Raw genomic sequence first — 51926 nt, forward strand, 5'->3', positions numbered from 1 at the left:
CCTGACCGAGATCTTTGCCCACGCCCAAGCCGAAAAACGCTCCCCCGCACGGGTGGCGGACGAATTGGCCGAGCGCCTGCTGTACAAATAAGCCAGGCATTAAAAAGGCCCTGAGTCAGTGACTCAGGGCCTGTTCAATTCTGGCTTTATTCTGCCGGTGCGTTCAGCAACTCGGACAACGCGTCCGGCTGGCTCTTGAATGCCTTGGCAAATACATCGCGGTTCTTCGCCATGTAGATCCCGGCTTCTTCCACCTGCTGCTCGCTCAGGGACGGCACGGCTTTTTGCAACACTTCTGCCAGCAACTCGGCGAGTTCAAGCATCTTGTCATGACGGTCAGCTTCGGCTTTATCCATGAACAAACGCTCCAGATCTCGGCTGCTGCGGTATACCACTTCGACGGCCATTCACCACCTCACATGCCTTCACGATAGTTGTCTTTTGCGACTACTGTATTCATATACAGTGAAAAGGGTAAGCCAAACCGTGGGGTTTGGGTAGCAGTTTTTTAATGTAGCCCGTAAATACAGGTTTGCCGTGCCTCATGTCACCCCGCCATCATCTTATATCGGCCTCTGGCCTTTTTTCTGCATGCAGAACAACCGTCACGTCCAACCCGCATTATCCGGTCGAGTCGACCTAAGGAAGCATCATCGTGAAAATCAACTGGGCCGAAAAGCTGCGCCAGAACGTGCATGAACTGGCCGAGTCCCTGGGCAACCTGTTTGTCGAGTCGTTCCACTACCTGGCGCTGTTCGCCATTGGTGCGGTGACGGCCTGGGCGGCGGTGATGGAGTTTTTGGGGATGCTGGAGAACGGGCACATCAAGATCGATGACATCTTGTTGCTGTTCATCTACCTGGAACTGGGCGCAATGGTCGGGATTTACTTCAAGACCAACCACATGCCGGTGCGCTTCCTGATCTACGTGGCGATCACCGCGCTGACGCGCCTGCTGATCTCCAACGTGTCCCACCACAACCCGCCAGACATTGGCATCATCTACCTGTGCGGCGGGATTCTGCTGTTGGCGTTTTCGATCCTGGTGGTGCGCTACGCTTCGTCGGCGTTCCCGTCGGTGAAGGTCGAAGGCCCGCGCCGCAAGGGCGAGGCGAGCCTGGAAACCGAGAAGGGCGAGCTTTAAAGCCCGACGCTGAAGGGCAGGGTGTTCGTAGGCGGTCGCTGCAAGCGCTGGTGATCGCCGTCAGTCATCACCGCCAGGATCTCCATGGCGCTGTGACCCTGCTCGATGGCGATGCCGAACTGGATGCTTTGCACCAGGCGTTTGAGCCGTTGCGGGTCGTTGCGTTGTTCGGCGCTGATCATGCGCTTGGCCACCACGCCCGACTCGTTCGAGAGGGTGAGCATGATGCTGCCATCCAGCCGTTGGATACTTAGGTTGACACGGTAGTTGGGGGTGAAGGTGTCTGTGATGATCTGAAAAGGATTGTCCATGGTGCGTTACCGCCTGATAAGAACATGCAGTCATTGACGACCGGTGTCGGGATTAGTTCGCGTTTCCTGACCACTGGCCACTCCGTCGCTGAGGTTTCCACAAGGTCCGTTGTCCTCAAGAGCTGTACAGCAAAGGCCGTGCCGTACAGCACCCTGTCAGGCAATGAATACCCCTTGTGGGAGCGGGCTTGCCCACGATGGCGGCGAATCAGTCAACAATTGTTTCGATGAACGATCGCTATCGCTGGCAAGCCAGCTCCTACATGGGAGCTGCGTTGTGGGCTATTTCAGGGCAGTACCGAGAAAACGATCGCAGACAGCGCAATCAAGCCGATCACCACCACAAACACATTCGACACCTGGCCCGAGTACTGGCGCAGAGATGGCACGCGACGGATCGCGTACATCGGCATCAGGAACAGCAGGCACGCGATGATCGGCCCACCCATGGTTTCGATCATGCCCAGGATGCTCGGGTTGAAAGTCGCCACAGCCCAGCAGGTCAGCACCATGAACAGGGCGGTGCTGCGTTCCAGCCATTTGGCCGACAGCGAACGGTTACGGCTGCGCAGGGATTTGACGATCAAGCCCTGGAAGCCTTCGCTGGCGCCGATGTAGTGGCCGAGGAAGGATTTGGTAATGGCCACCAGCGCGATCAGCGGTGCGGCGTAGGCGATCACTGGGGTCTGGAAGTGGTTGGCCAAGTACGACAGGATCGAAATGTTCTGGGCCTTGGCCGCTGCCAGGTCGGCGGGCGACAGCGCCAGCACGCAGCTGAAGCAGAAGAACATCACCGTCAGCACCATCATGCCGTGGGCCGTGGCCAGGATGCCGCTGCTCTTGCGTTCGGCCTGCGCGCCGTACACGCGTTTTTGATCGACGGCGAACGCCGAAATGATCGGCGAGTGGTTGAAGGAAAACACCATCACCGGGATCGCCAGCCACAGGGTCTTGAGGAACAGCGGCATCGGCATGCCGTCACCGGCGGAGGCGAAGAACGCGCCGTTCCAGTTGGGGATCAGGCTGAATGCCAACAACAGCAGGGCGGCGACGAACGGGTACACCAGCACGCTCATGGCCTTGACGATCACGCCCTGGCCGCAACGCACGATGGCCATCAGGCCGAGGATCAGCACCAGCGACAGGATCGCCCGTGGCGGCGGAGCCATGTGCAGTTGGTGTTCCATGAAGCTGCCGAGGGTGTTGGTCAGCGCGACGCTGTACACCAGCAGGATCGGGAAAATCGCGAAGAAATACAGCAGGGTGATCAACTTGCCTGCGCCCACGCCGAAATGTTCCTCGACCACTTCGGTGATGTCGCCGGATTTGCCCGACAACACAAAGCGCGTCAGCCCACGGTGGGCGAAGAAGGTCATCGGGAAGGCCAGCAGTGCCAGCACGATCAGCGGCCAGAAGCCACCGACGCCGGCATTGATCGGCAGGAACAAGGTGCCCGCGCCGATGGCGGTGCCATACAGGCCGAGCATCCAGGTGGTGTCGTGTTTGGTCCAGCCGGTGGTCACGGTGTTTTCTAGAGCGGGACTTGCTTCTGAAGGTGTAGCGCCAGCAGGTGTACGTACATCGGTCATCGTTATTGCCTCGTTATTATTTTTGCGCGGGCTCACGTTGGGGCGGTCAGGAAATGCTCCTCAGCATTCCACCCAGTTCACAGCCAGGCCGCCCCGTGAAGTTTCTTTGTATTTGTCGTGCATATCGGCGCCGGTATCGCGCATGGTGCGGATCACCCGGTCGAGGGAAATGAAGTGTTTGCCATCACCGCGCAGGGCCATTTGCGTGGCGTTGATCGCCTTGACGGCGGCGATGGCATTGCGCTCGATGCACGGCACTTGCACCAGGCCTCCGACCGGGTCGCAGGTCAGGCCGAGGTTGTGTTCCAGGCCGATTTCGGCGGCGTTTTCCAGTTGCTCGGGCGTCGCACCGAGCACATCGGCCAGGCCAGCAGCGGCCATGGCGCAGGCGGAACCGACTTCACCCTGACAGCCAACTTCGGCGCCGGAGATCGAGGCGTTTTTCTTGCAAAGAATGCCGACGGCGGCAGCGGCCAGGAAGAAATTGACCACGTCGTCGTCGCAGGCTTCGGGGTTGAACTTCATGTAGTAATGCAGCACTGCGGGGATGATGCCCGCCGCGCCGTTGGTCGGTGCCGTGACCATGCGCCCACCCGCCGCGTTTTCTTCGTTGACGGCCAGGGCAAACAGGTTGACCCACTCCATCGCCGACAAGGTGGAAGTGATGACATTCGGCTTGCCGATTTCCAACAGGTTACGGTGCAATTTCGCGGCACGACGGGGCACATCCAGGCCGCCCGGCAAGATGCCTTCATCGCGCAAACCCTGTTCCACGCATTCGCGCATTACCGACCAGATATGCAGCAGGCCGCTGCGGATTTCCTCGTCGCTGCGCCAGGCACGTTCGTTGGCCATCATCAGCTCGGAAACCCGCAGGCCGTGCGTGTTGCACAAGGCCAGCAGTTCGACGGCGCTGGAGAAGTCGTAGGGCAATTCCACTTCGCTGGTCGGCGCAATACCCGACTCTGCCTCAGCGGCTTCGATGATGAAACCACCGCCCACCGAGTAGTAGGTTTGTTCGCTCAACACGCCGTTGTCGCCATAGGCGTGCAGGGACATGGCGTTGGGGTGGTAAGGCAGGCTTTCGTCGAGCAACAGGAGGTCGTGTTGCCAGTTGAAGGCAATGTCCTGGGTGCCGGCGAGTCGCAGGCGACCGGACTCGCGCAGTTGCTGGATGCGCGCGTTGATGGAGGTTGGGTCAACCGTGTCTGGCCATTCGCCCATCAGCCCCATCACGCAGGCGCGGTCGGTAGCGTGGCCGACACCGGTGGCCGACAACGAGCCGTACAGGCGTACTTCGACACGCCGCGTGTCGCTCAGCAAGTGTTGGTCTTTCAGGGCTTGAGCAAAGGTCGCGGCCGCCCGCATGGGGCCGACGGTATGGGAGCTGGACGGGCCGATGCCCACCTTGAATAGATCGAAAACACTGATAGCCATGCTAAAGCCTTACAAGCAATGGAGTAGAAATCGCTGCCATGTTTTGTAGGACGAGCGGAATTGGCGCGATACTGAGCCTCTGGATCGGCACTGACCAACGAATTATCCTAAGACACCCTTTAGCAGGACTAAACTCTATGACTCGCCCCCTACATGGTCAGACCTACGTCTGGTTGCACGTGTTTTCCTGCGCGGCGCGACATTTGTCGTTCACCCGTTGCGCCGAAGAACTGCACATCACGCCGGGGGCGGTGAGCCAACAAATTCGCCAGTTGGAGGAGCGCCTGGGGTTTCGTCTGTTTCATCGGCGGGCGCGTGGTGTGGAGCTGAGCGCCGAGGGGCAGCGGCTCGCGACGACGGTGGGGGAGGCCTACGGCAGCATCGATGCGGAGTTGCAGCGGCTGGACGCGGGGATGATCAGCGGCACCTTGCGCTTGCGCTCGATTCCGTCGTTTCTCGGTAAATGGCTGACCCCGCGACTGCCACGGCTGCAGCAGCGTTTCCCGGACATCCAACTGCGCATGGTCGCGGAAGACAGCAGCATCGCCCTGCACGAAGGTGACTTCGATTTGGCGATTGACTTGAACGACGGCAGCTACCCCGGCCTGTTATCCACAGCCCTGTTGGACGAGCAGATTTTTCCGGTGTGCGCCCCGAGCCTGTTGCGTGGACGTCCGCCGTTGCACGGCCCGGCTGATCTGGTGCATTTCCCGTTGTTGCACGACATCACCGCGTGGCGTGGGAGTTATGAGTACGCGGAGTGGGAGTTTTACCTGAATGCCATCGGCTATCACGAAGCCGATGTTCGACGCGGGCATACCTTCAACCGCAACCACCTGACGATCGAGGCTGCCATCGCCGGCATGGGCGTCGCCATTGCGCGGCGTACCTTGCTCAATGATGAGCTGGAGCGTGGCACCTTGATCGTGCCCTTCGGATTGGCGGTGCCCAATCACAAACGTTATGTACTGCTGTATGCGCCAGGCGCACTAAGCCACCCGGGCGTACGGGCGGTGCATGATTGGCTGGTGGAAGAAGCGGGGATTTTTCGCGGATTGCACCCCTTGGGTGAGGGGCAATTGTGAGGTTGTTCAGGCGTAAGAAGATGTAACCAACTCCCCACCCTAACAGCGTTTTTGCTCGTCGTCAGACTTAATTTGTAATGTGGGATTTATCTTTGCAAAGGGGTTGAATTAGTTCTCTGACTGCTCAATTGTGTAATCAAGAGGTCATGGTTACACCACACCGGTGTTGCAGTTGTGACCTCCCGCGAGCTAGCTGAAATAAGGGAAGAACTATGCAAATCCAAGTCAATAGCGATAACCATATTGAAAGCAGCATCCGACTGGAGGAGTGGGTACGTACTACCATTGAGAGCACGCTCGAACGTTATGAAGAACACCTGACCCGCGTTGAGGTTTACCTGCGCGATGAGAACGGCGACAAGCCAGGCCCCCATGATTTGAGTTGCCGACTGGAAGCACGGCCAAAGGGCCATCAACCGGTCTCGGTCTGCGACAAGGCCGACACGCTGGAACAGGCCATCGACGGTGCCGCCATCAAACTGGAGCATGCGTTGGAACATCTGTTCGGCAAACTGCAAGGCAAGCCACGCGCTGCCGGGAAAAGCCAGCCGACCACCAAAGTGAATGAAGACGAGCTTGAACAGGAGTTTCTGGAAAAAGAACGTGCCGTGTTCAACGGCTGATCACTGACAGTTCCTTCATCGCCACTAAAGACGGGCCTGCATTTGCAGGTCCGTTTTCGTTTTGAGAGCCTAGCGAAGCTGCGAAAGCGGCGGTACAGGCGACATATCAATCGACTGTGCCGCCGCCATCGCTGGCAAGCCAGCTCCTACAGGGGATCTTCGTCGCTGCACGCATCTCCTGTAGGAGTTGTCGAGCTTTAGCGAGGCTGCGAAGGCGGCGGCATAGGCGACATCTCTATTGGCTGTGCCGCCGCCATCGCTGGCAAGCCAGCTCCTACAGGGGATCTTCGTCGCTGCACACATCTCCTGTGGGAGTTGTCGAGCTTTAGCGAGGCTGCGAAGGCGGCGGCACGGGCGACATCTCAATAGGCTGTGCGGCTACGGAAAAAATAGCGGCTCAACAGCGCCAGCACGCCCGCGCCAATGCCCGCAAAGAGCATGGCCCAACCGGCGCCGTGGCGCAGGGCTGCCTGGGCATCTGTGGTCGTCAGCCCCGGCACGTCCAGCTTGCCAGCGGCAATATGCTGGCTGATGGCAGGCCAGTCCATGGCCGTGGTTGAGGGGAGCAAGCTGGCCAGTTGATGGCTGATCCCGAGCAGCAACACCAGGCCCATCAATGCGATGTTCAGTGCCAGCGTGATCAGCCGCGCACTGAGGTCGATGCCCGACGCCATGCCCGCACGGTCAGCCGAAACCGAGCCGGTGGTGGTGTTGGTGGTCGGTGAGTTGGTCAGCGCCAAACCGATGCCGGCGAGTACGCAACTGCACAGCACCCCTGCGGTACTCGGCTGCTCTGCACGGTTGATCACGGCCATGGCGATAAACCCCGCGCCCATCAGGCCAAGGCCCAGCGGGATGATACGTTCGGCGCCATGGCGCAAGGCCAGGCGTTCGGCCAGCGGCGGCACCAACAAGGTCGGCAGGGTGTAGGCGAGCAGGGCGCCGCCAGTGGTCATGGTGTCGTAGCCCAGGCCGGCCTGGAAGTAGAGCGGCAGGTAGATCATGAACGGCCAGAAACTGAAGTTCATGCCGATCGAGCCCATCAGTGCGCCGTTGAAACGCTGGATACGAAACACCGAAAAATCGAACATCGGGTGCGCGCTGCGTCGTTCAATGATGATGAACAGCAACAGTCCGACCAACGACAGGCCGGCCCAGCCGAGCATGGTAGGGGTGGTAAAGCCGTGTTCGGTGCCTTGGGTGATGAAGTACACCAGCGCGAACACCGACAACGTCAAGGTGAGCATGCCGGCGATGTCGAGGCGATGGCCGGCCGGGTCGCGGGATTCCTGCACGCTGATGCGCAGCAGCACCAGGGTGAGCAAGGTCAGTGGCACATGCACCAGGAACACCCAGCGCCAGTCGGCCACGGCCAGGATCAACGCCCCCACCATTGGCCCGAAACCCAGGCCGATGCCTGCAATCACGCCCCATATTGCGAAGGCCCGGGCACGTGCTGCCGGTTCGCGGAACAGGTGCGAAAGAATCGCGAACTGGCAGATCATCATCGCGCCAGCCCCTACGCCCTGCACGAAACGCGCAGTAATCAACGTGGGGGCGCTGTCGGCCAGGCCACAGGCCAACGAGGCCAGACCAAACACCCACAAGCACAGCACCAGCATGCGCCGGCGGCCAAAGCGGTCGGCCAGGGTGCCGGCGGCCATCAGTACGCTGGTACAGGCCAACGTGTAGGCGTTCATGATCCATTGGGCGTCCTGAAAACCTGTGCCCAGTTGCTGTTCCAGGGTGGGCAGGATGACGGGCACGCTGGAAATTTCCAGGCCGAACATCAGGGCGACAAGGCAAACGGCGGTGAGGGCGAGCGCGTTCCTGGCCGCATGGGGTGTGCTGACGGCCGATAACGTGGCGGCGGGTGGCATGGGATTCTCCTGAAGATGGGGGGGCCGGTTATTTTCAGGGGAATTTGGTTCTTTATTCGTGATAAGTTTTCTGTTGATAAGGGATCTGAAGGCGACAATTGCACCATGACCACTCCGCGTTTCGACGGCGTCGAACTCTTTTTGCAGATCGTGGAAAGCGGCAACCTGACGCAAGCCGCCGAACGCCTGAACCTCACGCGCTCAGCAGTAGGCAAAGGATTAGCGCGGTTGGAGGCACGCTTGGGCACCTGTCTGTTGCAACGCTCGACACGGCGCCAACGTCTGACAGAAGACGGGCAGGCGTACTACGAACATTGTTTGCGCGCACTGGCTGAGCTGGAGGCGGCCGAGTCGGTGTTGGAGAGTGGTCGGCAGCAGCCACGCGGGCGCTTGCGGGCGAGTGTGCCGCTGGCCTTCGGTCATCACTATGCGGCGCCGGCGCTGTGGGGGTTGATGGATCGATACCCGGAGCTGGAGGTCGAGATTTGCTTCTCGGACCGCATGATCGATCTGGCGCAGGAAGGCTTCGACATCGCCGTGCGCATCGGCCCATTGCCGGATACGGATCGGCTGAGCGCTCGCCGCCTGGGCGAACAGGCTGTGGGCCTGGCGGCGTCACCGGCGTATCTGCAGCGCAAGGGACGTATTGAAGGGATTGATGACCTCGCAGGCCATCGGGGTATCGCTTACCGCAGCAATACGGCGTATCGCTCGCGTGTGGCGTCCCCCTTGGTGTTGGACGACCTCCAGGCCGTGGCCGATGCCGCGATTGCGGGCGTTGGTCTGGCCTGGTTGCCGAGTTGGCTGATTGCGCATTACGTCTTGCGCGGGCAGTTGGAGCCGGTCTTGCCGGGCTACCGGGAGCAGCCTTCACCGATCCATGTGATCTGGCCGACGGCACCGCACATGCCGGCCAAGACGCGCTGCGCAATCGATGCGCTGGTGACGGGCACGCCAAGCTGCCTGGCGGGCAGTTAAACCCTTTCCGACAACAGGAGCTGGCTTGTCGAATCGTCGCACCGCAGCGATGTCGGTGAGCCAGTTGATACAGCGGCTGCTGATACACCGCTATCGCAGGCAAGCCAGCTCCCACAGTGGATTTTCGTCGCTGCACAAGCCCCTGTGGGAGCTGGCTTGCCTGCGATAGCGGTATGTCAGCCAACAAATCTATCGATTGATGCGCCGCCATCGCTGGTAAGCCAGCGCCTACAGGGTAGGGGTGTCGTGGTTAAAACGCGATGGAGGTTTGCACGTACACCGTGCGCGGTTCGCCCACGTATTTGCCTTTGTTGTTATCGTCGAACGAGCGGGTGTAGTACTGCTTGTTGAAGATGTTTTTCACGCCGACCGCCACGTTCAAATCCGACAGCTGCGGGCCAAAGTCATAGGCGGCGCGGCTGCTGAACAGCATGTAGCCCGGGATGCGCCCGGTGCTGCCGTCAGCACTTTCGGCCACGGTGTTGGCGTTGTCGGCGAACTGGCTGCTCTGGTAGCTGCTGTCCAGGTTGAGCTTCCAGCGGCCTTCGGTGTAGCCGACGCCGAGGGTGCCTTTGTGCTTGGACGAGAAGGGCACGCGGTTGCCTTTGTTTGGGCCGTCTTCGCGGATGGTCGCATCGACATAGGCGTAGGTGGCATACACATCAAACCCCGCCAGCGCCGGGCTCAACCCGTCAAGGGCGTAGTTGACGCTCGACTCGATGCCCTGGTGACGGGTTTCGCCGCGGGCAATCACCGAATCGTTGGTCTGATTGCTGTCGTACTGGTTGTCGAAGTTGATCAGGAACGCGCCGATTTCTGCACGCAGGGTGCCGTTGTCATAGCGCGTGCCGAGTTCCCAGGTGCGGGCTTTTTCCGGCTTCACTTCGCCGCTGGTCACGCGGTTGGGCATCTGGCTGTACTGCACGCTGCCGAACGAGCCTTCGGTGTTGGCGTAGAGGTTCCAGTCGTCGGTGAGGTGGTAGAGCACGTTCAGCGCCGGCAGTGCGGTGTTGTAGTCGCCCTTGTATTTGACGTTTGTCAGGTTGTTGGTCTGCTGGGACTCGATCATCTCGTAGCGTACGCCCGGGGTGATGGTCCACTTGCCGATGTCGATGCGGTCATCGACGAAGAACGCGTTGGCTTCGGTGGCGCCACGGGTGTCGCGGTCGTTGCGGCTGTTGGTGTTGGGCAGTTGCTGGTTGGCGCTGATCGGCGTGCGGTAGCGCAATTCATGGCCGGCTTCGTTGATGTAGCGGTAGCCCACGCCCACTTCATGGCTGCTGGGGCCTAGGTCGAAGCCTTGGGCAAAGCGGGTTTCAAGGCCGCGTACCCAGTACTCGCGAGGCGAAAGCGACAGGAAGGTGCCCTGGTCCAGGTAGCCATTGCGCAGTGTGGTGGTGAAGAAGGTGTTGGCGGTGAATTCGCGACGGTCTTCCTGGTAGCGGTAGCCGGCGTTGAACATGGTGCGACGGCCCCAGAATTTGTCGTAGGGGCGGGTGGACTGATACGGATCGGCCTTGTAGTCCTTGACGTTCAAACCGCCGGGCATATCGGCCTGGCCTTCGTAGTACTGCGCCATGGCGTTGAAGCTGTTGGCGTCGTCGAGCTGGTATTTGCCCTTGAGGATCAGGTCATCGATGCGCGTGTTGCTGTTTTCACGCCAGTCGCCGCCACGGGTGCCCGAGTACAGGATCGCGCCACCCAGGCCGTTATCAGCAGTGCCGCCGGCGAGCAGGTTGCCAGTGGTCTTGAAGCCGTCGTGGCTGGACGACGGGCTGGTCTCAGTCTGCAAACCACCTTTGACGGTCGGCGCATCGGGAATGGCGCGGGTCACGAAGTTGACGATGCCCCCAACGTTCTGCGGGCCGTAGCGCACGGCACCGCCGCCGCGTACGACGTCGACCGCGTCCATGTTGCCCATGCTGATCGGCGCGAACGACAGCTGCGGCTGACCGTACGGCGCGAAAGGCACCGGGATACCGTCCATCAATACCGTGGAACGCGACGCCAGGCGTGGGTTGAGGCCGCGAATGCCGAAGTTCAGCGCCATGTCGTGGCTGCCAGTGCCGTTGTTTTCCGGGGCATTGACGCCGGGAATACGGTTGAGTACATCGCGGGCCTGGGTGGCGCCCTGGCGTTCGAACTCTTCGCGGCGGATCACGTCACGGGCACCGGGGTGTTCAAATACGTTGGTCTGCTGCGCGTCGCCGAGCCAGTCGCCCACCACGTTGGAGGTTTGCAGTTCCAGCGTGGCGGGGGCACTGGCCGGTTGCAGGCTGTAGGCGTTGTCGCCCTCGGCGCGGGCTTGCAGGCCGGTGCCTTCCAGCAGTTTCTGCAGGCCTTCGGCGGCGCTGTAATTGCCGGACAGCCCGCGGCTTTGCAGGCCGGCCGTCACGTCGGAGCCGAACGAAATCAGCACGCCCGCCTCACGCCCGAATTGATTGAGTGCCGCTTCCAACGACGCCGGCGCAATGTGATAGGGCTTGGCCTCTGCCGCCATCAGCTGAGGAATCACTGTGAGACTGAGGCTGGCGCCCAGTAGGAGTTGGCGCAAGGTGCGGGCGAGAAGCGTCGGCTGCTGGGGCATGAAGTGCGGTCCTGAGAAGGAAGAATCAAGGTGGCTTTCCTTCTCTGTCACGCGAGGTGTGGAAAACGGCTCACGGTGCTGCACAATAATTTCAGGCCCGTGCCTGCACCGTCACCCAGTAGCGGGTGAAGCGCCGCACTTTGACGGGCAGGCTGACTTCCAGCAGGTCGAGGATGCGTTCACTGTCGTCCAGCGGGTAGCTGCCGGACAGCAGCAAGTTGGCCACCTGCGGGTCACAGTTGAGCTGGCCACGGCGATAGCGACCCAGTTCGGTGAGGAAGTCTTCAAGGCGCATATGGGCGGCCATCAACATGCCGTCGGCCCAGGCGCCGCTGTTGGCGTCGGTGGGGCGTGGGGTGTCCCAACCCTTGCGGGTGAAGTTGACCTGGCGCGACGCCTCGACCGTCAGCGGCAGGCCGCTGTAGCTATTGGGCATCACGTCGACATGACCGTCGAGCACGGCCAGTTGGGTGTGGTCGTTGAACTGGCGTACGTTCCAGCGTGCGGCCTGGCTGCTGAGCAAACCCTGGCCGGTCAACACGCGCAGCGGCGTATTGCCGGCGTTGGCGGTCAACAGGATTTCGCCTTCCAGCAGGCGGATCAAGCGTTGCTGGCCATCGAAATGCACATCCACGGCGCTGCCGGTATTGAGTTGCAATTGGCTGCCATCCGCCAGTTGCACTTTGCGCCGCTGGCCGACGGGGCTGCGGTAGTCGGCGGTGAGCGGCGGCAGGATATGTTGCTGGCGCAGGCTCCAGGCCGCAGCCGAACCGGCGCCGAGGATCAACAGCAACTTCAGGGCCTGGCGTCGGCTGCTGGATTTCGGTGCGTTCAAGGCGGCGTGGGCTAGGGGCGAGGGCATGCCGCGCAGGCGTTGGTTGACGCGCTGGATGTGGTCCCAGGCGCGCTGGTGTTCGCTGTGGGCGTCCAGCCATTGTTGCCAGGCGGCCTGCTGGCGCGAGTTGAGCGTGCCCTGCTGCATTTCCATCAGCCAGTGCACGGCTTGCTCGGCGACTTGGGTCGAGAAATTCATAGGGCAAAGTAGCAGCGCATGGCCGCTTTATTCAGGTGGCGTTTGACCGTGGCAATGGAAATACCCAGTTCCGCGCCGATTTGTGCGTAGGTCAGGCCGTCGAGCTGGGCCAGCAGGAACGCGCGTTTGACCTGCACGGGCAGGCCATCGAGCAGTTGGTCCAGTTCCAGCAATGTTTGCAGGATGATCGCGCGGTCTTCTTCTGAAGGGGCGACCTGTTCGGGCATCTGCGCCAGAGCGTCGAGGTAGGCGCGTTCCAGGTCCTGGCGGCGATAGAAGTTGAACAGCACGCGCTTGGCGACGGTGGTGAGGAAGGCGCGCGGCTCGATCAGCGTCGGCGTTTCCCGTGCGGTGAGCACGCGGATGAAGGTGTCCTGGGCCAGGTCGGCCGCGCTTTCCGGGCAGCCGAGCTTGCGTCGCAACCAGCCGGTGAGCCAGTGGTGATGGTCGTGGTAGAGGACTTCGACGGTGTTGGACGGCTGCAACGCAATCACTCCACAAGCATCGGCATGCTTTAGAGAACAAGAATTGTTCGCATTGTAGGGCGCGCGATACGGTTCGGCAATCCGTGGCGACGGGTGATTCATCCGTTCTGTTTTGCTTATGAGAATATTTATCATTAATATTGCGCGCTGATGAATCTGGCGCTTCCCGCATGAAAAGCAAAACCTCATTGCCCGCTACCTATCGCCTCGCCGTCACCTCGCGCGTGTTGGCGGCTGTGGTGGGCGGCTACCTGATGGCATCCCTGGCCAGCATCTGCCTGGCGCTCTGGCTGCCAACGTCCCGCGCCGACGCGGTGATCACCGGGATGATGAGTTCATTTGTGTTCTACCTGCTGGCCGTGCTCTGGTGTTTCGCCTGCCGTACCGCGTGGCGTGCATGGGCGGGGGTGATGGTGCCGAGTGCGTTGTTCGCGACCCTGGCCGGCGTGGGTTTCTGGATGGCACGCACATGAAAGAGGGCTTTCGCCAGGCAATGGCCTGGTTGCACACCTGGGCCGGCTTGATCTTCGGCTGGCTGCTGTTCGCGATTTTCCTGACCGGCACCCTGTCCTATTTCAAGGACGAGATCAGCCACTGGATGCAGCCCGAAGTGCAGGCCCACCCGCTGGACGATGCGCGCAGCCTCGCCGCCGCCCAAGCCTACCTGCAACAACAGGCACCGAATGCCGCACGCTGGTTCATCACTTTGCCAGACAGCCGTGACCCCGGCCTGTCGGTGATGTGGCAAGACAAGATCGACCCCGGCAAACGCGGCAACTTCATCCAGAAAACCCTCGACCCCGTCACCGGCCAGGCAGTCCAGGCCCGCGAAAGCATGGGCGGCGAGTTCTTCTACCGTTTCCACTTCCAACTGCAGATGCCCCACCCCTGGGGCCGCTGGCTGTCGACCATCGCGGCGATGGTGATGTTTGTCGCACTGATCACCGGGATCATCACCCACAAGAAAATCTTCAAGGACTTCTTCACCTTCCGCCCCCGCAAGGGCCAGCGTTCCTGGCTCGACGGGCATAACGCGGTGGGCGTGCTGGTGCTGCCGTTTCATTTGATGATCACCTACAGCAGCCTGGTGATTTTCATGAGCCTGGTGATGCCGGCGCCCATTGCCGCCTCCTACGGCAACGACACCCGCGCTTTTTTCAATGATGTATTCCCGGCCACCAACAACGCACCGGCACTCGGCCAGCCGGGCAAATTGCTGCCCTTGGGGCCGATGTACGAACAGGCCCGGACGCAGTGGGCGGGCGGGCATGTGGGCCGTTTGACGATCAACAACCCGAGCGACGTAAACGCCTCGGTGAATGTGTTCCGCGCTGGCTCCGACCGTGTGGTGCATGACTTCGGCAGCACCGTGTCGTTCAACGGCACCACCGGCGAGCTGTTGCGGGTCAGTGGCGAGCAGTCGCTGCCGGCCGCGATCAGCGGCAGTTTCTACGGCCTGCACATGGGCCATTTCGCCGGTCCGGTGTTGCGCTGGTTGTACTTTATCTGTGGCCTGGCGGGCACGGCGATGATCGGCACCGGGCTGGTAATCTGGCTCGGAAAACGTCAGCTCAAGCACGTCAAGACCGGTGTGATGCCATTCGAGTTGCGGTTGGTGGAAATCCTGAACATCGCCAGCATGTCGGGGCTGATGATCGCCATCGCGGCGTTTTTCTGGGCCAACCGATTGCTGCCGGTCGGCCTCTCCGAACGCTCCGATTGGGAAGTGCAGGCCTTTTTCATCGCGTGGGGTTTGAGCCTGCTGCACGCCGTGTTGCGCCGAGGTCGCCAGGGTTGGGTTGAGCAATTGAGCGTCGGTGCGTTGTTGTTCGTGTCGATTCCGCTGCTCAACGCACTGACCACCTCGCAACACCTGGGCGTGTCATTGGCCAAGGGCGACTGGGCCATGGCCGGGTTCGACCTGACGTGCCTGGCCAGCGGGCTTTTCCTTACCTGGGCGGCCTGGAAGATGCAGCACCGCACGGCGCCGCAGCCCAAGGCGGTGCGTGCAGCGTCTTTGACGCTCAAGCAGGAGGCGAACTGAATGCTGCTCGCCCTCCTGCTGTGCTACGCCGGGTTTACCGCGCTATGCCTGGCCACCGACCGCCACCATGGCGAACTGCTGCACAGCAAACCGTCCCCTCGCCGACGCTTGGTTTTGCGTGGGGCGGGGTGGTTGTTGTTAATCGTGGCCATCTGGCCGGCCGTTGCCGCCACCGGCTGGAGCCAGGGCCTGGTGGAGTGGTGCGCGGTGTTGATGCTCAGCGCACTGTTGTTGGTGTTGCTGTTGCCGTATCGGCCAAGGCTGGCCTTGATCCTGGCGGGTGTTGGCTTGTTGGCCAGCCCGGTCGCGGCCTTCGCCATACTCTGAGCCTTCCATGATGATCAGCACACCACCGGAACCCAAAGACAGCTCGCACACGGATGCGGCCGGTGGACGTGCGCATTTTTTGCAGGTGTTTTTGTCCCAGCGTTCGCAGATGGAAGCGCTGGTAAGCCGGCGCGTGGGATGCCGCGCCACGGCGGCCGATTTGGTACAGGATCTGTTCCTGCGCTTCTGGCGCCGGCCGCTGGTGCAGGTCGAAGAACTCAGCACTTATTTGCTGCGCTGCGCGGGCAACATCGCCATCGACCACTTGCGTAGCGAAGGCGCCCGCGTACGCAGCAGCGAAGGTTGGCTCCCGGAACAACAGGACAACCAAGGCTCGGAGCCCCAGGCCGCCCTCGAAGCCGGCAATGACTTGCGCCATGTCGAGGCCGCCCTGCGCAGCTTGCCTGAGCGCACCCGGCAGATCTTCCTGCTCAATCGTATTCACGGGCGTAAATACGCCGAAATCGCCAAGGCCATGGGGGTGTCCCAAAGTGCCGTGGAAAAACATATGATGCGTGCCCTCGAAGCCTGCAAAGCCAGCCTTCGCGAACCATCGCCCCCACGCACGCCAGGGAAAGCACCGTGAACGTCACCCCCACGCCCGCCCAGGAACAAGCCGCACTGGCTTGGCTGAGCCTGCTGCATGACCAGCCCAGCAGCGGCGACCAGGCCACGTTCAGTCGCTGGCTGCGTGCCGACCCTGCGCATGTGCAGGCGTATTCCCAGGCGCAGGTGTTGTGGGAGTTGAGTGAAGTGCCGGCGCGTGCGCTTGCCGATGAGGATGCGCTGGCGTTGCAGGGTTACCTCAATGCGATGAACACCTCGAAGCGCTCGCGGGCGATACGTTGGTCCGGCGCTTTGGCGATGGCCGCCTGCCTCCTGTTGATGGTGTCCATGGGCGCCGGCTGGCAGCCGTCGCGCTGGGTCGATGGCTTCGGCGCGGACTACGTAACGGCGCCGGGCGAAATCAAAACCGTCACCCTGGCCGACCAATCCCAGGTGACCCTTGATGCTGACAGTGCCATTGCCGTGGATTTCAGCCATGGCGAGCGGCATATCCAGCTGCGTCGCGGCGCGGGCTTTTTCAGTGTGACCCATACCGGCCAGTCATTTGTGGTGGGGGCGGACAGTGGCGAAGCGCGGGTGTTGGGCACACAGTTCGAAGTGCGCCTGCAGCCGGCAGGGGCCGAGGTGACGGTATTGTCCGGACGGGTGGGAGTGACGCCATCCAAGACGGGTCAGCAGCAAATCCTCACGGCCGGCCAGCAAGTGACCTACGCCGATGGCATTGCCGAACCCCTGCACGGGGTCGACAGCGAATCACGCCTGGCCTGGCGCGACGGTTGGCTCAACTACTACAAGGCGCCGCTGGCGGATGTGGTCAAGGACTTGGGCCGTTATTACCCGGGCCGCATCCTGTTGCTGAACGACGACATGGGCGCCAAGCGCGTCAGCGGCAGCTTCCCCAGCAAAGACCCACAGGCGGTGTTGAATGCCTTGCAGGCAGTGCTCGGTTTTGAACAACACCATGTGCTGGGGCGGATGATCGTGCTGCGTTAGAGGCATGTAGGAGCTGGCTTGCCGGCGATGCAGACACCTCGGTCTGGTAGACACACCGCAGTGATGCTATCGCAGGCAAGCCAGCTCCCACACAAGCCAGATTCCAGGCAAACCAGCATTCACACAAGCCAGATTCCAGGCAAACCAGCATTCACACAAGCCAGCTCCCATAAGGTGTGGGTTACTTCAGGGCTGCCATGATCGCGTCAGGGTTGTAGTCGCGAATCAGCGTGCCATTCACATTCACAAACGGAATCCCGCCGCCGCCCAGCGCCTCATACGCCTGGCGCGCCTGGGCGTCCTTCTCGATATCGAACGCCTGGTACGGAATGCCTTTCTGGTCCAGAAAGCGGCGGATCTGCTTGCAGTAGCCACACCACTCGGTGGCATAGAGTGTCACGCGCGCCGAAGCGCGCACGGGCTCTGAAACCACCTGCGACGGGTTGAACACCCGCTCGATCTTGCCCCAGTTCTCGAACACCACCACCACGAGCAATACCAGCAGGACTTTCTTGAAGACCCCGCCCAGCATCAGTTACGGCGCTTGAGCTGGTCGGTCAGCTGGGTCGGCAGGCCCTTGATGATCAAGGTGCCAGCGGCTTCGTCGTACTCGATCTTGTCGCCCAGCAGGTGTGCTTCAAAACTGATGGACAGCCCCTCGGCGCGGCCGGTAAAGCGGCGGAACTGGTTGAGGGTGCGCTTATCGGCCGGGATTTCCGGCGACAGGCCGTAGTCCTTGTTACGGATATGGTCATAGAACGCCTTAGGTCGATCTTCATCGATCAAGCCCGAAAGTTCTTCAAGACCCATGGGTTCGCCGAGCTTGGCCTGGCTGCTGGCGTAGTCCACCAGGGTCTTGGTTTTTTCGCGGGCGGATTCGTCCGGCAGGTCCTCGCTTTCAACGAAGTCGCTGAAGGCCTTGAGCAAGGTACGGGTCTCGCCCGGACCGTCGACGCCTTCCTGGCAGCCGATGAAATCGCGGAAGTACTCCGAGACTTTCTTGCCGTTCTTGCCCTTGATGAACGAGATGTACTGCTTGGACTGCTTGTTGTTCTGCCACTCGGACACGTTGATGCGTGCCGCCAGGTGCAGTTGGCCCAGGTCCAGGTGGCGCGACGGGGTCACGTCCAGTTCATCGGTCACCGCCACGCCTTCGCTGTGGTGCAGCAGGGCGATGGCCAGGTAGTCGGTCATGCCTTGCTGGTAGTGGGCGAACAATACGTGGCCGCCGGTGGAGAGGTTGGACTCCTCCATCAGCTTTTGCAGGTGCTCGACGGCCGTGCGGCTGAAGGTGGTGAAATCCTGGCCGCCGTCGAAATACTCCTTCAACCAGCCGCTGAACGGGTGCGCGCCGGACTCGGCATGGAAAAAGCCCCAGGCCTTGCCTTGTTTGGCGTTGTAGCTCTCGTTGAGGTCGGCAAGCATGTTCTCGATGGCGGCAGACTCAGACAGCTCTGAGTCGCGGGCATGGAGAACTGCGGGTGTGCCGTCGGGTTTTTTGTCGATCAGGTGGACGATGCAATGACGGATCGGCATAGGCTTCTCGGCTGGTTGAAGGGGAGCAGGTGGCCTCCCCGAAAAGTCGCCCAGTGTACCGCACCCATTGGTCAAGACACGCGTTGAAGGACGTTTTGGCCGCTCTCCGACGGGGCATATTCCTTTTTTTCACGGTTTAGAGCGATAAAGCTGACCAAATGGGTAGGTAGAAGCGGATATTTCCCCGTCTCTGTGCTAGTTTTGCCCCGTCTTACGCCAAGTCTCGGCGTTAAGCGTGCATTCAGCATCTGTCAGGTCGAACCAATCCCCGTTTCAAGCATCTATAACCCCGATCTCCGTGGTTATAGCCGGGGGTGCCAGGCCACGACGGCCAGGCTCGACGGCTGACACTGCACTCTGCAATCCATATGAATTTGATAGGGAAGGAACACCACAATGGCTATTACTAAAGACCAACTGATCGCTGACCTGGCTGAAGCAGTAGACGCACCGAAAACTACCGTGCGTGCTCTGCTGGACCAACTGAGCCAAGTTGTTGCTGATCAGCTGGAAAACGGCGGCGAAATCACTCTGCCAGGCGTTGGCAAACTGAAAGTGACCGAGCGTCCTGCCCGTACTGGCCGTAACCCTTCGACTGGCGCTGCCATCGAAATCGCTGCCAAGAAAGTTATCAAGCTGGTTGTGGCCAAAGGCCTGACCGACGCTGTTAACAAGTAAGACGCAGCAAAAAAAACCGTGCTCCGGAGCGATCCGGGCACGGTTTTTTGTTGCCTGCGATTTGGTTTATCGCACCCAGCGCTGGCGCCAGATCAACTGTTCGTTCTTGGTCTGGAAGGTCCAGGCGACGAAACGGCTTTGTTTCTGGCCCTGGGACATTTCCACCACCTGGCTTTCCAGTGCACCGGCCTTTTTCAGCGCGGTTTCAATGGCGGGCAGGTTGGAGGCTTTCGAGACCAGTGTGCTGAACCACAGTACCCGATGGGCGACTTTTGCGCTTTCAGCGATCAACTGGGTCACAAACCGCGCTTCGCCGCCTTCACACCACAGCTCGGCCGATTGGCCACCAAAGTTCAACACCGGCAATTTACGCTTGGGATCGGCCTTGCCCAGGGCGCGCCATTTACGCTCGCTGCCCTTGGTGGCCTCTTCCATGGACGCATGGAAGGGCGGGTTGCACATGGTCAGGTCAAACGCCTCGCCCGTTTCCAGCAAACCCAGCAGGATCTGCTTGGGATTGGTCTGCTGACGCAACTGGATGACCTTGCTCAGGTCGTTGGACTGCACGATGGCTTTGGCGGCGGCCACTGCGATAGGGTCGACCTCCGAGCCGAGGAAGTTCCAGCGGTACTCCATGTAGCCAATCAGCGGGTAGACACAGTTGGCGCCCATGCCGATGTCCAGCACCTTGACGATAGAGCCACGCGGGATCTTGCCGTCGTTGTTGCTGGCCAACAGGTCGGCAAGGAAATGCACGTAGTCCGCACGCCCCGGCACCGGTGGGCACAGGTAGTCGGCCGGGATGTCCCAGTGCTGGATCCCGTAGAAGGACTTGAGCAGCGCCCGGTTGAACACGCGCACTGCATCGGGGCTTGCGAAGTCGATGCTCTCTTTGCCATACGGGTTGATGATCACGAATTTCGCCAGTTCCGGCGTGGTCTTGATCAGCGCCGGGAAGTCGTAACGGCCCGTGTGGCGGTTGCGCGGGTGCAGGGTGGCCTCTTTGCGTGGCGCGACGGGCTTGGCCGTGGCGGCGGTTTTAGGCTTCTTGCGTGGAGGCTTGGGCGTGCTGGGGGCGGTCATGATGATTCTGGTGTTGGCTCAAAGTGGCGGGCATTGTCACACATCCTGAGCCTAACCCGTTCAACTGTAGGAGCCGGCTTGCCGGCGATGGCATCTCCTGGGAGTGACAGACACACCGAGTTGCCTGCATCGCCGGCAAGCCGGCTCCTACGTTGATTGGGTTCTCAAGGCATAAAAAAAGAGACCCGAAGGTCTCTTTTTTTACACAGGTTTCAGCTTACAGGCTGGAAATCCGCGCATGTTGCTCCGCCAGCTTGCCCAGGGCCTGTTCAGCCTCAGCCAACTTCGCACGCTCCTTCTCAATCACTTCAGCCGGTGCCTTGTCGACAAACGCCGCGTTGGATAGCTTGCCACCCACCCGCTGCACTTCACCTTGCAGGCGGGCAATTTCCTTGTCGAGACGGGCCAGTTCCGCGCCCTTGTCGATCAGGCCGGCCATCGGCACCAGCACTTCCATCTCGCCAACCAGTGCGGTGGCAGACAACGGAGCTTCGGCATCGGCCGCCAATACAGTGATCGACTCCAGCTTTGCCAGCTTCTTGAGCAGTGCATCGTTCTCGGTGAGACGGCGCTGATCTTCGGCACTGGCGTTCTTCACGAACACCGCCAATGGCTTGCCCGGGCCGATGTTCATCTCGGCGCGGATGTTGCGCGTACCCATCATCAGGGTCTTGAGCCATTCGATATCGCTTTCGGCCGCCGCATCAATGCGCGCTTCATTGGCCACAGGCCAAGGCTGCAGCATGATGGTCTTGCCTTCGATACCGGCCAGCGGCGCCAGGCGCTGCCAGATTTCTTCGGTGATGAATGGCATGAACGGGTGCGCCAGGCGCAGCGCCACTTCCAATACGCGTACCAGGGTACGGCGAGTGCCGCGCTGGCGTTCGATCGGTGCGTTCTCGTCCCACAACACAGGCTTGGACAGTTCCAGGTACCAGTCGCAATACTGGTTCCAGATGAACTCGTACAGGGCCTGTGCAGCCAGGTCGAAACGGAACTGGTCGAGTTGGCGGGTCACTTCGGCTTCGGTGCGTTGCAGCTGCGAAATGATCCAGCGGTCGGCCAGGCTCAGTTCGACGGCTTCGCCGTTCTGGCCGCAGTCTTCGCCTTTGTCCAGCACGTAGCGCGCCGCGTTCCAGATCTTGTTGCAGAAGTTGCGATAGCCTTCAACGCGGCCCATGTCGAACTTGATGTCGCGACCGGTGGACGCCAGCGAGCAGAAGGTGAAACGCAGGGCGTCGGTGCCGTAGCTGGCGATGCCGTCGGCGAACTCGTCGCGGGTCTGCTTCTCGATCTTCTTGGCCAGCTTCGGCTGCATCAGGCCCGAGGTGCGTTTTTGCACCAGGGTTTCCAGGTCGATGCCGTCGATGATGTCCAGCGGGTCCAGCACGTTGCCCTTGGACTTGGACATCTTCTGGCCCTGGCCATCCCGCACCAGACCGTGCACGTACACGGTCTTGAACGGAACCTGCGGGGTGCCATCCTCGTTCTTCACCAGGTGCATGGTCAGCATGATCATCCGGGCAACCCAGAAGAAAATGATGTCGAAGCCGGTGACTAGCACGTCGGTGGAGTGGAATTTCTTGAGGAATTCGGTCTGCTGCGGCCAGCCCAGGGTGGAGAAGGTCCACAGGCCCGAGCTGAACCAGGTGTCCAGTACGTCATTGTCCTGCTGCAGCGCTACGTCGGCACCGAGGTTGTGCTTGGCACGCACTTCGGCTTCGTCGCGGCCGACATAGACCTTGCCCGACTCGTCGTACCAGGCCGGAATACGGTGGCCCCACCACAGTTGACGGCTGATGCACCAATCCTGGATGTCACGCATCCACGAGAAGTACATGTTTTCGTACTGCTTGGGCACGAATTGGATACGGCCGTCTTCCACGGCGGCGATGGCAGGTTCTGCCAACGGCTTGGTGGACACGTACCACTGGTCGGTCAGCCACGGCTCGATCACGGTGCCGGAACGGTCGCCCTTCGGCACTTTCAGGCCGTGGTCGTCAACGCTCACCAGCAGGCCGGCAGCGTCGAAGGCGGCGACGATCTGCTTGCGCGCTTCGAAGCGGTCGAGGCCGGCGTATTCGGACGGGATCTTGCCGTCGATGCTTTCGTTCAGCGTGCCGTCCAGGTTGAACACCTGGCAGGCCGGCAATACGGCGGCGTTTTTATCGAAGATGTTCAGCAGTGGCAGGTTGTGGCGCTTGCCGACTTCGTAGTCGTTGAAATCGTGGGCCGGGGTGATTTTCACGCAGCCGGTGCCGAATTCAGGGTCGCAGTAGTCGTCCGCGATGATCGGGATGCGACGGCCAACCAAGGGCAGTTCGACGAACTTGCCGATCAGCGCCTGGTAGCGCTCGTCGTTCGGGTTAACCGCGACGGCGGCGTCGCCGAGCATGGTTTCCGGACGGGTGGTGGCGACGATCAGGTAGTCGTTGCCTTCAGCGGTCTTGGCGCCGTCGGCCAGCGGGTACTTGAGGTTCCACAGGAAGCCCTTCTCGTCGTGGTTTTCCACTTCGAGGTCGGAGATTGCCGTGTGCAGCTTGGTGTCCCAGTTGACCAGGCGCTTGCCACGGTAGATCAGGCCGTCTTCGTGCAGGCGCACAAAGGCTTCTTTAACGGCTTCCGACAGGCCGTCGTCCATGGTGAAGCGCTCGCGGCTCCAGTCGACGGACGAACCCAGGCGACGGATCTGACGGCTGATGTTGCCGCCGGACTGGTCTTTCCATTCCCAGACTTTTTCCAGGAATTTCTCGCGGCCCAGGTCGTGGCGGTTCTGGCCAGTGGCTTCGAGTTGGCGTTCCACCAGCATCTGGGTGGCGATACCGGCGTGGTCGGTGCCCGGCTGCCACAGGGTGTTGCGGCCCTGCATGCGGCGGAAACGGATCAACGCATCCATGATCGCATTGTTGAAGCCATGGCCCATGTGCAGGCTGCCAGTGACGTTCGGTGGCGGAATCATGATGGTGTAGGAATCGCCCGCGCCTTGCGGGGCGAAATAATTCTCGGATTCCCAGGTGTTGTACCAGGAAGTTTCGATGGCGTGCGGCTGGTAGGTCTTATCCATGCGCGGCGGGACCCTAGTTGGCATTTATTCAGGAAAGCCGGCAAGTATAACGGGGCAGGGCGTGGAGGGCGAGTTGAAGACGGCCTAAAGGTCGATGCAAACCAATGTGGGAGCTGGCTTGCCTGCGATAGCTATCTGTCAGTCAACTCATCAGTGACTGATACACCGCTATCGCAGGCAAGCCAGCTCCCACAGGAGATATATGTCCATCTCAGGACTGGTATTGGCTGAGCAGCCGCTCCATCCGCGCATCCATCCGACGTTTGATCTCCGCCTCGATATGCGGGGCAAAGTCGTCGATCACGTCTTGCATGATCAATTGGGCGGCGGCGCGCAGTTCGTTGTCCAAGTGCAGCAGCAAGGCGTCCGGCGCTTTTTCAGCCGCGGCAGGCGCAGGTTCGGCAGCGGGAGCCTCAGCAACCGGCTCGGGTGTCACGGGCTTGCCGCCGACCATGTCGAACAGCAGCGGAATCTGTACCTCGCCCTCGACCGATTCGGTCAACAGCGGCGGTTGCAAGTCATCATCACCGAGCAACTGGCGGATCGACTCCAGGTCGTCCAGCAGGTGGTCGTCTTTTTTTATAGGGTTGGGAGTGTCCATCGTTTACTCAAAGTCGTTGTAGCCGGTGATCTTGAAGAGGATAGCCCTGTTCACGGTAGAAACGAAAACTCTCCCGTGCGGCCTGACGAATAGCCGGGTCTTCCACCACCACTTCCGCCACACGGGCAAAAGCCTTGGCAAAAGGCGGCACTTTCAGGTCCAGGTTGACCAACAGGTCATGGTGATCGCCGCAACTGTCCCCCAAACCCAGGACAACCAGGCCGTCGGGTTCGGACTCGGCGGGGCCGTGGGGCACGAAACTTTCGCCCTTGAAACGCCACAGGCGGGCGTCCAGTTCGTCGCGCTGGGTGGCATCGCTGCAATGCAGGTAGATGCGGTGGCCCATGCGCCAGGCTTTTTCGGTGAGTTTGCAGGCAAAGTCCAGGCGCGCGAGTGGGTCGGCGCTGGGCAATATATAGAAGTCGACTTGGGTCATTACATTTCCTGGGCTTACGCATAACCCCCTGTAGGAGCCGGCTTGCCGGCGATGGCGTCCTTCAGAACGCCGCAAGGCTCTAAGGCCTCATCGCCGGCAAGCCGGCTCCTACAAGGGTGTTGCGGTTAGGCCTTGGCGCGATCCAGCAGGTACTGGGTCAGCAGGGGAACCGGACGGCCAGTGGCGCCCTTGTCCTTGCCGCCGCTGGTCCAGGCCGTGCCGGCGATGTCCAGGTGCGCCCAGTTGAAGTTCTTGGCAAAGCGCGACAGGAAGCAGGCCGCGGTGATGGTGCCGGCTTTCGGGCCGCCGATGTTGGCGATGTCGGCGAACGGACTGTCCAGCTGTTCCTGGTACTCATCGAACAGCGGCAGCTGCCAGGCGCGGTCGTCGGCGGCTTTACCGGCGCTGAGCAGTTGCTCGATCAGCTCGTCGCTGTTACCCAGCAGGCCCGAAGTGTGAGAGCCCAGGGCCACGATGCAGGCACCGGTCAGGGTGGCGATGTCGATCACGGCCTGCGGCTTGAAGCGCTCGGCGTAGGTCAGGGCGTCGCACAGCACCAAACGGCCTTCGGCGTCGGTGTTGAGGATTTCGACGGTCTGGCCGCTCAGGGTGGTGACGATGTCGCCCGGACGGGTCGCGCCGCCGCTCGGCATGTTCTCGGCACAGGCCAGGATGCACACCAGGTTGATCGGCAGCTTGAGTTCCAGCACGGCACGCAGGGTGCCGAATACGCTGGCGGCGCCGCCCATGTCGTACTTCATTTCGTCCATGCCCAGGCCCGGCTTGAGGCTGATGCCGCCGGTGTCGAAGGTGATGCCTTTGCCGACCAGGGCGTAAGGCTTCTCGGACTTCTTGCCGCCGTTGTATTGCATCACGATCAGGCGTGGCGGCTGGTCGCTGCCCTGGCCCACGGCATAGAAGGAGCCCATGCCCAGTTCCTTGATCTTCTTCTCGTCCAGCACTTCGACCTTCAGGCCCTTGAACTCTTTGCCCAGTGCCTTGGCTTGTTCGCCGAGGAAGGTTGGGTGGCAGATGTTCGGCGGCAGGTTACCCAGGTCGCGGGTGAACGACATGCCCTTGGCAATGGCAGTGGCGTGAGTCACGGCGCGCTCGACTTCAGCCTGGGCAGCCTTGATGGTCAGCAGGGTGATTTTCTTCAGGGCGCGGGGTTCGGCCTTGGTGCTCTTGAATTGGTCGAAGATATAGCCGCCGTCCACCAGGCTCTCGGCCAGCAGGCGGGTCTTGCCGTAGCTGTCACGGCCTTTGACCACCACTTCATCCAGCGCCAGGGTTGCATCGGTGCCGCCGAGGCCTTTGAGGGTGTTGAGAATGCCGCTGACGATTTTGCGGAAAGGGCGGTCGCCCAGCTCTGCATCTTTGCCCACGCCCACCAGCAATACGCGGTCGGCCTTGAGATTGGGCAGGCTTTGCAGCAGCAGGCTCTGGCCCACTTTGCCGGCCAGGTCGCCGCGCTTGAGGACCGCGCTGATGGCGCCGCCGCTCAGTTCATCCAGTTGCTTGGCGGCGACGCCGAGTTTGCGGCCTTCGCCGACAGCGACCACGAGGGTGGCGGTTTTCAACGTTTCGGGGCTAACGCTTTTTACAACCAATTCCATTTTCGGGTCCCTTATAAAGGTCTGAGAGCCTGGCGTTTGTACGCAGGCTTTAAAGCATGGCAGCTGTGTAAACCGCCAGCGACAAAGGCCGCAGTTTGAACCTCGCCAGCGGAGCCTGACAACCCTTGCCGGCAGCTTTGTGTACGCGCATGAGGTTGCGCAGTGACAGGCGCGGCCAATCACAGGATAATGCGCCATCTTTTTAGCCGGCCCGTGTGAATGGGCTGACTGGTATGCTTGCTTGTTTGGCCGCCTTAGCCTGACAACCCTGGAGTGTCTGGTTTGATCGTCTTCCGTTATCTGTCCCGCGAAGTCCTGTTGACCCTGAGTGCCGTGAGTGCGGTATTGCTGGTCATCACCATGAGTGGTCGTTTCGTCAAGTTCCTTGCCCAGGCCGCCTCGGGCGCCCTGGATCCGGGCTCGTTGTTCCTGATCATGGGCTTCCGCCTGCCGGGCTTCCTGCAGCTTATCCTGCCACTTGGCCTGTTCCTCGGCATCTTGCTGGCTTACGGCCGGTTGTACCTTGAGAGCGAGATGACCGTGCTGTCTGCCACGGGGATGAGCCAGCAGCGTTTGCTGGCCATGACCATGGTGCCGGCCGCCGGCGTTGCGCTGGTGGTGGCCTGGTTGAGCATGAGCCTGGCGCCACAAGGGGCCATGCAGTTCCAGTTGCTGCTGAACAAGCAGGACGCCATGACCGAGTTCGACACCCTCGAACCAGGGCGTTTCCAGGCGCTCAATGACGGCACGCGGGTGACCTACACCGAAACCATGACGGAAGACCGCGCCAACCTCGGCGGCGTGTTCATCTCCCAGAAGAACCAGGGGCAGAACCAGAAAGACCGCGGCATTTCCATTCTGGTGGCCGACACCGGCCGCCAGGAAGTGCGTCCTGACGGCAGCCGTTACCTGATCCTCGAAAATGGCTACCGCTACGACGGCAGCCCTGGCCTGGCGGACTATCGTGCAATCAAGTACGACACCTATGGCGTGATGCTTGCCAAACCCGACGTCAGTGACGAAGTAACCGACCGCGATGCCTTGCCGACTTCGTCGCTGTTCGGCAGCCAGGAACTGCGCTCCATCGCCGAACTGCAATGGCGTATTTCCCTGCCGTTGCTGGTGTTCATCGTCACGCTGATGGCCGTGCCGCTGTCGCGTGTCAATCCGCGCCAGGGCCGGTTCCTCAAGCTGTTGCCGGCGATCCTGCTGTACATGGCCTACCTCACCATCCTGATTTCCGCCCGTGGTTCCCTGGAGAAAGGCAAGTTGTCGCCGGTCCTGGGCCTGTGGTGGGTGCACGGGATTTTCCTGGCGATCGGCCTGGGGTTGCTCTACTGGGAACCTATTCGTTTGAAAATGAAGAGCCGTCGTGGCCTGAAGGAGCTGGCTCGTGGCTAAGCTAGATCGCTACATTGGTAGCAGCGTACTGATCGCCATCCTGGCGGTACTGGGTATCATCCTCGGCCTGGCTTCGTTGTTCGCCTTCATTGATGAAGTCGGCAACGTCACCAATACCTATACGGTCATGGACGTGCTGGGCTTCGTGGCGCTCACCGCGCCGCGTCGCCTCTACGACATGATGCCGATGGCCGCGTTGATCGGTTGCCTGATCGGCCTGGGCAGCCTGGCCAGCAGCAGCGAACTGACCATCATGCGCGCAGCCGGTGTTTCCATCGGCCGCATCGTCTGGGCGGTGATGAAGCCCATGCTGCTGCTGATGGCGTGCAGCGTGCTGATCGGCGAATACGTGGCACCGCCTTCCGAAGCAGCAGCCCAGGCCAACCGCGCCCTGGCCCAGGGTTCGGGCGATGCGCAAAGCTCCAAGCACGGCCTGTGGCACCGCCAGGGCGATGAATTCATCCACATCAACGCCGTGCAACCGGGCGGCCTGTTGATCGGTGTGACGCGCTACACGTTCGACAAAGAGCGTCACATGCTGTCGTCCAGCTTTGCCAAACGTGCGCAGTACAGTGATCAGAAGTGGGAACTGACCGACGTCACCACCACTTATTTCCGCAATATCGGTCAAGGCACCAAGGCCAGCACTGAGGTCATCAACGTGCCGAGCGAGGCGTGGGATATTGCGCTCAAGCCCGAACTTCTGAATACGGTGGTGATGATCCCCGAAAGCCTGCCGATCTCCGGGCTTTGGGGTTATATCCACTACCTGAAGGACCAGGGCCTGAACAACGGCCGCTACTGGCTGGCATTCTGGGTCAAAGTGTTGCAGCCGGTGGTGACCGCCGCGCTGGTGTTGATGGCTATCTCCTTCATCTTCGGGCCGTTGCGCTCCGTGACCCTGGGTCAGCGTGTGTTCACAGGCGTGCTGGTGGGCTTCACCTTCCGCATTGCCCAGGACCTGCTCGGCCCCTCGAGCCTGGTGTTCGGTTTCTCGCCGCTGTTTGCGGTGCTGGTGCCCACCACCATTTGCGCCCTGGCCGGGTTCTGGCTGTTGCGCCGGGCCGGTTGATACCGCGCTTATGTTCAAAAAATGCCCCGTTCGCGAGATCGGGGCATTTTTGTTCTGGTCAGCAAAGATGACGTCTGGCCAGAGCATCAGGTACAATTCCCGGCTATTTTTCAGCGGGCAATCTGCCTGCAGCCTTTTTGAGTGTTGATCCGTGAGTGATTTGAGTCATATCCGCAATTTCTCCATCATCGCCCACATTGACCATGGCAAGTCGACGCTGGCCGATCGATTTATCCAGATGTGCGGCGGCCTTGCCGAGCGTGAAATGGAAGCCCAGGTACTGGATTCCATGGACCTCGAACGCGAGCGCGGGATCACCATCAAGGCCCACAGCGTTACGCTGTACTACAAAGCCAAAGACGGCATCACCTACCAGCTGAACTTCATTGACACCCCGGGCCACGTCGACTTCACCTACGAAGTCAGCCGTTCCCTGGCGGCCTGTGAAGGTGCCTTGCTGGTGGTTGACGCTGGCCAGGGCGTTGAAGCGCAATCGGTTGCCAACTGCTACACCGCGATCGAGCAGGGCCTGGAAGTCATGCCCGTGCTCAACAAGATCGACCTGCCACAGGCCGAGCCCGAGCGCGTCAAGGAAGAGATCGAGAAGATCATCGGCATCGACGCCACCGACGCTGTCACCTGCAGCGCCAAGACCGGCCTGGGTGTCGACGAAGTACTTGAGCGCCTGGTCCAGACCATCCCTGCACCGACCGGCAACTACGACGATCCGCTGCAAGCGTTGATCATCGACTCCTGGTTCGACAACTACCTGGGCGTTGTCTCCCTGGTGCGCGTGCGCCACGGCCGCGTGAAGAAGGGCGACAAGATCCTGGTCAAATCCACCGGCAAGATCCACCTGGTGGACAGCGTCGGTGTGTTCAACCCCAAGCACACTGCTACCGTTGATCTGAAAGCCGGTGAAGTAGGCTTCATCATCGCCGGCATCAAGGATATTCACGGTGCACCGGTGGGTGACACCCTGACCTTGAGCTCCACGCCCGACGTCGACGTGCTGCCAGGCTTCAAGCGCATCCAGCCACAGGTCTACGCCGGCTTGTTCCCGGTCAGCTCCGATGACTTCGAAGACTTCCGCGAAGCCCTGCAAAAGCTGACCCTCAACGACTCGTCGTTGCAGTACACCCCGGAAAGCTCCGACGCCCTGGGCTTCGGCTTCCGCTGCGGCTTCCTGGGCATGCTGCACATGGAAATCATCCAGGAGCGCCTCGAGCGCGAATACGACCTGGACCTGATCACCACCGCGCCAACGGTTATTTTTGAGCTGTTGCTGAAAACCGGTGAAACGATTTACGTCGACAACCCGTCCAAGCTCCCGGATCTCTCGGCCATCGAAGACATGCGCGAGCCTATCGTGCGGGCCAATATCCTGGTTCCGCAGGAGCACCTGGGCAACGTCATCACCCTGTGTATCGAAAAGCGTGGCGTACAACGCGACATGCTGTTCCTCGGTACCCAGGTGCAAGTGACCTACGACATGCCGATGAACGAAGTGGTCCTGGACTTCTTCGACCGCCTCAAGTCCACCAGCCGCGGCTATGCTTCGCTGGATTACCATTTCGACCGTTACCAATCGGCTAATCTGGTGAAGCTGGACGTGCTGATCAACGGCGACAAGGTCGATGCCCTGGCGCTGATCGTGCACAAGGACAACGCGCACTACAAAGGTCGCCAGTTGACCGAGAAGATGAAAGAACTGATTCCGCGCCAGATGTTCGACGTCGCGATCCAGGCCGCCATTGGCGGGCAGATCATTGCACGGACCTCCGTCAAGGCACTCAGAAAGAACGTACTGGCCAAATGCTACGGCGGTGACGTAAGCCGTAAGCGCAAGCTGCTTGAGAAGCAAAAGGCCGGTAAAAAACGCATGAAGCAAGTAGGCAACGTGGAAGTTCCACAAGAAGCCTTCCTTGCGGTGCTCAGGTTGGATAGTTAGGTCCTATGTCACTAAATTTCCCGCTGTTGCTGGTCATCGCCGTTGCCGTTTGCGGTCTCCTGGCGTTGCTCGATCTGGTGTTCTTCGCCCCGCGTCGGCGGGCGGCTATCGCGTCCTATCAGGGCAGCGTCGGCCAGCCCGATGCCGTGGTGATCGAAAAACTGAACAAAGAGCCCCTGCTGGTTGAATACGGCAAGTCGTTCTTCCCGGTGCTGTTCATCGTGCTGGTGTTGCGTTCGTTCCTGGTGGAGCCGTTCCAGATCCCGTCGGGGTCGATGAAACCGACCCTGGACGTGGGCGACTTCATCCTGGTGAACAAGTTCTCCTACGGGATTCGCCTGCCGGTGATCGACAAGAAGGTCATCCAGGTGGGTGACCCGCAGCGTGGCGATGTGATGGTGTTCCGCTACCCAAGCGACCCGAACGTCAACTACATCAAGCGTGTGGTGGGCCTGCCGGGTGACGTGATCCGCTACACCAGCGACAAGCGTTTGTTCGTCAATGGTGAGTCGGTTGCCGAGAAACTGATCGGCGCCGAGCCGAACACCCTGGGCAGCGCCGAGCTGTACCTGGAAAAACTCGGTGCGGTGGAGCACGAAATCCGCAAGGAAATGAGCCGCTACCGCGCGATGCCCGATGGCGAGTGGAAAGTGCCAGCCGGGCACTACTTCATGATGGGCGACAACCGCGACAACTCCAACGACAGCCGGTACTGGGATGACCCCAACATTCCCAAGGACCTGCTGGGCATGGTCCCCGACGAGAACATCGTCGGCAAGGCCTTTGCAGTCTGGATGAGCTGGCCGGAACCCAAGCTCAGCCACCTGCCGAACTTCTCGCGGGTCGGGCTGATCAAGTAATACAAGCGGCGCTGTGAACACAGCGCCGAATGCTTTTCTGGGGCCGGGACAATGTTGTTGCCGGCCCCAAGCAGCACCAACCAGGATTTGAATTTGAACACTGCGTCAATCGTCGATGGCCGCCGGTGCCACCAACTAGATATGGATAAACCGTGACCGTTTCTCTAAGTCGTCTCGAGCGCCAGCTCGGCTACACCTTCAAGGACCAGGAATTGATGGTCCTTGCCCTCACACACCGCAGTTTTGCCGGGCGTAACAACGAGCGCCTGGAATTCCTCGGTGATGCCATCCTCAATTTCGTCGCCGGTGAAGCGCTGTTCGAGCGTTTCCCCCAAGCCCGTGAAGGCCAGCTGTCGCGCCTGCGTGCGCGCCTGGTGAAGGGCGAGACCCTGGCCGTGCTGGCCCGTGGTTTCGGCCTGGGCGAGTACCTGCGCCTGGGCTCCGGCGAGCTTAAGAGCGGCGGTTTCCGTCGCGAGTCGATCCTGGCCGACGCCCTCGAAGCGCTGATCGGTGCGATCTACCTGGACGCAGGCATGGAAGCGGCCAAGGAGCGGGTCACTGCCTGGCTGACCTCCGAGATCGAAAGCCTCACGCTGGTCGACACCAACAAAGACCCCAAGACCCGCCTGCAGGAATTCCTGCAGTCCCGCGGTTGCGAACTGCCACGCTACGAAGTGGTGGATATCCAGGGTGAACCTCATTGCCGCGTGTTCTTCGTGGAATGTGAAATCACCTTACTGAACGAAAAAAGCCGAGGTCAGGGTGTGAGCCGTCGTATTGCCGAACAGGTAGCGGCCGCAGCAGCACTGATTGCCCTGGGCGTGGAGAATGGCCATGACTGATTCAACCGCAACACGCTGTGGCTATGTTGCCATCGTCGGCCGCCCGAACGTGGGCAAGTCCACATTGCTCAACCACATCCTCGGCCAGAAGCTCGCGATCACTTCGCGCAAGCCGCAGACCACCCGCCACAACATGCTGGGCATCAAGACCGAAGGCAACGTGCAAGCGGTCTACGTCGACACCCCGGGCATGCACAAAGGCGGCGAGAAAGCCCTCAACCGCTACATGAACAAGACCGCTTCGGCGGCGTTGAAAGACGTCGACGTGGTGATCTTCGTGGTTGACCGCACCAAGTGGACCGACGAAGACCAGATGGTTCTGGAGCGCGTGCAGTACGTCACCGGCCCGTTGATCGTCGCGCTGAACAAGACCGACCGCATCGAAGACAAAGCCGAGCTGATGCCGCACCTGAGCTGGCTGCAGGAGCAACTGCCGAACGCCCAGATCATCCCGATCTCGGCCCAGCACGGCCACAACCTCGATGCCCTGGAGCGCGTGATCGCCGAGCACCTGCCGGAGAACGAGCACTTCTTCCCGGAAGACCAGATCACCGACCGCAGCAGCCGTTTCCTCGCCGCCGAACTGGTGCGCGAGAAAATCATGCGCCAGATGGGCGCCGAGCTGCCGTACCAGATCACCGTCGAGATCGAAGAGTTCAAGCAGCAGGGCAAAACCTTGCACATCCATGCGCTGATCCTCGTCGAACGTGACGGCCAGAAGAAAATCATCATTGGTGACAAGGGCGAGCGCATCAAGCGCATCGGCACCGAAGCGCGCAAGGACATGGAGCTGCTGTTCGACTCCAAGATCATGCTCAACCTGTGGGTGAAGGTGAAAGGCGGCTGGTCCGACGACGAACGCGCACTGCGCTCCCTGGGCTACGGCGACCTCTAACACACCGTCCCCCCTGTAGGAGCCGGCTTGTGTGGGAGCTGGCTTGCCTGCGATAGCATCAGCACGGTGTAACTGAACAACCGGGTTGCCTGCATCGCGGGCAAGCCCGCTCCCACATTGGTTTATCGCTGTTCTTAAGTTCCGCGAAGAGACTGCCATGTCCCAATCCCCACCCCCCAGCCAGCCCGCCTACGTCCTGCACAGCCGCGCCTACCGCGAGACCAGCGCCCTGGTGGATTTCCTCACGCCCCAAGGCCGCCTGCGTGCCGTCTTGCGCAGCGCACGGGGCAAGGTGGGCACCCTGGCACGACCTTTCGTGGCGCTGGACGTGGAGTTTCGTGGCAAGGGCGAGTTGAAAAACGTCGGCCGCATGGAGAGCGTCGGCACCTCCGCCTGGCTCAATGGTGAGGCGCTGTTCAGCGGCCTGTACCTCAACGAACTGCTGATTCGCCTGCTGCCAGCCGAAGACCCGCACCCCGCCGTGTTCGATCACTACGCCGCCACCCTGCTGGCCCTGGCCGAAGGCCGCCCATTGGAGCCGCTGCTGCGCGCTTTCGAATGGCGCCTGCTCGACGACCTGGGCTACGGCTTTGAACTGGCCAACGACCTGCACGGTGAGCCCATCGCCGCCGACGGCATGTACCGCCTGCAAGTCGACGCGGGCCTGGAGCGCGTATACCTGCTGCAACCCGGCCTGTTCCAGGGCACCGAGTTGCTGGCCATGAGCGAAGCCGACTGGACCGCCCCCGGAGCCTTGTCCGCCGCCAAGCGCCTGATGCGCCAGGCCCTGGCCGTGCACTTGGGCGGGCGGCCGCTGGTCAGTCGCGAGTTGTTTCGAAAGCCCTGACAACCCCGTGTATGCTGTGCTGCGTTTCTTTCCCTTTTCAGGAGCGCTTCCGTGACCACCAGCAATCGCATTCTTCTTGGCGTCAACATCGACCACGTCGCCACCCTGCGCCAGGCCCGGGGCACCCGTTACCCCGACCCGGTCAAGGCCGCGCTGGACGCCGAAGAAGCGGGCGCCGACGGCATCACCGTGCACCTGCGCGAAGACCGCCGCCACATCCAGGAGCGCGATGTGCTGGTGCTCAAGGATGTGTTGCAAACCCGCATGAATTTCGAGATGGGCGTCACCGAAGAGATGATGCAGTTCGCCGAACGCATCCGCCCGGCGCACATCTGCCTGGTACCGGAAACCCGCCAGGAACTGACCACCGAAGGTGGCCTCGACGTGGCCGGCCAAGAGGCGCGGATCAAGGCGGCTGTAGAGCGCCTGTCGAAACTTGGTAGCGAGGTCTCGCTGTTCATCGACGCCGACGAGCGCCAGATCGAAGCCTCCCGCCGTGTCGGCGCGCCGGCCATCGAACTGCACACCGGCCGTTACGCCGATGCCACCACGCCCACCGAAGTGGCGGACGAGCTGCAACGCATCATCGACGGTGTGAGCTGCGGCCTCAAGGAAGGCCTGATCGTCAACGCCGGCCACGGCCTGCATTACCACAACGTTGAAGCCGTGGCGGCGATCAAGGGCATCAACGAACTGAACATTGGCCACGCCCTGGTGGCACACGCCCTGTTCGTCGGTTTCAAAGGTGCCGTGGCCGAGATGAAAGCCCTGATCCTGGGCGCCGCTGCCAAGCACTAAATAACACCGCAATCCCCTGTAGGAGCTGGCTTGCCAGCGATAGCGGAGTGTCAGTCAACACCCCATTGACTGACCCTGCGCCATCGCCGGCAAGCCGGCTCCTACAGGGGAGGATCGTTGGTTTTGGCCGTGCGGCAATGCGAAGCCTTACTGTTTAGCCGATGCAGGTGTATCGTATCTGCCCTTTGCAGGCTCTGGCCTGCGGCAGATACGTGAGGTTGTTGTGTCCCGATCCTTTTCCCGTCGACAAATCCTGGGTGGCCTTGCAGGCCTCGCCGTCGTGGGCGTCGGTGCCGGTGGCGCCTACCGCTACTGGCTGGGGAAAGTCGCAGAGTCTGAGGCGGGCCACGATTACGAACTGATCGCCGCGCCCCTGGACGTGGAACTGGTGCCGGGGCACAAGACCCAGGCCTGGGCGTTCGGCCCTTCGGCGCCGGGCACCGAGTTGCGTGTGCGCCAGGGCGAATGGCTGCGGGTGCGTTTCATCAACCACCTGCCGGTCGCCACCACCATCCACTGGCACGGCATCCGCCTGCCGCTGGAAATGGACGGCGTGCCCTACGTCTCACAGCTGCCGGTATTGCCCGGCGAATACTTCGACTACAAGTTCCGAGTGCCCGACGCCGGCAGCTACTGGTATCACCCCCACGTGAACAGCAGCGAAGAACTCGGCCGTGGCCTGGTCGGCCCGCTGATCATCGAAGAGCGCGAGCCCACCGGCTTCAAGCACGAACGCACCCTGAGCCTGAAAAGCTGGCACGTGGACGAAGAGGGCGCCTTTGTCGCGTTCAGCGTACCTCGCGAGGCAGCACGCGGCGGCACGGCGGGGCGCCTGTCGACCATCAACGGGGTGCCCCAGGCGGTCATCGACTTGCCGGCCGGGCAAATCACCCGCGTGCGCCTGCTCAACCTCGACAACACCCTGACCTATCGCATCAATATTCCCGACGCCGAAGCGCAGATCTACGCGCTGGACGGCAACCCCGTGGAGCCGCGCCCGCTGGGCAAGGAATACTGGCTCGGCCCCGGCATGCGCATCTGCCTGGCGATCAAGGCGCCAGCGGCCGGCGAAGAACTGTCGATTCGCAACGGCCCGGTGCGCCTGGGCACCTTCCGCTCGGTGGCCAACGCCGATGCGCCCACCGAATGGCCACCCGCGTTGCCCGCCAATCCGATTGCCGAGCCCGACCTGGCCAATGCCGAGAAACTCAACTTCAATTTCGAATGGGTCGGTTCTGTGTCGGTCGATACCGACAATGGCAAGCCGCCGAGCCTGTGGCAAATCAACGGCAAGGCCTGGGACATCACCGACAAGACCTGCGCCGACCGCCCGATTGCCAAGCTGGAGAAGGGCAAGAGCTACATTTTCGAATTGAAGAACATGACCCAGTACCAGCACCCGATCCACTTGCACGGCATGAGCTTCAAGGTGATCGCCTCGAACCGCCACAAGGTGATCCCGTATTTCACCGACACCTACCTGCTGGGCAAGAACGAACGTGCCCGCGTGGCGTTGGTGGCGGATAACCCGGGGGTGTGGATGTTCCACTGCCACGTGATCGACCACATGGAAACCGGCCTGATGGCCGCCATCGAGGTGGCGTGATGCGCCAGTTTCGCCCCGCCGCCATCATCGACCGCAGCCGCGACCAGGACTTCATGCGCGAAGCCCTGGCCCTCGCCGCCCAAGGCGCCGCGCTGGGCGAAGTGCCCGTGGGCGCGGTGCTGGTGCAGGACGGTGAAATCATCGGCCGTGGCTTCAATTGCCCCATCAGCGGCAACGACCCCAGCGCCCATGCAGAGATGGTCGCCATCCGCGCCGCCGCGCAAGCCATCAGCAATTACCGGCTGGTGGGCAGCACGCTGTATGTGACGCTGGAACCGTGCAGCATGTGCGCCGGCCTGATCGTGCATTCGCGGATTGCGCGAGTGGTGTACGGCGCGCTGGAACCCAAGGCGGGGATTGTGCAGAGCCAGGGGCAGTTTTTTACCCAGGGCTTTCTCAATCATAAGGTGCTGTTTGAGGGTGGGGTGTTGGCCGAAGAGTGCGGGACCGTGCTGAGCGAGTTCTTCAAGGCTCGCCGCACAAAAGGCTGACACGTCCCCTGTAGGAGCCCGGCTTGCCGGCGATGCAGGCACCTCGGTATGTCAGGAAAACCCAGGTGATGCCATCGCAGGCAAGCCAGCTCCCACAGGTGATCTCCATTTATTCAGATGGAGTGGGGTTATTTCCTGGCGATGACCACCGCCCGCATCGGCGCCGGCAGCCCTTCGATCGTCTTGCTGTGATCTTCCGGATCGAGGAAGTCACTCAGCGACTGGTACTTCATCCACTCCGTCCCGCGTTGTTCCTCGACGGTGGTGACGCTCACATCCACGCAACGCACATCACTGAAGCCCGCACGGCGCAGCCACAGCATCAGCGCCGGCACCGACGGCAGGAACCACACGTTGCGCATCTGCGCATAACGGTCTTCCGGCACCAGCACCTGCTGCTGATCGCCTTCCACCACCAGGGTTTCCAGCACCAGTTCGCCGCCCTTGACCAAGGTGTCCTTCAGCGCCAGCAAATGCTCGATGGGCGAGCGGCGGTGGTAGAACACGCCCATGGAAAATACCGTGTCGAAGCCTTCCAGGTTGGCTGGCAAGTCTTCAAACGGGAACGGCAGGTGCCAGGCCTTGGGTTGCGACAGGTAACGCTGCACCGCCTGGAACTGGCAGAAGAACAGCCAGTTCGGATCAACGCCAATCACGCTGTCGGCGCCGGCGCCGAGCATGCGCCACATGTAGTAACCGTTGCCGCAGCCCACATCGAGGATGCGCTTGCCCTTGAGGTTCAAGTGCGGCGCCACCCGCGACCACTTCCAGTCCGAGCGCCATTCGGTGTCCACGTGCACGCCGAACAGGTTGAACGGGCCCTTGCGCCACGGGCTCAGGCCCATCAATGCGGTGCGCATTTGTGCACGGGTATCGTCGTCGCAGTCGGTGTCGAGGGTCAGGCCACCCAGCAAATCCACCTCGCTGGGCTGGATGTTCGGCAACGCATCCAGCGCACTCTGCCAGCGCTCCAGGTCGCCATGACCCTTCTCCATCTTGCTATCGAGTTGCGCTTGCAGGCCCTGGGCCCACACGGCCAGGGGAGTGCCGACCAAATGGCGGGCGAGAGGGGACAGATCAATCATGGCAAGGCAATCAACGAGGCAAAGTTAAGACACTGGAACCACGGCACGACTTTCGAGAACCCGGCCGCCAGCAGGCGTTCGCGGTGTTCTTCGAGGCTGTCGGGCTTCATGACATTTTCGATGGCGCTGCGCTTCTGGGCGATTTCCAGTTCGCTGTAGCCGTTGGCGCGTTTGAACGCGATATGCAGGTCGGTGAGCAAGGCGTGCTCATCGGCGTCGTTGAAGCGCAGCTTCTCCGACAGAATCAGCGCACCGCCCGGCAACAGCGACTGACGAATGCGCGAGAGCAACGCCAGGCGCGCATCGGGGGCAATGAATTGCAGGGTGAAGTTCAGCGCCACCACCGAGGCTGGTTGGAACTGCAGCGCGAGGATATCGCCCTCGATCACCTCGACCGGCAACAGCTCCTGGAACATCGAGTCCTGGCCATTGAGGTATTCGCGGCAACGCTCGACCATCGCCGCCGAGTTATCCACCGCGATTACCCGGCAGCCGTCTGTGCGCACATGACGGCGCAGCGCCTGGGTTACCGCGCCCAAGGACGAACCCAAGTCGTACAGCACGCTGTTGGGTTGGGCAAATTGCGCCGCGAGTACACCCAGGTTTTCGACGATGGTCGGGTAACCCGGCACCGAGCGTTTGATCATGTCGGGGAACACCCGCACCACGTCCTCGTTAAAGGCGAAGTCCGGCACCTGGGGCAGGGGCTGGGCGAATAGGCGATCGGGTTCTTTGCTCACGGTTGTTCCGGCATTGATGGGGAAAGGCCGGCATTTTAGCCAACTTGGCCCTCGTGTGCGCGGGTTGTCTGATGGAAAGCAGAGGCCGTGATACCCCACTGGCCGAGCCAGTAAGTGATGATCAGCAAATACGGCGCCGCCTCGAACGCCACCACAAACCGGTTGATCCCAATCAGCGTGTCCGAAAACACAAACGACGCCGCACCTGCCGCCGCCAAGGCTGCCGAGCGCTTCGGTACGCCGCTGCCCAACCGAGCCAACGCACGCCAGAGCATGGCGGTGATCACGGTGGCATAAACCACCACCGGTATCAGCAAATCGCCCAGGCCATGGGAGACCAGAATGCTCAACAGCACCGCCCCCACAGCCAGCGCCAACATCAGTGGCAACAACGCCAGGCGGCGGCAGTCACTGAAATAGGCCTTGAGGTACGCCAGGTGTGCGAACAGGAAGGCGCCGAGGCCAAAGATAAACAGGTCGCCCGGCCAGGCGAGCAATACATCGCCCACCAGGGAAAAAATCAGCCCGAGGCTGATCCAGCGTCGATAGTCGGTGGGCGGTGCGTCGTGCAGCCAACCGAGCAGTGCCAGTACCGGCAGCGGTTTGACCAGCAGGCACAGCAAGGTCGCATGGGTGGTCAGGCCGTAGATAAACGTACCGGCGCCCATCAACGCAAGAATCAACCAAGGCATATCAGTTCACCGTGATGGCGCAGTCAAAGGTTTCGGCGGGTTCTGCTTCCGGCTCCCAAGGTTGTTGGGAGGTCAGGCGCAAACGGCCCTGGCCGGTGGCAAACGCCTGGAAGCGCCAGGTGGATTGCCCGCCACCGCCGACCACGCCGGATTCCGAGCTGCTGTAGACCTCGGGGCTCAGGGCGCGCAGCACGCCGCCGGCGGAATCCTGGATGGCCCAGCGGTAGCCGGTGGTGGGGTTGCTGGGCAGGGTGAGGATCAGGTTTTGCCCGTTTTTAAGCTGCAAGGGGCAGGCGCTCTGGCCTTCCACTGTGACGTTTTGTTTCGGCGCACTGGCGCACGCAGCCAGCAGGGCAAGGCTCAGGGGGAGAAGCAGGCGGGCAGCGGTCATGGGGGCTCCGTTCATTCACGACGAACGGCGAGCATAACCGAAGATGAGACAAGGTGTGACAAGAGGGATTTGTGTTGTGGCGACGAACGCCATCGCGGGCAAGCCCGCTCCCACATTTGACCGATTTGTCATCAACAACATCGATCCCTGTGGGAGCCGGGCTTGCCCGCGATGAGGCCAGACCAGGCATTACATAACTATCAGAACAGCACCTTCGCCACATCCGCAAACCGCTTGGCAAAGTGCACCGTCATGCCTTCCTTCAGGTACTCCGGCAATTCTTCAAAGCTGCCACGGTTCGGCTCCGGCAAGATCAGCTCATGAATCTTCTGACGCCGCGCCGCAATCACCTTCTCACGCACCCCGCCAATCGGCAGCACATGCCCGGTCAATGTCAGCTCACCGGTCATGGCCACGCCTTTTTTCGGCGGCTGGTTGCGCGCCAGCGACAGCAGCGCACTGGCCATGGTCACGCCCGCGCTCGGGCCGTCTTTGGGCGTGGCGCCTTCCGGCACGTGCAGGTGCACAAAGGCTTCGTCGAAGAACTTCGGATCACCGCCAAACGACTTCAGGTTCGAGCTGATGTAGCTGTAGGCAATCTCGGCGGACTCCTTCATCACTTCACCCAATTGCCCGGTGAGCTTGAAGCCCCGGTTGAGTGTGTGAATGCGCGTGGCCTCGATCGGCAGGGTGGCGCCGCCCATGCTGGTCCAGGCCAGCCCGGTGATCACGCCGGTGCCAGACAAGACCTGCTCATTGCGGAACACCGGCATGCCCAGTGAGCTTTCCAGGTCCTTGTTGCCGATCTTGATCACCGAGTCCGGCTCATCCAGCAACTTGACCACCGCCTTGCGCACCAGCTTGCCCAGCTGTTTCTCCAGCTGGCGCACCCCGGCTTCCCGCGCATAACCGTCGATCAATGCGCGCAGGGCGCCGTCGCTGATGGTCAGGCTGTTCTTTGCCACACCGGCTTTTTCCAGCTGTTTTGGCCACAGGTGACGCTTGGCGATGGCGACTTTTTCTTCAGTGATATAGCCCGACAGGCGAATCACTTCCATACGGTCCAGCAACGGGCCGGGGATGGAGTCCAGGGTGTTGGCGGTGCACACGAACAGCACCTTGGACAGGTCCAGGCGCAGGTCCAGGTAGTGGTCGAGGAATTCGACGTTCTGCTCCGGGTCCAGGGTTTCCAGCAGTGCCGACGCCGGGTCGCCCTGAAAGCTCTGGCCCATCTTGTCGATCTCGTCGAGCATGATCACCGGGTTCATCACTTCCACATCTTTCAGCGCCTGCACCAGCTTGCCCGGCAGGGCGCCGATGTAGGTGCGGCGATGGCCCTTGATCTCGGCCTCGTCGCGCATGCCTCCGACACTGAAGCGATAAAACGGCCGCCCCAGGGATTCGGCGATGGACTTGCCCACGCTGGTTTTGCCCACACCGGGCGGGCCGACCAGCAGCACGATGGAACCGGCAACCTCGCCTTTGTAGGCGCCCACCGCGAGGAATTCGAGGATGCGACTCTTGATGTCGTCCAGGCCCGCGTGGTGTTTATCCAGCACCTTGCGCGCGTGTTTCAGGTCGAGCTTGTCCTCGCCATACACGCCCCACGGCACCGAGGTGGCCCAGTCCAGGTAGTTGCGCGTCACGGCGTATTCCGGCGAACCCGTCTCCAGGATCGACAGCTTGTTCATCTCTTCGCTGATGCGCTTTTGCGCCTGGGTCGGCAGGACTTTGCCCACCAGGCGCTGCTCGAACTGCTCGACGTCTGCGCTGCGGTCGTCCTTGGTCAGGCCCAGCTCCTGCTGGATGACCTTGAGCTGTTCCTTGAGGAAGAACTCGCGCTGGTGTTCGCCGATCTTGCGGTTCACCTCGGCGGAGATTTCCTTTTGCAGGCGCGCAACCTCGACTTCCTTGCGCAGCATCGGCAGCACTTTTTCCATGCGCTTGAGCATGGGCACGCAGTCCAGCACTTCCTGCAACTCGTTACCGGTGGCCGAGGTCAGCGCGGCGGCGAAGTCGGTGAGCGGCGACGGGTCGTTGGGGCTGAAGCGGTTGAGGTAATTCTTCAATTCTTCGCTGTACAGCGGGTTGAGGGGCAGCAGTTCCTTGATCGCATTGATCAGCGCCATGCCGTAGGCCTTGACCTCATCGGTCGGCTCGGAGGGCTGGTGCGGGTATTCGACTTCCACCAGGTACGGCGGGCGGTGGTGCTTGAGCCAGGTCTTGATGCGCACCCGGGTCAGGCCCTGGGCGACGAATTGCAGCTTGCCGTTCTCGCGGCTGGCGTGATGCACCTTCACCAGCGTGCCGTACAGCGGCAGGGCGGAGGTGTCGAAATGGCGCGGGTCTTCTGGCGGCGTCTCCATGAAGAACAGGGCCAGGGAGTGGTGGTCGGACTTGCTCACCAGCTCCAGGGTTTCGGCCCAGGGTTCTTCATTGACGATCACCGGCAGCACTTGCGCGGGGAAGAACGGGCGATTGTGGATCGGGATGATGTAGACCTTGTCGGGCAGGTTCTGCCCAGGCAGCGCCAGGCCGGTGTTCGACGAAGGGGTTTCAGCGTTTTCGGGGTCGGCGTAGTCGTTCAGGTCGTAATCAGGGAAGGCTTGCTGGTCGCTCATGGGGCACCTGCATAAGGAAGTATGGAGGTTAGATGGGGCGGCGCAGCGGTGGTTTCAATGGCGTTGAACAGTTAGCAACAAATTGCATGATATTGACCAACGCACCGCGGCCCCTGTGGGAGCTGGCTTGCCTGCGATTGCGTTGTGTCAGTTGCTGAGGATGTAACGGGTGAACCGCTATCGCAGGCAAGCCAGCTCCCACATTGGCAACGGTGTGGGGTCAGCTGATTTTGTGCAGGTAGCTGGGGAGCGGCTGCTCGGGCAACACCGACAACACCTTCAACCGCTGCAACATCCGCTGCCTGGCCCGCTGCAAATGCTCACGCAGGTTCAACGCCGCCGCATCAAATGCCCCATGCAGCAGCAACTCCAGAATCAAGCGATGTTCGGCCAACATCGCCGGATCGGCGCCGATCCCCAGCAAACGGTAGAAAATCCGGCTGATGATCATCGGGCTCTGGCCCTGGCGGATCAACGCGGCAATCTTGCGGTTTTGCAAGCCGGCCAGGCAGCGTTGGTGCAGGTCTTCTTCGATCTGCTCGATGGCTTCCAGGCTGCAGTGGGGGCTGTCCTGGGCGTCGAGCACGCGCTGCAACATGGCTTCGAGCAGTTCGCGCTCGAGGTTTGGGGCGCTCTGGCGCAGGGCTTCGGGTTCCAGGCAGGCGCGCAGTTCGTAGTCTTCGGTGACTTCCCGCGCGGTCAACGGCCCGGCCAGCCATTGGGAGTAGGGCTCTTTCTCCACCAGGCCACGATCACGCAAACGCATCAACGCCTCACGCACCACGGCGCGGCTGACCCCGTAATGATCGGCGGCGGCTTGCTCATCCAGGCGGTAATGCCCGAAGGCGATGCAGGTGGACAGCGCCGCGCCGATCTCCTCGACGATGCGCTCGCCCAGCGGTCGTGTGTCCACCAAGTCCTGCTCGCCATCCAGGCCCAGGTGGGCATGGCTCAACGGCAGGCGCAGCGGCTCCATGGCCAGGCCTTCTGGGTTGATCAGGTAACCCCGGCCATTGAAACGGCAGATCAGGCCTTCGTCATGCAGCAAATCCAGGGCCCTGCGCACCGGCACGCGGCTGGTGCCGAACAGCTCGGCCAGGGGCGCTTCCAGCAACACCAGTCCGTGGCGGGCAGTGCCATTGACGATCGCGTCACGCAGAACCTGGTGAATCATCGCGTAACGGGAGGCCGAGGTGGACACTGCTTTCATCGGTTTCTCTGGGGCATGTAGGACGGTGGCCGGGGATTCTCTCATAAGTCGTGCCTGTCACTCTGCGCCACGTCAGTGGCACCTATTTGGGGCCTTGCCGAGCGGGATGTTACTTTTCTGCACTAAAATGTACTTATTAATAAAAGATACATTATTTCATTGAGAGCGCTTCGCGGCGTACAGGCAAGATTTTTTTGCCTGGCCTGAAGCCTTCTATCCCGTAGCTATGGGTGAAAAACCAGCGCTGCGCAAAAACTACTCAACAGAGACTGGCACGAAAGCTGCCTTTGTAAAATGTACATTTTATTAATATGTACGTTTTGTGAGGGTCATCTTGATGTCAGACGCCACTTCCATGGCCGAGGCTTTTGCCAGCGGTCGCAGCGACCCGGTGCAGGCCCTCGAACAGGCGCTCGATCAAGCGAGCCGCTGCCCAGGCGTGTTTATTTCCCTGACCGCCGAGCGCGCCCGCCGTGAAGCCGAGGCCGCCGCCGCCCGCTGGCGTGCCGGCCAGCCGTTAAGTGTGCTCGACGGTGTGCCGCTGGCCTGGAAAGATTTGTTCGACATGGCCGGCAGCGTCACCACGGCCGGCGCCGCCTACCGTCGGCATGCGCCCCAGGCCTTGCTGGATGCGCCCATGGTGGGCCTGTTGTGCCGCGCCGGGATGGTCAGCGTGGGCAAGACCAACCTCAGTGAACTGGCGTATTCCGGCCTGGGCCTGAACCCGCATTTCGGCACGCCACACAATCCCCACGGGAGCGACCAACCGCGTATTCCCGGTGGCTCTTCCTCGGGATCGGCGGTGGCCGTGGCGGCCGGGATCGTACCCATCGCCATGGGCACCGACACCGCAGGCTCGATCCGCATCCCCGCCGCGCTCAATGGCCTGGTCGGTTATCGCAGCAGCAGTCGACGCTACAGCCGCGACGGCGTGTTTCCCCTGGCCCACACCCTCGACAGCCTCGGCCCGCTGACCCGTAGCGTGCGCGATGCCTTGGCCATCGACGACCTGCTTCACGGCCGTGTGCACACCCACAGCGCGCGCAGCCTCAAGGGCCAGCGTTTTGTGCTTGAACAAGGCGCCCTGGAAGACATCGAGCCGGCCGTGCGCAACAACCTGCTGCGTGCCATTGATCAATTGCGAGCCCACGGCGCCCTGGTAGAAGTGCGCCCATCGGCCACCTTCCAGGCCACCCTGGCGTTGATCAAAAGCCAAGGCTGGCTGGGTTCCTTCGAAGCCTTTGCCCTGCATGAAGCCTTGCTCGACAGCGCCGACGCCGAGCAGCTTGACCCTCGCGTGCGCCGTCGCCTCGAAGCGGCGCGCGCGCTGCCCGCCAGCCAACTGCTGCACCTGATGGACGCACGCCAGCGCCTGCAGCAACAACTGGTCGATGACCTCGACGGCGCCGTGCTCATCACCCCAACCGTCGCCCACGTGGCGCCGCCCCTGGCGCCGCTGGAAGCCGACGACGACCTCTTTGTCACCACCAACCTCGCCACCCTGCGCCTGACCATGCCGGGCAGTTTGCTCGACATGCCCGGCGTGACCCTGCCCAGCGGCCGCGATGCCGGGGGCCTGCCCACCGGGCTGCTGCTCAGTGCCCCGACGGGGGAGGACGCTCGCCTGTTGCGCGCTGCGTTGTCCGTCGAATCCGTACTCAACGTTTAAGGAGACACACCATGGCTAAAGACATTCTCTGTGCATTCGGCGTCGACGTTGACGCCGTCGCCGGCTGGCTCGGTTCCTACGGCGGCGAAGACTCGCCGGACGACATCTCCCGCGGCCTGTTCGCCGGTGAAGTCGGCGCGCCACGCCTGCTCAAATTGTTCGAACGCTACGGCCTGCGCACCACCTGGTTTATCCCCGGCCACTCGATGGAAACCTTCCCCGAGCAGATGAAGGCCGTGGCCGACGCCGGCCACGAAATTGGTGTGCATGGCTACAGCCACGAAAACCCCATCGCCATGACGGCCGAACAGGAAGAGATCGTCCTGGATAAATCCATCGAGCTGATCACCCAGGTCACCGGTAAACGCCCCACCGGTTACGTGGCGCCGTGGTGGGAATTCAGCAAGGTCACCAACGAGCTGCTGCTGAAAAAAGGCATCAAGTACGACCACAGCCTGATGCACAACGACTTCCATCCCTACTACGTGCGCAAGGGCGACAGCTGGACCAAGATCGACTACAGCCAGCACCCCGACACCTGGATGAAACCCCTGGTGCGTGGCGAAGAAACCGACCTGGTGGAGATCCCGGCCAACTGGTACCTCGATGACCTGCCGCCAATGATGTTCATCAAGAAAGCCCCCAACAGTCACGGCTTCGTCAACCCGCGTCACCTCGAAGAAATGTGGCGCGACCAGTTCGACTGGGTTTACCGCGAGCATGAACACGCGGTGTTCACCATGACCATTCACCCGGACGTGTCCGGCCGCCCGCAAGTGCTGCTGATGCTGGAGCGACTGATCGAACACATCCAGAGCCATGCCGGCGTGCGCTTCGTCACCTTCGACGAAATCGCCGACGACTTTATCCGCCGCCAACCCCGTACCTGATGTCGCCCACCTTGTAGGAGCCGGCTTGCCGGCGATGAGGCCCTTGAGACCTGCGTGAATTTCAAGGGCGCCATCGCCGGCAAGCCGGCTCCTACGGGTGGGCTGCGTAAATGACCCCCATGCTTCCACCCCTGAGGCGCAACCCATGTCCATCTACAACAAGCTTGACCTGACCGGCTGGAAACCCCGGCAACTGACGTCCCAGGAAGTGCGCTTCGCGACCTGGATCGCGTTCTTCGCCTGGGTGTTTGCGGTGTATGACTTCATCCTGTTTGGCACCCTGCTGCCGGAGATCGGCCGCCACTTTGGCTGGGGTGAAGTGGAGCAAGCGCAAATCGCGACCTGGGTCGCCGTGGGCACGGCGGTGGTCGCCTTTGCCATTGGCCCGGTCGTGGATAAATTGGGCCGGCGCAAAGGCATCATCTTCACCGTGGCCGGTTCCGCGCTGTGTTCGGCGTTGACGGCAATTGGCGGCGCGTGGGGCAAGTCACCGCTGATTCTGATCCGTTCGTTGGGTGGCCTGGGTTATGCCGAGGAAACCGTCAACGCCACGTATTTGAGTGAGTTGTATGGCGCCTCGGAAGACCCGCGCCTGACCAAGCGCCGTGGCTTTATCTACAGCCTGGTGCAGGGTGGCTGGCCGGTGGGCGCGTTGATCGCTGCCGGCTTGACTGCGCTGTTGCTGCCGATCATCGGTTGGCAAGGCTGCTTCATCTTCGCTGCAATCCCGGCCATCGTGATTGCGATCATGGCGCGCAAGCTCAAGGAGAGCCCGCAGTTTCAGATCCACCAGCGCATCAGCGAGCTGCGTAAAAACGGTGCGGTGAAAGAAGCGCAAAACGTTGCCGTGACCTACGGCGTCGACTACGACGAACACAGCAAGGCCGGCCTCAAGGCTGCGTTCCGTGGCCCGGCCCGTCGCGCCACGCTGGTGATCGGCGCAGCGCTGCTGCTCAACTGGGCGGCGATCCAGGTGTTCAGCGTGCTGGGCACCTCGGTGATCGTCAGCGTGCACCACATCTCGTTCGAGAACTCGCTGATCATCCTCGTGCTGTCGAACCTGGTGGGGTACTGCGGTTACCTCAGCCACGGCTGGATGGGCGACAAGATCGGCCGTCGCAACGTGATCGGCCTGGGCTGGATGCTCGGCGGGCTGTCGTTCGCCGGCATGCTGTTCGGCCCGAGCAACATGGCGATGGTGGTCGGGCTGTATAGCCTGGGCCTGTTCTTCCTGATCGGCCCGTACTCGGCGGCGCTGTTCTTCATCAGTGAAAGTTTCCCCACCAGCATCCGCGCCACCGGTGGCGCGATCATCCATGCCATGGGCCCGATCGGCGCGGTGGTCGCAGGCTTTGGCGCCACCCAGGTGCTGTCGGCCGGCAGCGACTGGCAGACCGCCGCGTTGTGGTTCGGTGCACTGCCGTGCTTCTTGTCCGGCGCCTTGATGTTTGCCGCCCGCCATGTGCGTCCGGAAACCGTTCAGTAAGGAGTGAATGATGAGCCGTAAAGTTGCCTTGATTACCGGTGCCGCCAGCGGCATTGGCCAAGCCCTCGCCGTGGCGTATGCGCGCAATGGCGTGGCGGTGGTCGGCGGGTATTACCCGGCCGACCCTCACGACCCGCACACCACCGTGGGTCTGGTGGAAGAGGCGGGCGGCGAGTGCCTGATGCTGCCGCTGGACGTGGGCAACAGCGACTCGGTGGATGCGCTGGCCGAGCAGGCCGTGCAGCATTTCGGCCGCCTGGATTACGCGGTGGCCAACGCCGGCCTGCTGCGCCGCGCGCCGCTGCTGGAAATGAGCGACGCGCTGTGGGACGAGATGCTCAATGTCGACCTGACGGGGGTGATGCGCACCTTCCGCGCGGCGACGCGGCATATGCGTGAGGGCGGCGCGCTGGTGGCGATCTCGTCGATTGCCGGCGGCGTGTACGGCTGGCAGGAGCACAGCCACTACGCGGCGGCCAAGGCCGGTGTGCCGGGGTTGTGCCGTTCGCTGGCGGTGGAGTTGGCGCCGCTGGGGATTCGCTGCAACGCGGTGATTCCCGGGTTGATCGAGACGCCGCAGTCGCTGGATGCGCAGAACTCGCTGGGGCCGGAAGGGCTGGCCAAGGCTGCGCGGGCGATTCCCCTGGGCCGGGTCGGGCGGGCGGATGAAGTGGCGTCGCTGGTGCAGTTCTTGACCAGTGAAGCGTCGAGCTACCTCACGGGCCAAAGCATCATCATCGACGGCGGCCTTACCGTGCGCTGGCCGGACTAACGGATGTACATAGATCCAAATGTGGGAGCAGGCAAGCCAGCTCCCACAATGGATCGGTGTTTTGTCTGAGGAGATTTTTGTATGAACCAACTGATTAACCGCCGCGCGGTGATCACCGGCGCCGGCAGCGGCATCGGTGCCGCCATCGCCCGTGCCTACGCCGCCGAAGGCGCACGCCTGCTGCTGGCCGACCGCAATGCCGCGAGCCTCGCCGAAACCGCGATCACCTGCCGTAACCTCGGCGCCGAGGTGGTCGAGTGCCTGGCGGACGTCGGCACCGTCGAAGGCGCCCAGGCCAGTGTGGACCGCTGCGTCGAACACTTCGGTGGCATCGACATCCTGGTCAACAACGCCGGCATGCTCACCCAGGCGCGCTGTGTCGACCTGACCATCGAGATGTGGAACGACATGCTGCGCGTCGACCTCACCAGCGTGTTCGTCGCCAGCCAGCGCGCCTTGCCGCACATGCTGGCGCAGCGCTGGGGACGCATCATCAACGTGGCGTCGCAACTGGGCATCAAGGGCGGTGCCGAACTTACCCATTACGCGGCGGCCAAGGCGGGCGTGATTGGCTTCACCAAATCCCTGGCCCTGGAAGTGGCCAAGGACAACGTGCTGGTCAATGCCATCGCCCCTGGCCCGATTGAAACGCCGCTGGTGGGCGGGATCAGCGACGACTGGAAAGGCGCCAAGGCCAAGGAACTGCCCCTGGGCCGCTTCGGTCTGGCGGATGAAGTGGCGCCCACCGCCGTGCTGCTCGCCAGTGAACCGGGCGGCAACCTGTTCGTCGGCCAGACCCTGGGCCCGAACTCCGGCGATGTCATGCCATGAACGAGGTGTAGCCATGTGCGGACTCTGCGGATTGCTCGGCGAAGACCTGCACTGGAGCGACCCCCTGGGCGATGAACTGCCAAGGCGCCGCGAGCGCCTGCGCCGGATCGCGGCGATCAACCAAGTGCTGGCGGTGTTCCGGCTCAAGGTCGAGGACTTCCAGGGCGCCTCCTACCTGTTGTTGGGTGCCACCGGCAAACAGGCATTGGCCAGCGGTTTGGATCAACTCTGGCAGGCCGCCGAGACCATGCTTGGCCGGCCGCTGGATCCCCTTGATCCCAAATTGCTCGATCATCTAAACGTGCTTGCTGAAACACCCTGACCTGTAGGAGTCCGGCTTGCCGGCGATGGCGCCTTCAAGATCGCCATCGCCGGCAAGCCGGGCTCCTACAAGGGGACGCGTCATGAGGTTGGAATATGAGCATTGCTTTGAATGTAATCACCGGTTTCCTCGGCAGCGGCAAGACCACCTTGCTCAAGCGCCTGCTGCAAGGCGAGAGCCTGGGCGACACCGCGCTGCTGATCAACGAATTCGGCGACGTCGGCATCGATCACCTGCTGGTGGAAGAGGTGGCGCCGGACACTGTGCTGCTGCCCAGCGGCTGCGTGTGCTGTTCGATCCGTGGCGAGTTGAAAGACGCACTGCTCGGCCTGTTGCAGCGCCGTGAGCGCGGTGAAATCCCGGCGTTCAAGCGGGTGATCCTGGAGACCACCGGCCTGGCCGACCCGGCGCCGATCCTTGCCACCTTGAACAACGATGTGCAATTGCGCGGGCGTTTCCACATCGGCCTGGTGATCACCCTGGTCGACGCCAGCCACGCCACCTTGCAAGAGCGTCTGCACCCGGAATGGCTGGCCCAGGTCGCCGCCGCCGATCGCCTGTTGCTGAGCAAGACTGATGTGGCCGGCGACTGCGCCCCGTTGCGTGCGCATCTGCAGGCACTCAACGCGGGTACGCCGATCCTCGATACCCACGCTATCCACAGCGGCGATCAACTGCTGCTCGGCGAAGGCTTGCGAGGCGCCGAGCCGGCCGTCGAGGTTGGCCGCTGGCAACTGCATCAACCCACCACTGCCACCCACGGCGCAGCGCAAGTGTGCTGTCTGACCTTCGATCAGCCACTGGACTGGGTCGGCTTCGGGGTGTGGCTGTCGATGCTGTTAAGATGCCATGGCGAACGAATCCTTCGCGTCAAAGGACTGCTCAACGTGAACGCAAGCTCGGCCCCCATCGTCATTCATGGCGTGCAGCACTGCCTGCATGCCCCGGTCCACCTGCCCGCGTGGCCGGGCAGCGACCGCCAGTCGCGCCTGGTGTTTATCCTGCGCGGCCTGGACCCGGCGCTGTTGCGCCGCTCCTTCGACGTGTTCTCGCGGCGGTTTGCAGCATGATCACCTTACGCGTCCTCGGCACCTCGGTGACCCTGCTCGAATGCCTGCGCGTGCGGGCCGAACAAGACCTGGGCATTCGCCTGGTGTATCAGGTGCACGATGTGGAACAGGCCCAGCGTATCGCGGTGATGCAACCCGACAGCTACGACCTTTACGATCAGTGGTTTCACAACGTCGACTTCGTGTGGCCGGCGCGGGCGATCCAGCCGATCGACACGCGGCGTATCGCGCTGTGGCATGAGATCAACGACCTGCCCAAGCGCGGGCGGCTGTCGGCCGATGATCGCCTGGGCAGTGGCAGCGTGCCGAGCGAGCGCCTGTTCGTGCAGCACGACGGCAGCCTCGGCAGTACCGTGACCGAGCGCATCAGCATGCTGCCCCTGACCCACAACGCCGACAGTTTCGCCTACCGCCCCGAGCGCTTGCCCGAGGGTTTTTGCCATGGCAACGAAAGTTGGGGGTGGTTACTGGACCCGGCCTGGAGCGCGCGTACCGCATTGCAAAGCGACGCGGCCATCGGTGCCCTGGACGCCGCGTTGGCGGTGCAGGGTGCGGGGCTGGCGCAGTTCAAGGACATCGGCAACATGAGCATCGAAGAGATCGACGTGCTCGCCGACATACTGGTGCGCAAGCAGAGGGAAGGGCACTTTGCGGCGTTCTGGTCGGATGACGAAGAGGCGGCGCAATTGATGCTCAGCCCGACCATCGATATTCAGAGCCTGTGGTCGCCGACTCTGATGCGCCTGCATCGCGCGGGGGTGAAGTATCGCTTGGCGGTGCCGCGTGAAGGTTATCGCGCGTGGTTCGGCGGGTTGTCGTTGTCACGCCATGCGCAGGGGGCGGTGTTGGATGCGGCGTATGCCTACCTCAATTGGTGGCTGTCGGGTTGGCCGGGTGCGGTGATGGCGCGCCAGGGGTATTACATCGGTAACCCGGCGCGCAGTCGTGACCACCTCAGCAGTGCCGAGTGGGATTACTGGTATGCCGGATTGCCTGCGCGGGAGGAGTTGTTGGGTAGCGATGGATTGCCGTTGATCGACATTGGCGACGTGCGTGATGGGGGTTCTTATGAGCAGCGCATGGGGCATATTGCGGTGTGGAATTCGGTGATGGATGAGCACAACTACCTGGTGCGGCGGTGGGGGGATTTTATGCGGGCGCGCTGTTTTTGATTGAGTACATATCCGTTATTTAGGTAACGGCTACTTATGGTTCCGCTCTTACAGCGGCTCACTTTTGGAAAGGCCCAAAAGTAAGCAAAAGGCCTTCGCCCCAACACTCGGTGCC

At 61.8% G+C, this 51926-nt stretch carries 50 protein-coding genes (1 of these 50 cut by a window edge); 29 read left to right on the plus strand and 21 right to left on the minus strand.

The window, feature by feature from the left end; all coding sequences use genetic code 11:
* Positions 1-91: the 3' end of a Glu/Leu/Phe/Val dehydrogenase family protein gene (locus AC07SU_RS13190; RefSeq protein WP_494997262.1), read on the plus strand. It extends 929 nt beyond the left edge of the window; the window shows 91 of its 1020 coding nt (coding positions 930-1020); its start codon lies beyond the left edge, outside the window; its stop codon occupies positions 89-91.
* Positions 92-146: 55 nt separating this feature from the next.
* Here AC07SU_RS13190 and AC07SU_RS13195 read toward each other — a convergent pair whose 3' ends face one another.
* Entirely contained in the window at positions 147-407 is a 261-nt protein-coding gene (locus AC07SU_RS13195) for a YebG family protein (protein ID WP_012722374.1), read from the minus strand.
* A gap of 248 nt (positions 408-655) precedes the next feature.
* Here AC07SU_RS13195 and AC07SU_RS13200 point away from each other — a divergent pair, with 248 nt between their 5' ends.
* Complete coding sequence (locus AC07SU_RS13200; protein WP_176994956.1) at positions 656-1144, plus strand: phosphate-starvation-inducible protein PsiE; 489 nt, start codon at positions 656-658, stop codon at positions 1142-1144.
* Here AC07SU_RS13200 and AC07SU_RS13205 read toward each other — a convergent pair.
* The 3 genes from AC07SU_RS13205 to AC07SU_RS13215 all read right to left on the minus strand — a co-directional run bounded on the left by AC07SU_RS13205 (position 1141) and on the right by AC07SU_RS13215 (position 4481).
* Entirely contained in the window at positions 1141-1455 is a 315-nt protein-coding gene (locus AC07SU_RS13205; protein WP_176994955.1) for a DUF3509 domain-containing protein, read from the minus strand. The two genes, AC07SU_RS13200 and AC07SU_RS13205, sit on opposite strands and share 4 nt — an antisense overlap.
* 287 nt (positions 1456-1742) lie before the next feature.
* Entirely contained in the window at positions 1743-3044 is a 1302-nt protein-coding gene (locus AC07SU_RS13210) for a serine/threonine transporter (RefSeq protein ID WP_494997263.1), read from the minus strand.
* A gap of 60 nt (positions 3045-3104) precedes the next feature.
* Positions 3105-4481 (minus strand): L-serine ammonia-lyase, encoded by a 1377-nt coding sequence (locus tag AC07SU_RS13215; RefSeq protein WP_494997264.1) that lies wholly within the window; start codon positions 4479-4481, stop codon positions 3105-3107.
* Between the two features lie 137 nt (positions 4482-4618).
* On the opposite strand from AC07SU_RS13215, the gene AC07SU_RS13220 reads away from it, so the two are divergent.
* Both AC07SU_RS13220 and AC07SU_RS13225 read left to right on the plus strand, forming a co-directional pair.
* Entirely contained in the window at positions 4619-5566 is a 948-nt protein-coding gene (locus AC07SU_RS13220) for a LysR substrate-binding domain-containing protein (RefSeq protein ID WP_176994952.1), read from the plus strand.
* Between the two features lie 212 nt (positions 5567-5778).
* Positions 5779-6189, plus strand: a complete 411-nt coding sequence (locus tag AC07SU_RS13225) for an HPF/RaiA family ribosome-associated protein (RefSeq protein ID WP_176994951.1) — start codon at positions 5779-5781, stop codon at positions 6187-6189.
* A gap of 362 nt (positions 6190-6551) precedes the next feature.
* Here AC07SU_RS13225 and AC07SU_RS13230 read toward each other — a convergent pair whose 3' ends face one another.
* Entirely contained in the window at positions 6552-8069 is a 1518-nt protein-coding gene (locus tag AC07SU_RS13230; RefSeq protein ID WP_494997265.1) for an MFS transporter, read from the minus strand.
* A 105-nt stretch (positions 8070-8174) separates the two neighbouring features.
* Between AC07SU_RS13230 and AC07SU_RS13235 the strand changes: the two genes are divergently transcribed.
* The gene (locus AC07SU_RS13235) at positions 8175-9047 is read left to right on the plus strand and encodes a LysR family transcriptional regulator (protein WP_494997266.1); all 873 of its coding nucleotides are present in this window, start codon (positions 8175-8177) and stop codon (positions 9045-9047) included.
* Between the two features lie 250 nt (positions 9048-9297).
* Here the strand turns inward: AC07SU_RS13235 and fecA are convergent, their stop codons facing one another.
* The 3 genes from fecA to AC07SU_RS13250 all read right to left on the minus strand — a co-directional run bounded on the left by fecA (position 9298) and on the right by AC07SU_RS13250 (position 13152).
* Positions 9298-11634, minus strand: a complete 2337-nt coding sequence (gene fecA / locus AC07SU_RS13240; RefSeq protein ID WP_494997267.1) for a TonB-dependent Fe(3+) dicitrate receptor FecA — start codon at positions 11632-11634, stop codon at positions 9298-9300.
* A gap of 91 nt (positions 11635-11725) precedes the next feature.
* Positions 11726-12667, minus strand: a complete 942-nt coding sequence (locus AC07SU_RS13245; protein WP_494997268.1) for a FecR domain-containing protein — start codon at positions 12665-12667, stop codon at positions 11726-11728.
* Complete coding sequence (locus tag AC07SU_RS13250) at positions 12664-13152, minus strand: sigma-70 family RNA polymerase sigma factor (protein WP_176994946.1); 489 nt, start codon at positions 13150-13152, stop codon at positions 12664-12666. The genes AC07SU_RS13245 and AC07SU_RS13250 overlap by 4 nt, the downstream gene beginning before the upstream one ends.
* A 170-nt stretch (positions 13153-13322) precedes the next feature.
* Here AC07SU_RS13250 and AC07SU_RS13255 point away from each other — a divergent pair, with 170 nt between their 5' ends.
* The 5 genes from AC07SU_RS13255 to AC07SU_RS13275 are packed head-to-tail and all read left to right on the plus strand — an operon-like array spanning position 13323 to position 17083.
* The gene (locus AC07SU_RS13255) at positions 13323-13625 is read left to right on the plus strand and encodes a DUF3649 domain-containing protein (protein ID WP_176994945.1); all 303 of its coding nucleotides are present in this window, start codon (positions 13323-13325) and stop codon (positions 13623-13625) included.
* Positions 13622-15196 (plus strand): PepSY-associated TM helix domain-containing protein, encoded by a 1575-nt coding sequence (locus AC07SU_RS13260; protein ID WP_494997269.1) that lies wholly within the window; start codon positions 13622-13624, stop codon positions 15194-15196. Before AC07SU_RS13255 ends, AC07SU_RS13260 begins: the two co-directional genes overlap by 4 nt.
* Positions 15197-15523: a DUF3325 domain-containing protein gene (locus AC07SU_RS13265; RefSeq protein WP_494997270.1), complete on the plus strand. Its 327-nt coding sequence runs from the start codon at positions 15197-15199 to the stop codon at positions 15521-15523.
* 7 nt (positions 15524-15530) lie between these two features.
* Positions 15531-16109, plus strand: coding sequence for an RNA polymerase sigma factor (locus AC07SU_RS13270; RefSeq protein ID WP_494997271.1), 579 nt, complete (start codon positions 15531-15533; stop codon positions 16107-16109).
* The gene (locus tag AC07SU_RS13275) at positions 16106-17083 is read left to right on the plus strand and encodes a FecR family protein (RefSeq protein WP_494997272.1); all 978 of its coding nucleotides are present in this window, start codon (positions 16106-16108) and stop codon (positions 17081-17083) included. The genes AC07SU_RS13270 and AC07SU_RS13275 overlap by 4 nt, the downstream gene beginning before the upstream one ends.
* 181 nt (positions 17084-17264) lie before the next feature.
* On the opposite strand, the gene AC07SU_RS13280 is transcribed toward AC07SU_RS13275, so the two are convergent.
* Both AC07SU_RS13280 and yejK read right to left on the minus strand, forming a co-directional pair.
* Positions 17265-17615 (minus strand): glutaredoxin family protein, encoded by a 351-nt coding sequence (locus AC07SU_RS13280; protein ID WP_176994940.1) that lies wholly within the window; start codon positions 17613-17615, stop codon positions 17265-17267.
* Complete coding sequence (yejK, locus tag AC07SU_RS13285) at positions 17615-18619, minus strand: nucleoid-associated protein YejK (RefSeq protein ID WP_003171997.1); 1005 nt, start codon at positions 18617-18619, stop codon at positions 17615-17617. The genes AC07SU_RS13280 and yejK overlap by 1 nt, the downstream gene beginning before the upstream one ends.
* A 396-nt stretch (positions 18620-19015) precedes the next feature.
* On the opposite strand from yejK, the gene AC07SU_RS13290 reads away from it, so the two are divergent.
* Positions 19016-19297, plus strand: coding sequence for an HU family DNA-binding protein (locus AC07SU_RS13290; RefSeq protein ID WP_003188840.1), 282 nt, complete (start codon positions 19016-19018; stop codon positions 19295-19297).
* 66 nt (positions 19298-19363) lie between these two features.
* On the opposite strand, the gene rlmF is transcribed toward AC07SU_RS13290, so the two are convergent.
* The 5 genes from rlmF to AC07SU_RS13315 form a co-directional block, all read right to left on the minus strand.
* Entirely contained in the window at positions 19364-20380 is a 1017-nt protein-coding gene (gene rlmF / locus AC07SU_RS13295; RefSeq protein ID WP_176994938.1) for a 23S rRNA (adenine(1618)-N(6))-methyltransferase RlmF, read from the minus strand.
* 217 nt (positions 20381-20597) lie between these two features.
* On the minus strand, positions 20598-23444 hold the full coding sequence (locus AC07SU_RS13300; RefSeq protein ID WP_176994937.1) for a valine--tRNA ligase: 2847 nt from the start codon (positions 23442-23444) through the stop codon (positions 20598-20600).
* A gap of 211 nt (positions 23445-23655) precedes the next feature.
* Positions 23656-24045, minus strand: a complete 390-nt coding sequence (locus AC07SU_RS13305) for a DNA polymerase III subunit chi (RefSeq protein WP_176994936.1) — start codon at positions 24043-24045, stop codon at positions 23656-23658.
* 7 nt (positions 24046-24052) lie between these two features.
* Complete coding sequence (locus AC07SU_RS13310) at positions 24053-24481, minus strand: DNA polymerase III subunit chi (protein ID WP_176994935.1); 429 nt, start codon at positions 24479-24481, stop codon at positions 24053-24055.
* Positions 24482-24606: 125 nt separating this feature from the next.
* The gene (locus AC07SU_RS13315; RefSeq protein WP_494997273.1) at positions 24607-26097 is read right to left on the minus strand and encodes a leucyl aminopeptidase; all 1491 of its coding nucleotides are present in this window, start codon (positions 26095-26097) and stop codon (positions 24607-24609) included.
* 282 nt (positions 26098-26379) lie between these two features.
* On the opposite strand from AC07SU_RS13315, the gene lptF reads away from it, so the two are divergent.
* The 10 genes from lptF (at position 26380) to tadA (ending at position 36860) form a co-directional block, all read left to right on the plus strand.
* Positions 26380-27498, plus strand: a complete 1119-nt coding sequence (gene lptF, locus AC07SU_RS13320) for an LPS export ABC transporter permease LptF (protein ID WP_176994933.1) — start codon at positions 26380-26382, stop codon at positions 27496-27498.
* Positions 27491-28570 (plus strand): LPS export ABC transporter permease LptG, encoded by a 1080-nt coding sequence (gene lptG, locus AC07SU_RS13325; RefSeq protein ID WP_494997274.1) that lies wholly within the window; start codon positions 27491-27493, stop codon positions 28568-28570. The genes lptF and lptG overlap by 8 nt, the downstream gene beginning before the upstream one ends.
* 151 nt (positions 28571-28721) lie before the next feature.
* Positions 28722-30521 carry a translation elongation factor 4 gene (gene lepA, locus AC07SU_RS13330; protein WP_176994931.1) on the plus strand — a complete coding sequence of 600 codons (1800 nt, stop codon included), beginning with the start codon at positions 28722-28724 and terminating at the stop codon, positions 30519-30521.
* A 5-nt stretch (positions 30522-30526) separates the two neighbouring features.
* Entirely contained in the window at positions 30527-31381 is an 855-nt protein-coding gene (gene lepB / locus AC07SU_RS13335; protein WP_176994930.1) for a signal peptidase I, read from the plus strand.
* A 152-nt stretch (positions 31382-31533) separates the two neighbouring features.
* Positions 31534-32223, plus strand: coding sequence for a ribonuclease III (gene rnc, locus AC07SU_RS13340; protein ID WP_033902449.1), 690 nt, complete (start codon positions 31534-31536; stop codon positions 32221-32223).
* Entirely contained in the window at positions 32216-33118 is a 903-nt protein-coding gene (gene era / locus AC07SU_RS13345) for a GTPase Era (protein ID WP_016978271.1), read from the plus strand. Before rnc ends, era begins: the two co-directional genes overlap by 8 nt.
* Before the next feature lie 157 nt (positions 33119-33275).
* On the plus strand, positions 33276-33965 hold the full coding sequence (gene recO, locus AC07SU_RS13350; RefSeq protein WP_494997275.1) for a DNA repair protein RecO: 690 nt from the start codon (positions 33276-33278) through the stop codon (positions 33963-33965).
* Positions 33966-34016: 51 nt separating this feature from the next.
* Positions 34017-34763: a pyridoxine 5'-phosphate synthase gene (gene pdxJ, locus AC07SU_RS13355; RefSeq protein WP_176994928.1), complete on the plus strand. Its 747-nt coding sequence runs from the start codon at positions 34017-34019 to the stop codon at positions 34761-34763.
* Positions 34764-34986: 223 nt separating this feature from the next.
* On the plus strand, positions 34987-36369 hold the full coding sequence (locus tag AC07SU_RS13360) for a multicopper oxidase family protein (protein ID WP_494997276.1): 1383 nt from the start codon (positions 34987-34989) through the stop codon (positions 36367-36369).
* Positions 36369-36860 carry a tRNA adenosine(34) deaminase TadA gene (gene tadA / locus AC07SU_RS13365; protein ID WP_494997277.1) on the plus strand — a complete coding sequence of 164 codons (492 nt, stop codon included), beginning with the start codon at positions 36369-36371 and terminating at the stop codon, positions 36858-36860. Before AC07SU_RS13360 ends, tadA begins: the two co-directional genes overlap by 1 nt.
* A gap of 128 nt (positions 36861-36988) precedes the next feature.
* Here tadA and cmoB read toward each other — a convergent pair whose 3' ends face one another.
* The 6 genes from cmoB to AC07SU_RS13395 all read right to left on the minus strand — a co-directional run bounded on the left by cmoB (position 36989) and on the right by AC07SU_RS13395 (position 43599).
* The gene (gene cmoB, locus AC07SU_RS13370; RefSeq protein WP_176994925.1) at positions 36989-37945 is read right to left on the minus strand and encodes a tRNA 5-methoxyuridine(34)/uridine 5-oxyacetic acid(34) synthase CmoB; all 957 of its coding nucleotides are present in this window, start codon (positions 37943-37945) and stop codon (positions 36989-36991) included.
* Positions 37942-38685 carry a carboxy-S-adenosyl-L-methionine synthase CmoA gene (gene cmoA, locus AC07SU_RS13375; RefSeq protein WP_176994924.1) on the minus strand — a complete coding sequence of 248 codons (744 nt, stop codon included), beginning with the start codon at positions 38683-38685 and terminating at the stop codon, positions 37942-37944. Before cmoA ends, cmoB begins: the two co-directional genes overlap by 4 nt.
* A 35-nt stretch (positions 38686-38720) precedes the next feature.
* Positions 38721-39377, minus strand: a complete 657-nt coding sequence (locus tag AC07SU_RS13380) for a lysoplasmalogenase (protein ID WP_494997278.1) — start codon at positions 39375-39377, stop codon at positions 38721-38723.
* A gap of 1 nt (position 39378) precedes the next feature.
* Positions 39379-39768 (minus strand): protease inhibitor I42 family protein, encoded by a 390-nt coding sequence (locus AC07SU_RS13385; RefSeq protein ID WP_494997279.1) that lies wholly within the window; start codon positions 39766-39768, stop codon positions 39379-39381.
* Positions 39769-39968: 200 nt separating this feature from the next.
* Positions 39969-42389 (minus strand): endopeptidase La, encoded by a 2421-nt coding sequence (gene lon, locus AC07SU_RS13390; RefSeq protein WP_178922947.1) that lies wholly within the window; start codon positions 42387-42389, stop codon positions 39969-39971.
* Positions 42390-42609: 220 nt separating this feature from the next.
* On the minus strand, positions 42610-43599 hold the full coding sequence (locus AC07SU_RS13395; protein ID WP_176994920.1) for a GntR family transcriptional regulator: 990 nt from the start codon (positions 43597-43599) through the stop codon (positions 42610-42612).
* Positions 43600-43936: 337 nt separating this feature from the next.
* On the opposite strand from AC07SU_RS13395, the gene AC07SU_RS13400 reads away from it, so the two are divergent.
* From AC07SU_RS13400 to AC07SU_RS13435, 8 genes are all read left to right on the plus strand, one after another.
* The gene (locus AC07SU_RS13400) at positions 43937-45268 is read left to right on the plus strand and encodes an amidase (RefSeq protein WP_494997280.1); all 1332 of its coding nucleotides are present in this window, start codon (positions 43937-43939) and stop codon (positions 45266-45268) included.
* Positions 45269-45279: 11 nt separating this feature from the next.
* Positions 45280-46158 carry a polysaccharide deacetylase family protein gene (locus tag AC07SU_RS13405; protein WP_010212857.1) on the plus strand — a complete coding sequence of 293 codons (879 nt, stop codon included), beginning with the start codon at positions 45280-45282 and terminating at the stop codon, positions 46156-46158.
* A gap of 145 nt (positions 46159-46303) precedes the next feature.
* Complete coding sequence (locus tag AC07SU_RS13410) at positions 46304-47644, plus strand: MFS transporter (RefSeq protein WP_494997281.1); 1341 nt, start codon at positions 46304-46306, stop codon at positions 47642-47644.
* A 10-nt stretch (positions 47645-47654) separates the two neighbouring features.
* Positions 47655-48416 (plus strand): SDR family NAD(P)-dependent oxidoreductase, encoded by a 762-nt coding sequence (locus AC07SU_RS13415; protein ID WP_494997282.1) that lies wholly within the window; start codon positions 47655-47657, stop codon positions 48414-48416.
* A gap of 81 nt (positions 48417-48497) precedes the next feature.
* Positions 48498-49247, plus strand: a complete 750-nt coding sequence (locus tag AC07SU_RS13420) for an SDR family NAD(P)-dependent oxidoreductase (RefSeq protein ID WP_494997283.1) — start codon at positions 48498-48500, stop codon at positions 49245-49247.
* Between the two features lie 13 nt (positions 49248-49260).
* Entirely contained in the window at positions 49261-49569 is a 309-nt protein-coding gene (locus AC07SU_RS13425; protein ID WP_494997284.1) for a hypothetical protein, read from the plus strand.
* A 95-nt stretch (positions 49570-49664) separates the two neighbouring features.
* Complete coding sequence (locus tag AC07SU_RS13430; RefSeq protein WP_494997285.1) at positions 49665-50639, plus strand: CobW family GTP-binding protein; 975 nt, start codon at positions 49665-49667, stop codon at positions 50637-50639.
* The gene (locus AC07SU_RS13435; protein ID WP_176994913.1) at positions 50636-51811 is read left to right on the plus strand and encodes an ABC transporter substrate-binding protein; all 1176 of its coding nucleotides are present in this window, start codon (positions 50636-50638) and stop codon (positions 51809-51811) included. The genes AC07SU_RS13430 and AC07SU_RS13435 overlap by 4 nt, the downstream gene beginning before the upstream one ends.
* The last annotated feature ends 115 nt before the right edge of the window (positions 51812-51926 follow it).

The organism is Pseudomonas sp. GW821-FHT05H12 (assembly GCF_059419385.1).

What these genes read in the sequence shown, in the direction of transcription:
- AC07SU_RS13220 (WP_176994952.1), top strand. Translation starts at nt 4,619, where the DNA reads ATGACTCGCCCCCTACATGGTCAGACCTACGTCTGGTTGCACGTGTTT.
- AC07SU_RS13225 (WP_176994951.1), top strand. Translation starts at nt 5,779, where the DNA reads ATGCAAATCCAAGTCAATAGCGATAACCATATTGAAAGCAGCATCCGA.
- AC07SU_RS13400 (WP_494997280.1), top strand. Translation starts at nt 43,937, where the DNA reads ATGTCAGACGCCACTTCCATGGCCGAGGCTTTTGCCAGCGGTCGCAGC.
- AC07SU_RS13315 (WP_494997273.1), bottom strand. Translation starts at nt 26,097, where the DNA reads ATGGAATTGGTTGTAAAAAGCGTTAGCCCCGAAACGTTGAAAACCGCC.
- AC07SU_RS13305 (WP_176994936.1), bottom strand. Translation starts at nt 24,045, where the DNA reads ATGGACACTCCCAACCCTATAAAAAAAGACGACCACCTGCTGGACGAC.
- AC07SU_RS13270 (WP_494997271.1), top strand. Translation starts at nt 15,531, where the DNA reads ATGATGATCAGCACACCACCGGAACCCAAAGACAGCTCGCACACGGAT.
- yejK (WP_003171997.1), bottom strand. Translation starts at nt 18,619, where the DNA reads ATGCCGATCCGTCATTGCATCGTCCACCTGATCGACAAAAAACCCGAC.
- AC07SU_RS13310 (WP_176994935.1), bottom strand. Translation starts at nt 24,481, where the DNA reads ATGACCCAAGTCGACTTCTATATATTGCCCAGCGCCGACCCACTCGCG.
- AC07SU_RS13410 (WP_494997281.1), top strand. Translation starts at nt 46,304, where the DNA reads ATGTCCATCTACAACAAGCTTGACCTGACCGGCTGGAAACCCCGGCAA.
- AC07SU_RS13245 (WP_494997268.1), bottom strand. Translation starts at nt 12,667, where the DNA reads ATGAATTTCTCGACCCAAGTCGCCGAGCAAGCCGTGCACTGGCTGATG.
- AC07SU_RS13380 (WP_494997278.1), bottom strand. Translation starts at nt 39,377, where the DNA reads ATGCCTTGGTTGATTCTTGCGTTGATGGGCGCCGGTACGTTTATCTAC.
- tadA (WP_494997277.1), top strand. Translation starts at nt 36,369, where the DNA reads ATGCGCCAGTTTCGCCCCGCCGCCATCATCGACCGCAGCCGCGACCAG.
- AC07SU_RS13395 (WP_176994920.1), bottom strand. Translation starts at nt 43,599, where the DNA reads ATGAAAGCAGTGTCCACCTCGGCCTCCCGTTACGCGATGATTCACCAG.
- AC07SU_RS13425 (WP_494997284.1), top strand. Translation starts at nt 49,261, where the DNA reads ATGTGCGGACTCTGCGGATTGCTCGGCGAAGACCTGCACTGGAGCGAC.
- AC07SU_RS13430 (WP_494997285.1), top strand. Translation starts at nt 49,665, where the DNA reads ATGAGCATTGCTTTGAATGTAATCACCGGTTTCCTCGGCAGCGGCAAG.
- AC07SU_RS13210 (WP_494997263.1), bottom strand. Translation starts at nt 3,044, where the DNA reads ATGACCGATGTACGTACACCTGCTGGCGCTACACCTTCAGAAGCAAGT.
- AC07SU_RS13215 (WP_494997264.1), bottom strand. Translation starts at nt 4,481, where the DNA reads ATGGCTATCAGTGTTTTCGATCTATTCAAGGTGGGCATCGGCCCGTCC.
- rlmF (WP_176994938.1), bottom strand. Translation starts at nt 20,380, where the DNA reads ATGACCGCCCCCAGCACGCCCAAGCCTCCACGCAAGAAGCCTAAAACC.
- AC07SU_RS13415 (WP_494997282.1), top strand. Translation starts at nt 47,655, where the DNA reads ATGAGCCGTAAAGTTGCCTTGATTACCGGTGCCGCCAGCGGCATTGGC.
- AC07SU_RS13435 (WP_176994913.1), top strand. Translation starts at nt 50,636, where the DNA reads ATGATCACCTTACGCGTCCTCGGCACCTCGGTGACCCTGCTCGAATGC.
- AC07SU_RS13280 (WP_176994940.1), bottom strand. Translation starts at nt 17,615, where the DNA reads ATGCTGGGCGGGGTCTTCAAGAAAGTCCTGCTGGTATTGCTCGTGGTG.
- recO (WP_494997275.1), top strand. Translation starts at nt 33,276, where the DNA reads ATGTCCCAATCCCCACCCCCCAGCCAGCCCGCCTACGTCCTGCACAGC.
- AC07SU_RS13385 (WP_494997279.1), bottom strand. Translation starts at nt 39,768, where the DNA reads ATGACCGCTGCCCGCCTGCTTCTCCCCCTGAGCCTTGCCCTGCTGGCT.
- AC07SU_RS13260 (WP_494997269.1), top strand. Translation starts at nt 13,622, where the DNA reads ATGAAAGAGGGCTTTCGCCAGGCAATGGCCTGGTTGCACACCTGGGCC.
- AC07SU_RS13300 (WP_176994937.1), bottom strand. Translation starts at nt 23,444, where the DNA reads ATGGATAAGACCTACCAGCCGCACGCCATCGAAACTTCCTGGTACAAC.
- lon (WP_178922947.1), bottom strand. Translation starts at nt 42,389, where the DNA reads ATGAGCGACCAGCAAGCCTTCCCTGATTACGACCTGAACGACTACGCC.
- cmoB (WP_176994925.1), bottom strand. Translation starts at nt 37,945, where the DNA reads ATGATTGATCTGTCCCCTCTCGCCCGCCATTTGGTCGGCACTCCCCTG.
- AC07SU_RS13255 (WP_176994945.1), top strand. Translation starts at nt 13,323, where the DNA reads ATGAAAAGCAAAACCTCATTGCCCGCTACCTATCGCCTCGCCGTCACC.
- AC07SU_RS13230 (WP_494997265.1), bottom strand. Translation starts at nt 8,069, where the DNA reads ATGCCACCCGCCGCCACGTTATCGGCCGTCAGCACACCCCATGCGGCC.
- AC07SU_RS13235 (WP_494997266.1), top strand. Translation starts at nt 8,175, where the DNA reads ATGACCACTCCGCGTTTCGACGGCGTCGAACTCTTTTTGCAGATCGTG.
- AC07SU_RS13405 (WP_010212857.1), top strand. Translation starts at nt 45,280, where the DNA reads ATGGCTAAAGACATTCTCTGTGCATTCGGCGTCGACGTTGACGCCGTC.
- era (WP_016978271.1), top strand. Translation starts at nt 32,216, where the DNA reads ATGACTGATTCAACCGCAACACGCTGTGGCTATGTTGCCATCGTCGGC.
- lepB (WP_176994930.1), top strand. Translation starts at nt 30,527, where the DNA reads ATGTCACTAAATTTCCCGCTGTTGCTGGTCATCGCCGTTGCCGTTTGC.
- fecA (WP_494997267.1), bottom strand. Translation starts at nt 11,634, where the DNA reads ATGCCCCAGCAGCCGACGCTTCTCGCCCGCACCTTGCGCCAACTCCTA.
- AC07SU_RS13195 (WP_012722374.1), bottom strand. Translation starts at nt 407, where the DNA reads ATGGCCGTCGAAGTGGTATACCGCAGCAGCCGAGATCTGGAGCGTTTG.
- AC07SU_RS13205 (WP_176994955.1), bottom strand. Translation starts at nt 1,455, where the DNA reads ATGGACAATCCTTTTCAGATCATCACAGACACCTTCACCCCCAACTAC.
- AC07SU_RS13290 (WP_003188840.1), top strand. Translation starts at nt 19,016, where the DNA reads ATGGCTATTACTAAAGACCAACTGATCGCTGACCTGGCTGAAGCAGTA.
- AC07SU_RS13420 (WP_494997283.1), top strand. Translation starts at nt 48,498, where the DNA reads ATGAACCAACTGATTAACCGCCGCGCGGTGATCACCGGCGCCGGCAGC.
- AC07SU_RS13265 (WP_494997270.1), top strand. Translation starts at nt 15,197, where the DNA reads ATGCTGCTCGCCCTCCTGCTGTGCTACGCCGGGTTTACCGCGCTATGC.